At 42.5% G+C, this 57,671-nt stretch carries 57 protein-coding genes and 1 pseudogene (1 of these 58 running past the window's edge); 29 read left to right on the top strand and 29 right to left on the bottom strand.

What is annotated here, in order from left to right; genetic code table 11:
• The 3 genes from lptC to metG all read right to left on the bottom strand — a co-directional run.
• Positions 1-816: the 5' portion of an LPS export ABC transporter periplasmic protein LptC gene (gene lptC / locus F6K53_RS21845; RefSeq protein ID WP_293066496.1), read on the bottom strand. It extends 327 nt beyond the left edge of the window; 816 of the gene's 1,143 nt are visible here — the first part of the coding sequence; it begins with the start codon at positions 814-816; its stop codon lies off the left edge, out of view.
• Positions 817-1,630: 814 nt separating this feature from the next.
• The gene (locus tag F6K53_RS21840; RefSeq protein ID WP_008182130.1) at positions 1,631-2,233 is read right to left on the bottom strand and encodes an NYN domain-containing protein; all 603 of its coding nucleotides are present in this window, start codon (positions 2,231-2,233) and stop codon (positions 1,631-1,633) included.
• A gap of 105 nt (positions 2,234-2,338) precedes the next feature.
• Entirely contained in the window at positions 2,339-3,955 is a 1,617-nt protein-coding gene (gene metG, locus F6K53_RS21835; protein ID WP_293043688.1) for a methionine--tRNA ligase, read from the bottom strand.
• A gap of 588 nt (positions 3,956-4,543) precedes the next feature.
• Between metG and F6K53_RS21830 the strand changes: the two genes are divergently transcribed.
• The 4 genes from F6K53_RS21830 (at position 4,544) to crtR (ending at position 7,199) form a co-directional block, all read left to right on the top strand.
• Positions 4,544-4,855: a 1-acyl-sn-glycerol-3-phosphate acyltransferase gene (locus F6K53_RS21830; RefSeq protein ID WP_293020352.1), complete on the top strand. Its 312-nt coding sequence runs from the start codon at positions 4,544-4,546 to the stop codon at positions 4,853-4,855.
• A gap of 150 nt (positions 4,856-5,005) precedes the next feature.
• On the top strand, positions 5,006-5,146 hold the full coding sequence (locus F6K53_RS21825; RefSeq protein ID WP_293020351.1) for a hypothetical protein: 141 nt from the start codon (positions 5,006-5,008) through the stop codon (positions 5,144-5,146).
• A 718-nt stretch (positions 5,147-5,864) separates the two neighbouring features.
• The gene (locus F6K53_RS21820; protein WP_293043680.1) at positions 5,865-6,032 is read left to right on the top strand and encodes a hypothetical protein; all 168 of its coding nucleotides are present in this window, start codon (positions 5,865-5,867) and stop codon (positions 6,030-6,032) included.
• Between the two features lie 264 nt (positions 6,033-6,296).
• A complete protein-coding gene (crtR, locus tag F6K53_RS21815) occupies positions 6,297-7,199 on the top strand; it encodes a beta-carotene hydroxylase (RefSeq protein ID WP_293066491.1) in 903 nt (300 codons plus the stop codon).
• A 229-nt stretch (positions 7,200-7,428) separates the two neighbouring features.
• On the opposite strand, the gene aroH is transcribed toward crtR, so the two are convergent.
• Together aroH and sppA are read right to left on the bottom strand one after the other, a co-directional pair.
• Complete coding sequence (aroH, locus tag F6K53_RS21810; protein ID WP_293066528.1) at positions 7,429-7,815, bottom strand: chorismate mutase; 387 nt, start codon at positions 7,813-7,815, stop codon at positions 7,429-7,431.
• Positions 7,816-7,889: 74 nt separating this feature from the next.
• The gene (gene sppA / locus F6K53_RS21805; protein ID WP_293020347.1) at positions 7,890-8,714 is read right to left on the bottom strand and encodes a signal peptide peptidase SppA; all 825 of its coding nucleotides are present in this window, start codon (positions 8,712-8,714) and stop codon (positions 7,890-7,892) included.
• Between the two features lie 322 nt (positions 8,715-9,036).
• Here sppA and F6K53_RS21800 point away from each other — a divergent pair, with 322 nt between their 5' ends.
• The 4 genes from F6K53_RS21800 to F6K53_RS21785 all read left to right on the top strand — a co-directional run bounded on the left by F6K53_RS21800 (position 9,037) and on the right by F6K53_RS21785 (position 13,187).
• Positions 9,037-10,023 (top strand): EamA family transporter, encoded by a 987-nt coding sequence (locus F6K53_RS21800; RefSeq protein ID WP_293082199.1) that lies wholly within the window; start codon positions 9,037-9,039, stop codon positions 10,021-10,023.
• A gap of 295 nt (positions 10,024-10,318) precedes the next feature.
• Positions 10,319-11,545 carry a HEAT repeat domain-containing protein gene (locus tag F6K53_RS21795; RefSeq protein WP_293066486.1) on the top strand — a complete coding sequence of 409 codons (1,227 nt, stop codon included), beginning with the start codon at positions 10,319-10,321 and terminating at the stop codon, positions 11,543-11,545.
• A 227-nt stretch (positions 11,546-11,772) separates the two neighbouring features.
• Complete coding sequence (locus F6K53_RS21790; RefSeq protein ID WP_293066484.1) at positions 11,773-12,864, top strand: glycosyltransferase family 4 protein; 1,092 nt, start codon at positions 11,773-11,775, stop codon at positions 12,862-12,864.
• A 122-nt stretch (positions 12,865-12,986) separates the two neighbouring features.
• On the top strand, positions 12,987-13,187 hold the full coding sequence (locus F6K53_RS21785; protein ID WP_070390908.1) for a hypothetical protein: 201 nt from the start codon (positions 12,987-12,989) through the stop codon (positions 13,185-13,187).
• 145 nt (positions 13,188-13,332) lie between these two features.
• Here the strand turns inward: F6K53_RS21785 and asnS are convergent, their stop codons facing one another.
• Positions 13,333-14,721 (bottom strand): asparagine--tRNA ligase, encoded by a 1,389-nt coding sequence (gene asnS / locus F6K53_RS21780; RefSeq protein ID WP_293066481.1) that lies wholly within the window; start codon positions 14,719-14,721, stop codon positions 13,333-13,335.
• Positions 14,722-15,148: 427 nt separating this feature from the next.
• Between asnS and F6K53_RS21775 the strand changes: the two genes are divergently transcribed.
• Positions 15,149-15,643 carry a hypothetical protein gene (locus F6K53_RS21775; RefSeq protein WP_293020334.1) on the top strand — a complete coding sequence of 165 codons (495 nt, stop codon included), beginning with the start codon at positions 15,149-15,151 and terminating at the stop codon, positions 15,641-15,643.
• An 11-nt stretch (positions 15,644-15,654) separates the two neighbouring features.
• On the opposite strand, the gene F6K53_RS21770 is transcribed toward F6K53_RS21775, so the two are convergent.
• Complete coding sequence (locus F6K53_RS21770) at positions 15,655-16,761, bottom strand: tetratricopeptide repeat protein (protein ID WP_293082197.1); 1,107 nt, start codon at positions 16,759-16,761, stop codon at positions 15,655-15,657.
• Positions 16,762-17,570: 809 nt separating this feature from the next.
• Between F6K53_RS21770 and F6K53_RS21765 the strand changes: the two genes are divergently transcribed.
• The 3 genes from F6K53_RS21765 to F6K53_RS21755 all read left to right on the top strand — a co-directional run bounded on the left by F6K53_RS21765 (position 17,571) and on the right by F6K53_RS21755 (position 19,123).
• Entirely contained in the window at positions 17,571-17,768 is a 198-nt protein-coding gene (locus tag F6K53_RS21765) for a hypothetical protein (protein WP_293066475.1), read from the top strand.
• A 238-nt stretch (positions 17,769-18,006) separates the two neighbouring features.
• Positions 18,007-18,282, top strand: a complete 276-nt coding sequence (locus F6K53_RS21760; RefSeq protein WP_293066472.1) for a hypothetical protein — start codon at positions 18,007-18,009, stop codon at positions 18,280-18,282.
• 559 nt (positions 18,283-18,841) lie between these two features.
• Positions 18,842-19,123 (top strand): hypothetical protein, encoded by a 282-nt coding sequence (locus F6K53_RS21755; RefSeq protein ID WP_293066469.1) that lies wholly within the window; start codon positions 18,842-18,844, stop codon positions 19,121-19,123.
• A gap of 196 nt (positions 19,124-19,319) precedes the next feature.
• Here the strand turns inward: F6K53_RS21755 and F6K53_RS21750 are convergent, their stop codons facing one another.
• From F6K53_RS21750 to F6K53_RS21715, 8 genes are all read right to left on the bottom strand, one after another.
• The gene (locus F6K53_RS21750) at positions 19,320-20,549 is read right to left on the bottom strand and encodes a right-handed parallel beta-helix repeat-containing protein (protein WP_293066525.1); all 1,230 of its coding nucleotides are present in this window, start codon (positions 20,547-20,549) and stop codon (positions 19,320-19,322) included.
• Positions 20,550-20,561: 12 nt separating this feature from the next.
• The gene (locus F6K53_RS21745; RefSeq protein WP_293066466.1) at positions 20,562-21,665 is read right to left on the bottom strand and encodes a pectinesterase family protein; all 1,104 of its coding nucleotides are present in this window, start codon (positions 21,663-21,665) and stop codon (positions 20,562-20,564) included.
• Positions 21,666-21,731: 66 nt separating this feature from the next.
• Complete coding sequence (locus tag F6K53_RS21740) at positions 21,732-22,166, bottom strand: helix-turn-helix domain-containing protein (protein ID WP_293020323.1); 435 nt, start codon at positions 22,164-22,166, stop codon at positions 21,732-21,734.
• Between the two features lie 519 nt (positions 22,167-22,685).
• The gene (locus F6K53_RS21735) at positions 22,686-23,471 is read right to left on the bottom strand and encodes a 16S rRNA (uracil(1498)-N(3))-methyltransferase (RefSeq protein ID WP_293020322.1); all 786 of its coding nucleotides are present in this window, start codon (positions 23,469-23,471) and stop codon (positions 22,686-22,688) included.
• A gap of 223 nt (positions 23,472-23,694) precedes the next feature.
• Positions 23,695-25,095: a TldD/PmbA family protein gene (locus F6K53_RS21730; RefSeq protein ID WP_293066461.1), complete on the bottom strand. Its 1,401-nt coding sequence runs from the start codon at positions 25,093-25,095 to the stop codon at positions 23,695-23,697.
• A gap of 511 nt (positions 25,096-25,606) precedes the next feature.
• Positions 25,607-26,233: a hypothetical protein gene (locus tag F6K53_RS21725; RefSeq protein ID WP_293066458.1), complete on the bottom strand. Its 627-nt coding sequence runs from the start codon at positions 26,231-26,233 to the stop codon at positions 25,607-25,609.
• A 478-nt stretch (positions 26,234-26,711) separates the two neighbouring features.
• The gene (locus F6K53_RS21720) at positions 26,712-28,781 is read right to left on the bottom strand and encodes an AAA family ATPase (RefSeq protein ID WP_293020316.1); all 2,070 of its coding nucleotides are present in this window, start codon (positions 28,779-28,781) and stop codon (positions 26,712-26,714) included.
• Positions 28,782-28,842: 61 nt separating this feature from the next.
• Positions 28,843-29,919 carry an RRXRR domain-containing protein gene (locus F6K53_RS21715; RefSeq protein ID WP_293020314.1) on the bottom strand — a complete coding sequence of 359 codons (1,077 nt, stop codon included), beginning with the start codon at positions 29,917-29,919 and terminating at the stop codon, positions 28,843-28,845.
• Here F6K53_RS21715 and F6K53_RS21710 point away from each other — a divergent pair.
• On the top strand, positions 29,918-30,163 hold the full coding sequence (locus F6K53_RS21710; RefSeq protein ID WP_293020312.1) for a hypothetical protein: 246 nt from the start codon (positions 29,918-29,920) through the stop codon (positions 30,161-30,163). The two genes, F6K53_RS21715 and F6K53_RS21710, sit on opposite strands and share 2 nt — an antisense overlap.
• On the opposite strand, the gene F6K53_RS21705 is transcribed toward F6K53_RS21710, so the two are convergent.
• Positions 30,143-30,409 (bottom strand): hypothetical protein, encoded by a 267-nt coding sequence (locus tag F6K53_RS21705; RefSeq protein WP_293020310.1) that lies wholly within the window; start codon positions 30,407-30,409, stop codon positions 30,143-30,145. The genes F6K53_RS21710 and F6K53_RS21705 overlap by 21 nt on opposite strands.
• A gap of 23 nt (positions 30,410-30,432) precedes the next feature.
• Complete coding sequence (locus tag F6K53_RS21700) at positions 30,433-30,567, bottom strand: hypothetical protein (protein ID WP_293066454.1); 135 nt, start codon at positions 30,565-30,567, stop codon at positions 30,433-30,435.
• Positions 30,568-30,775: 208 nt separating this feature from the next.
• Here F6K53_RS21700 and F6K53_RS21695 point away from each other — a divergent pair, with 208 nt between their 5' ends.
• Together F6K53_RS21695 and F6K53_RS21690 are read left to right on the top strand one after the other, a co-directional pair.
• Positions 30,776-31,900, top strand: coding sequence for an SGNH/GDSL hydrolase family protein (locus F6K53_RS21695; protein WP_293066451.1), 1,125 nt, complete (start codon positions 30,776-30,778; stop codon positions 31,898-31,900).
• 98 nt (positions 31,901-31,998) lie between these two features.
• Complete coding sequence (locus F6K53_RS21690; RefSeq protein ID WP_293040484.1) at positions 31,999-32,439, top strand: surface-adhesin E family protein; 441 nt, start codon at positions 31,999-32,001, stop codon at positions 32,437-32,439.
• Positions 32,440-32,518: 79 nt separating this feature from the next.
• On the opposite strand, the gene F6K53_RS21685 is transcribed toward F6K53_RS21690, so the two are convergent.
• From F6K53_RS21685 to hetZ, 8 genes and pseudogenes are all read right to left on the bottom strand, one after another.
• A complete protein-coding gene (locus tag F6K53_RS21685; protein ID WP_293066448.1) occupies positions 32,519-33,415 on the bottom strand; it encodes a hypothetical protein in 897 nt (298 codons plus the stop codon).
• Positions 33,416-34,042: 627 nt separating this feature from the next.
• Positions 34,043-34,930 carry an AEC family transporter gene (locus F6K53_RS21680; protein WP_293082193.1) on the bottom strand — a complete coding sequence of 296 codons (888 nt, stop codon included), beginning with the start codon at positions 34,928-34,930 and terminating at the stop codon, positions 34,043-34,045.
• A gap of 234 nt (positions 34,931-35,164) precedes the next feature.
• Positions 35,165-37,429: a DUF4129 domain-containing transglutaminase family protein gene (locus tag F6K53_RS21675; protein WP_293082192.1), complete on the bottom strand. Its 2,265-nt coding sequence runs from the start codon at positions 37,427-37,429 to the stop codon at positions 35,165-35,167.
• A gap of 39 nt (positions 37,430-37,468) precedes the next feature.
• A pseudogene (locus tag F6K53_RS45960) lies at positions 37,469-37,597 on the bottom strand (pentapeptide repeat-containing protein); the annotation flags it as partial.
• 190 nt (positions 37,598-37,787) lie between these two features.
• Positions 37,788-37,904: a pentapeptide repeat-containing protein gene (locus F6K53_RS45955; RefSeq protein ID WP_364301915.1), complete on the bottom strand. Its 117-nt coding sequence runs from the start codon at positions 37,902-37,904 to the stop codon at positions 37,788-37,790.
• On the bottom strand, positions 37,886-37,972 hold the full coding sequence (locus F6K53_RS45950; RefSeq protein WP_364301912.1) for a pentapeptide repeat-containing protein: 87 nt from the start codon (positions 37,970-37,972) through the stop codon (positions 37,886-37,888). Before F6K53_RS45950 ends, F6K53_RS45955 begins: the two co-directional genes overlap by 19 nt.
• 47 nt (positions 37,973-38,019) lie before the next feature.
• Positions 38,020-39,123, bottom strand: a complete 1,104-nt coding sequence (locus tag F6K53_RS21665; protein ID WP_293082191.1) for a hypothetical protein — start codon at positions 39,121-39,123, stop codon at positions 38,020-38,022.
• On the bottom strand, positions 39,116-40,279 hold the full coding sequence (hetZ, locus tag F6K53_RS21660) for a heterocyst differentiation protein HetZ (RefSeq protein ID WP_293082205.1): 1,164 nt from the start codon (positions 40,277-40,279) through the stop codon (positions 39,116-39,118). Before hetZ ends, F6K53_RS21665 begins: the two co-directional genes overlap by 8 nt.
• A 101-nt stretch (positions 40,280-40,380) precedes the next feature.
• Here hetZ and F6K53_RS21655 point away from each other — a divergent pair, with 101 nt between their 5' ends.
• Positions 40,381-40,866 (top strand): hypothetical protein, encoded by a 486-nt coding sequence (locus F6K53_RS21655; protein WP_071102393.1) that lies wholly within the window; start codon positions 40,381-40,383, stop codon positions 40,864-40,866.
• A 318-nt stretch (positions 40,867-41,184) separates the two neighbouring features.
• Positions 41,185-43,185 carry a family 10 glycosylhydrolase gene (locus F6K53_RS21650; protein WP_293082187.1) on the top strand — a complete coding sequence of 667 codons (2,001 nt, stop codon included), beginning with the start codon at positions 41,185-41,187 and terminating at the stop codon, positions 43,183-43,185.
• Between the two features lie 42 nt (positions 43,186-43,227).
• On the opposite strand, the gene F6K53_RS21645 is transcribed toward F6K53_RS21650, so the two are convergent.
• Both F6K53_RS21645 and F6K53_RS21640 read right to left on the bottom strand, forming a co-directional pair.
• The gene (locus F6K53_RS21645; RefSeq protein WP_293082184.1) at positions 43,228-44,193 is read right to left on the bottom strand and encodes an Rpn family recombination-promoting nuclease/putative transposase; all 966 of its coding nucleotides are present in this window, start codon (positions 44,191-44,193) and stop codon (positions 43,228-43,230) included.
• A 76-nt stretch (positions 44,194-44,269) separates the two neighbouring features.
• A complete protein-coding gene (locus F6K53_RS21640) occupies positions 44,270-45,382 on the bottom strand; it encodes a PD-(D/E)XK nuclease family transposase (protein ID WP_293082182.1) in 1,113 nt (370 codons plus the stop codon).
• Positions 45,383-45,408: 26 nt separating this feature from the next.
• Here F6K53_RS21640 and F6K53_RS21635 point away from each other — a divergent pair, with 26 nt between their 5' ends.
• The 3 genes from F6K53_RS21635 (at position 45,409) to F6K53_RS21625 (ending at position 48,113) form a co-directional block, all read left to right on the top strand.
• Positions 45,409-45,726, top strand: a complete 318-nt coding sequence (locus F6K53_RS21635; RefSeq protein WP_293028184.1) for a hypothetical protein — start codon at positions 45,409-45,411, stop codon at positions 45,724-45,726.
• A gap of 244 nt (positions 45,727-45,970) precedes the next feature.
• The gene (locus F6K53_RS21630; RefSeq protein ID WP_293082179.1) at positions 45,971-47,686 is read left to right on the top strand and encodes a dynamin family protein; all 1,716 of its coding nucleotides are present in this window, start codon (positions 45,971-45,973) and stop codon (positions 47,684-47,686) included.
• 253 nt (positions 47,687-47,939) lie between these two features.
• Positions 47,940-48,113 (top strand): hypothetical protein, encoded by a 174-nt coding sequence (locus F6K53_RS21625; protein WP_293066432.1) that lies wholly within the window; start codon positions 47,940-47,942, stop codon positions 48,111-48,113.
• A gap of 130 nt (positions 48,114-48,243) precedes the next feature.
• Here the strand turns inward: F6K53_RS21625 and F6K53_RS21620 are convergent, their stop codons facing one another.
• Positions 48,244-48,678, bottom strand: coding sequence for an SRPBCC domain-containing protein (locus F6K53_RS21620; protein WP_293020691.1), 435 nt, complete (start codon positions 48,676-48,678; stop codon positions 48,244-48,246).
• A gap of 173 nt (positions 48,679-48,851) precedes the next feature.
• Between F6K53_RS21620 and F6K53_RS21615 the strand changes: the two genes are divergently transcribed.
• From F6K53_RS21615 to F6K53_RS21600, 4 genes are all read left to right on the top strand, one after another.
• Positions 48,852-49,475 carry a DUF4129 domain-containing protein gene (locus tag F6K53_RS21615; protein ID WP_293082177.1) on the top strand — a complete coding sequence of 208 codons (624 nt, stop codon included), beginning with the start codon at positions 48,852-48,854 and terminating at the stop codon, positions 49,473-49,475.
• Between the two features lie 65 nt (positions 49,476-49,540).
• On the top strand, positions 49,541-50,659 hold the full coding sequence (locus tag F6K53_RS21610) for a DUF4350 domain-containing protein (RefSeq protein WP_293046478.1): 1,119 nt from the start codon (positions 49,541-49,543) through the stop codon (positions 50,657-50,659).
• A gap of 135 nt (positions 50,660-50,794) precedes the next feature.
• Complete coding sequence (locus F6K53_RS21605) at positions 50,795-51,745, top strand: MoxR family ATPase (protein ID WP_293082175.1); 951 nt, start codon at positions 50,795-50,797, stop codon at positions 51,743-51,745.
• Positions 51,746-51,776: 31 nt separating this feature from the next.
• A complete protein-coding gene (locus F6K53_RS21600) occupies positions 51,777-53,183 on the top strand; it encodes a DUF58 domain-containing protein (RefSeq protein ID WP_293082172.1) in 1,407 nt (468 codons plus the stop codon).
• On the opposite strand, the gene F6K53_RS21595 is transcribed toward F6K53_RS21600, so the two are convergent.
• A complete protein-coding gene (locus F6K53_RS21595) occupies positions 53,175-54,143 on the bottom strand; it encodes a stage II sporulation protein M (protein ID WP_293082170.1) in 969 nt (322 codons plus the stop codon). The two genes, F6K53_RS21600 and F6K53_RS21595, sit on opposite strands and share 9 nt — an antisense overlap.
• 79 nt (positions 54,144-54,222) lie before the next feature.
• Between F6K53_RS21595 and F6K53_RS21590 the strand changes: the two genes are divergently transcribed.
• The 5 genes from F6K53_RS21590 (at position 54,223) to F6K53_RS21570 (ending at position 57,516) form a co-directional block, all read left to right on the top strand.
• Positions 54,223-55,131 (top strand): DUF975 domain-containing protein, encoded by a 909-nt coding sequence (locus tag F6K53_RS21590; RefSeq protein WP_293082168.1) that lies wholly within the window; start codon positions 54,223-54,225, stop codon positions 55,129-55,131.
• A complete protein-coding gene (locus tag F6K53_RS21585) occupies positions 55,119-55,931 on the top strand; it encodes an RDD family protein (protein WP_293082165.1) in 813 nt (270 codons plus the stop codon). Before F6K53_RS21590 ends, F6K53_RS21585 begins: the two co-directional genes overlap by 13 nt.
• Before the next feature lie 205 nt (positions 55,932-56,136).
• Entirely contained in the window at positions 56,137-56,403 is a 267-nt protein-coding gene (gene remA / locus F6K53_RS21580; RefSeq protein ID WP_008191366.1) for an extracellular matrix/biofilm regulator RemA, read from the top strand.
• 24 nt (positions 56,404-56,427) lie between these two features.
• On the top strand, positions 56,428-56,988 hold the full coding sequence (gene gmk / locus F6K53_RS21575; protein ID WP_293066420.1) for a guanylate kinase: 561 nt from the start codon (positions 56,428-56,430) through the stop codon (positions 56,986-56,988).
• Between the two features lie 201 nt (positions 56,989-57,189).
• Positions 57,190-57,516, top strand: a complete 327-nt coding sequence (locus F6K53_RS21570; protein WP_293020670.1) for a DUF3082 domain-containing protein — start codon at positions 57,190-57,192, stop codon at positions 57,514-57,516.
• Positions 57,517-57,671: the final 155 nt, after the last annotated feature.

Genomic DNA, 57,671 nt, shown 5'->3' with positions numbered 1-57,671 from the left:
CACGACAGTTTTATCATTCAAATTCCAAACTGCTGAATTACTCGATATCACGACCGGTGGTTCGACCGAAGTCAACTGCACATTTTTCTTGAGAGTTGCTATCTTTGCCTTAAGGTTTACCTCAGACTTATCTGCTTCCACTCGTTCTGTTACTATCTTATTTTTATAGCGTTCAATCAGTATGCTTTTGTTACCAATTACCTTCTCCTGTTCGATATGCCAGACCAAACGTTCCGTTTTCATTTGCAAGTTTGGGTCTTTTGATATGGCTGCTACTTGACCAATTAATTCCAAATTCTGGGTGCGACTTAAGTAACGCCCTTCCTTTGCGGATGCTTGTAGTTTAGGGTGATTACCTTTAACGTTATTGCGGATAACTAACAAATCTTCCTTAGGTTTCCACTCAGACTCATCACCTCGTAACACAGCACCATTACGGGGATCTGTAGCCGTGACCTGACCTTTGAGAAACACTATCTCACCATTCTCTAGGATTTCCCCACTCTGGGCTGAAACCTGTAAAATCAGTTTCCCATCTTGATACAAATCCCCATTGGGTTTCTCAATGTAAGCGATTTTTCTATCTGGAGAGTAAGTCGCTTTATCTCCTGTAACTTTCCATAGAGGACGACCTTGCTTATCTGACTGATCTAGAGTGACGTTTTTAAAGACTAGACTTCCTTCAATTTTTTCAGTAACGTTAGTGTCTTCCTGAACTTGATTTAATGGCTTTGGCTCACTCTTACAGCCAGATAATGAGTAAACCATGAAAATCAAAATAAAAAATTTAAGACATCTCTTGGAGTATAAAAACATATGGCTTAAGAGCGTGTGGTTAGGATAAATGACTATAAAATAATCGATACAAAGCTTAATCATAAAGACTTGTATCGATTTAAAAAAGTAATTTTTATAAAAATGGCTTTCTAGGAAACGCTATACTAGTTATTACTCCTTAGTTATTAGAAGTTTTTATAACCTCTATAGTTCCTGGGGGGCGACAAGCCCCCCAAATTCTTTGTCAGCTCTAGGTTTAAGGTCACTCTCATCCCAAACTATACCTAGACAATCATGAGCATATTTTCAATTACTGAGAATTCAATTCCTGATTATTTCGTCCAACTGGTCGAAAAATCGGGTTGATAAGTAAGTTTGGTAACTGACTTGACGCGCATCCTGACCAGATAAGGATTATAGCCTACCTTTCACCCGCTCAGCGCTCGGCAGAATATTTTCAATGACTGAGAACTCAATCTCTGATTATTTCCTTCAAGTTGGATATAAGTTTTGTAACTGAATTGACCAAACCCAGATGAGTTAATGATTATAGCTGACCTGTTACCCCCTCATCTATACTTGACGTAGTTGCTTAGCTTTCAGTTTTTAGATGGTTTACCCTACTCCATTAATAAAGTCTGTATGTCAACTATAGGAGGGGAAAGCATCGGACATAAACTATAGGTTTTCAGCCACTAATTACTGCCCGAATGCTACAAGACATGAGAAAGAAACGCCCACACACCTACATCGTAGTTTCGACCCCATCAGACAGACCCTAATCACCAATGAATAATGAATAATGAATAATGAATAATCACTAATCACTAATCACTAATCACTAATCACCAAACTATTTGTGCTGTTCATCCATGACATTGAACCCAGACAAAGGACGGTAAGTATAGTTTTGTTTGGGTGTTTTTTGGATACTTTCTTGGATGGTATCAAGGTCAATATAGCGGTCAGCTACATTAATGAGACTATCACTGGTCATGGAGCGTAGGCTGACTACCTCAACCCGAACTCCCCGATAACTTACAGAATCTACTGCATAGGCAAGATCGCCATCACCACTGACTAGAACTGCTGTGTCGTAGGAACCCACTAGTGCCATCATGTCAACAGCAATTTCTACATCCAGATTAGCTTTTTTTGAGCCATCTGGTAGCTGCACTAAATCTTTGGCAATTACTCGGTAGCCATTACGACGCATCCAGAGTAGAAAGCCCTGCTGCTTTTCATTCGTACGATCAACACCAGTGTAAAAGAAAGAGCGTAGTAGCCTAGACCCTGCTGTCAAACGACACAATAGCTTAGTGTAGTCAATTTCAATCCCTAGTTGCAGGGCAGCATAAAATAAGTTTGAACCATCGATAAAGATGGCAACACGACCACGGTTTTCTAGGACTTGTTCAGGTGTAAAAATTGGGTCATGATTATAATGGCTCAGCATTTTTATTATACCTCTTTGTTAAAAAAAAAATTTAAAAAACTTTTTACTTAATCAGCATTAAGGTAAGATGCCGATTAAGTTTTTGGTTAATAAGACGGAACCAAATTAGGTGAGTTCCAGTCGTGCAAATACCGGTTTGGGTTTTCCTAGCTTCTGGTTTTGAGGTAAAACCCCCCAAGATGCATGGGATACATAGGGCGCAGCCAAAAAGATGTGTTCTTTTTGGCTAAAGTCGATGGCAAAACCTAGTTGTTTGTAAATCTCCGTACTAATACTGGGAATAATCGGTGATAAGAGATAGGCAGCTAAGCGCACTGACTCTAAAACTGTATATAACACTTGTTCAACCTCTTGCTGTTTTCCTTGTTTATACAAGCTCCAGGGAGCTTGCTGATCTAGAAATTTGTTACTGGCTCGAATCAGAGTAAATATTTTTTGGCAAGCTTGGCTAAACGCTAGGGATTCATAAGCCCTAGCGACTTTTGAACCGAGATCTAAGCCAATTTCGAGCAGAGGATTGACCTGTGAAATATCTGAGCCAGTTAAAGCTGGAACAATACCTTGACAATACTTTTTAGCCATTCCCAAGGTGCGATTGAGCAAATTACCTAGGTCATTGGCTAAATCGGCATTGACGATATCGATAAAACGGGTTTCACTAAAATCCCCGTCTCGCCCAAATTCAATCTCTTTTAGAAAATAATAGCGAATTGCATCAGCACCGTATTTATCTACCAACTCCACTGGGTCTAGGGTATTGCCTAGACTTTTTCCCATTTTTTGACCATCTTTGGTCAGAAAGCCATGACCAAATACTTGACCTGTAACAGGTAGAGAGGCTGACATTAACATGGCAGGCCAGTATACAGCATGAAAGCGCAGGATGTCCTTACCGATAAGATGTAAATTGATCGGCCACCATTTTTGTAAGGCATTATCAAGAGTTGGTTCACTATCGGGATCCAATAGGGCAGTCACGTAGCCTAGTAAGGCATCAAACCAGACATAGATGGTGTGGCTGGGATCAACCGGTACTGGGAAGCCCCAATCGACATTCAATCGCGAAATCGAAAAATCCTGTAGTCCCTGACTGACAAAACTCAACACTTCATTACGGCGACTTTCCGGTTGGATAAAATCCGGTCGCTGTTGGTAAAGTTCTTCTAGCTGTTTTTGGTATTTAGAGAGCCGGAAAAAGTAGTTTTGCTCATCCCGCCACTCCGCTTCTTGATTGGGGTGAATCGAGCAGCGGTTTCCAGGTAGAAGTTCCCGTTGCTCTTTAAATTCCTCACAGGAGACACAGTACCACCCTTGTTGTTGACTCAGATAAATGTCACTTTTATCCCAAACCCGCATGAAAAATTCTTTGACAATGGCTTGGTGGCGGTTAGCAGTAGTGCGGCTGAAACGGTCATACTGGATATTGAGCTTTTGCCAGAGGACATCAAATCCAGCAGCTATCTTGTCGCAATGTACTTGAGGATCTACCCCTTGATTTTCAGCAGTCCGCTGAATTTTTTGTCCATGTTCATCTGTACCAGTAATTAACAGTACGTCTTTGCCCTGTAACCGTTGAAAACGAGCTACTGCATCAGATGCCATGGTGGTATAGGCACTGCCGATATGGGGTAAGTCGTTCACATAGTAAAGGGGTGTTGTAATGGCAAATGTATTTTTAGTAGTATTCGTATGAATCATATGAGTGTTAAAAACGCCCTCCAGCCAACTGATTTAACTTATTTAAGTGATTTATAACCTAGTGTATGGCTACTAGTATTAATTTTAGTTGTTACTATATGTAGTATTTATCTAATCAGATTTACTTAAGTTTTAACCTTTTCTAAAAAGTATCTGTCGCTACTTTTTAGTTGACGTTACTCAAAATTGTTTATTATCTTGTAACTCATTCCACCTATTTTAGTTGTGGGGTTTCGAGTCATTACTCCTTAGTCTGTTACTTATGAGTAAGGAGTAATGATAAGCAGCCGATAAGTTATCCCACTCCCTTGAAGGAATGGAATCAAGGCCACCTTCTGTCACTTGATTATAAGGAAAATTAATTATTAACATAAGTTAGTAGTCTAGTTTAGATTTAACAGGCTTTTTCTACTACTGGCTTAATGCCTAATGTGTCAAGCTACACACTTGTAGTCACTGGCAGTCTATCACCATTAGTTGTGTTGCACCTGATTATCTCTACTTTAAGGCATCTGTCAATAGATAGAATTTGAAAATAATGTTAAGAAATGTTAATTTAGATTAGAAATTGATGACTGAAACTGGTGTCTGACCATCTTCCTCTACAGGTTTATGATGCGCTGCTTGCTGCAATGGGAAGACAAATGTTCCAATATCGATGAGGATCGCATTCCTCATAAATCTGCCGTTGTAGTAGTGAGCAACCATCGTGGCTTTCTAGATGTCCCGTTGTTGATGGTAGCCTTAGGGCAACCAATCCCCATTGCTTGTGATCATTACATGGGACAAGTACCAGTGATGCGGGTGGGTTGTCCAGCAGATGGGTTGTTTCCCTCTAGAAAAACCAGAAAATACACTGTAGGCGTTTTTACAACAGGCAAGTTCAGTTTCTCGAACATAATCATTGGGTTGGGGTGTTTCTAGTCCGAGCCCAACCAATGGTGAATTTGACTCAGCCTTTGGCAATAGGCAAGTTTTATAAAGGCTTTGCCCACTTAGCTTTGTGGACATCAGTTAAACAGGCAGCGCCGCGCCTAAAGCGCGATCGCTTCCCAAGAATAAATCGTACACTCAGTGATACCGCTGGGATGGTTACGTTTGTTTGACCCATCTGAACCCCTATTTGAACAAATGGGTTGGCATCCGATGGTTATTCATCGCCGTGTGGTAGTATTAGTTGGACATTCCTCTTGGATTACACAGAAACAGCTGTAACACTATCAAGGGAAACAGATTGTCTGCCCCATTACTAAGACCTGCCGGGATTAAATTGCTAGGTTACTACAGGGTATCAAGGATAAAGTATCAAGTATCAAGTATGAAGGATAAAGGATAAAATCTGCTTGTTTGTGGCTCACTTATGGTTGAATAAAAACTTGATCCATAACCATAATTTATGTAAGCATTCAGCCGTCAGCCGTGAGCTAAAAGCTCACGCTACTTGAGGTGCCGTCAGCTTATTTTATTCAAAAGCACCTCAAGTAGCACCATCTGTAGCGCTAATCGCTGTTCGCTGATAGCTGATAGCTGATAGCTGATAGCTGATAGCTGATAGCTGATAGCTTACTAATTTAAACTACCAATTTCCTAGTTCCTATTTCCTAGTTGCCATTTCCTACTTCCCATTTACTACTGGGAGCATGTCACTTATGCAGAGAATTTGTACTAAAGCTATAGCCCCCTCATGTGTTTTAGCTTACTCTGATAGTAAATAGTTCATATGTTCTGCAACTTTGACCTGCTTCCCTTCTTACTTCTACTTCATATTCAAAGTCAACAATGCCAAAAGTTAAGAGTTGTCAGTGTTTCTTGACTCCGGGACAGTCTAATCGGTGATTATTTACTATTTGTTTATTTACCAGGGATGGTTCGAAAGGGTGAGCTGTTGGCAGTACAGACTCAACATTGAGAAACTGCTTTTGATGTCCGTTGTTTGGCGATCCCAACGGATGATTTAAGCAACTCTCAGAAGTTGGCAGGGGTAGTGGTTAACCTGATTGAAGCGGAACTCAACGAGGGAGCTTCACAGGACGTTTATCTGTGTGGCGAGTCGAAAGGAAGTCTGTCTGGCTTTGAAGGTAGCTCTGAAAACCACCCATAGGATTGACCGGATTATTTTGAGTAACCGAGCTACTTCTTTTAACCAACGACCTTTATTAATGCAAAGCGCGAGTGAGGAGGGGCTGCATCAAGACAAGGCTCCCCTCTCCTTACGGTCTGAGGGGGTGACTCCCCTCGTGACGAGAGTGATTTTCCTGAAATTGACTCTAGTTTCTGATTAGAAGCTCTAATCTTAACAAATCTTTATAATTGAGCCATTGTACCTTATACTACCAAAAGACAGTAGAAAGGAGAAAAAACAAGTATGTCGGAGGCCATCAAGCCGCTGACAGTGCCCAAGGAGTTCCTGGGTGCCCCGGATAAGTTTAACTTAACGTTACTCATGTTTGTGGCGGCGATCATCTTGGTGGTCTGTTCCACCAGTGGTTACTGGCTTTGGGATTTGCCTAACGCTTGCTGCTTTAGCATTAATGTCCTTGCCTTACACATGGTAGGAACAGTCATTCACGATGCCTCTCACCATGTTGCCCACAAAAACCGTTACGTCAATGCCCTAATGGGTCATGGTAGCGCCCTGATGTTAGGTTTTACCTTCCCAGTGTTCACGCGGGTTCATATGCAGCATCATGCCAATGTTAACGATCCCGAAAATGATCCCGATCATTTTGTTTCCACTGGTGGTCCGCTGTGGTTAATTGCAGTTCGCTTTTTTTATCACGAAATATTTTTTTTCAAGCGCCGTTTGTGGCGTAAGTATGAGCTCTGGGAGTGGTTTTTTAGCCGTCTATTCATCGCCATCATCATATATCTTGGTTGTCAATATGGCTTTTTAGACTACATCATGAACTATTGGTTTGTGCCAGCATTAGTTGTAGGTATAGCGCTAGGATTGTTCTTTGATTATTTGCCCCATCGTCCATTCAAAGAACGTGATCGCTGGAAAAATGCTAGAGTTTACCCCAGTCCCATCATAAACCTGCTAATTATGGGACAAAATTATCATCTAATTCATCACCTGTGGCCGACCATACCCTGGTACAAGTATCAGCCCGCCTACCGTGCTGTTAAACCCCTTTTAGATGAAAAAGGTTGTGATCAATCTCTAGGACTTCTGGCTCGAAAGAGTTTTTGGAACTTTGTATACGACATCTTTTTAGGAATTCGTTTCCACCGCAAATCATCTAATAGACAAACCGAATCAAGCTGAAATTTTTTTTGTTAATGGTTGACCATTGATGGTTGACCATTGATACATTTGACTCAATAAAATTGTCTTCATTTTAATTGTTAATTGTTAATTTTTAATTAATTGTTAATTAACCATTGACCATTGACCATTAACAATTTTATTTTGACTAATGACTAATAACAACTTGAACTGACCGCTGGCTAATTGGTAGGGTTAAGCCCCATTGTTAGTATAAATAACCTGACAACTAACGGCTGACTTGAGCTAAGGTCCAATCAGGCCTTAAATTTTTGGCCTGACGTAAATAGGGATGAGAAATTTCAAGTTGAGAAACAGGAGTGTTGATGTGGATTAAACACCGGATACAACGCTCTAGGCTGCCCTCGACATGCATCTGTTGCACATCAAGTAAAGGAACATGATCCCAATTCGGACGTTCTCGTGCGATCGCAGCTGGAAATTTAGCATCCAAATCACGGGTCGTGGTGAAAATGGCACTAATAATTTCTTGATGGTCGATTTGATTATGAGCTTCGAGTTCATCTAGCAGTTCCATCACTGCTTCTCGAATCGCTGCTACTGTATTTTCTGAGGCAGTTGTTGCCCCTCGAATTGCTCTAACTCTCCAGTGCAAGGTAATATCCTCCAAATTTCCCTGGGAGATTTGAGATTTTAGACTCTTGTTAAATCTCAAATCTCCATGTTATCTTATGGTCGGTACAACCATAGGGGCTGACCGCTAGTTGATAGTTCAAACTCTAACCAATCTATACCAACAGATATCTGAGATCTATTGCGAATAAGGTTACCCGGTAGCAAGCGACTCAACAATGGTTTGGGTTCTTCGATGGTGAAAGACTTGGTTTTCTCTGGGTCAAGACCCACCAATTCCGCTGCCCAGCAACGGGCATCTTCTTCAGTTCCCAGGCGATCAACCACCCCCAAGTTATGTGCTTGCTCACCAGTAAAAATCCTACCATCAGCAAAACTTTTTACCACATCTACATCTAGCTTGCGACTCTGGGCAACAGTTTGTACAAACTGTTGATAACTGGTATCGATCAACTCTTGAAGAATAGTTTTTTCAGGCTCAGTCAGTTCCCGGTCAAACGCCAAGATATCTTTGTACGGACCTGACTTAATGACTTTAAAGGAAACACCGATTTTATCCAACAAGCGCTCTATATTGTTTCCCCGCAGAATCACACCAATACTTCCAGTGATTGTACCAGGGTTCGCTACTATATGTTCCGCTCCCATGCCAATGTAAACACCCCCGGATGCGGAGATATTGCCAAAGCTAGCTACAATCTTCACCTTTTCTCGCAACTTCACCAAGGCGCTATAGATTTCCTGAGAATCCCCGACTGTACCACCAGGACTGTCAATCCGTAATAGTAAGACCGGAAATTTCTTTTCTTCAACAGTTTTTAGGGCTTCGAGGACCCGTTTACGGGTACCACCAGCGATCGCCCCCGTGATTTCAATTCGAGCAATTTGTTTGAGAGATTTGCGTTTAAACGGCCAAGGCATAGGTGATTGTGAGTATCTAGTGTAGATTTAACTGATTACTGGAGCTTGTATTTCTAGTTTGCATCATTTTATAAAACGGTTAGCTACTAAGGTGCTCAAAATAAATAAATAAACAAATAAACAAATATGAAAAGCTGGTTTAAGCTGTCGCCCATTTAAATTGTATGTTGTTGAGTAAGCTCGAAAATTCCACAACTCACTCCTGTACTCCTGAGCCCCCCTGATTTTGAGCCCAGTCAATATCTAAAGTCAATATCTAAATCAAATTTCTGACAGCTGCTTGAGTGTCGGTTATTTTTGTTCTTCACCATAAATCAGGATTATGCAACTAAAAGCCAACACAATACTGTCACCAAGGTCACTACTAGGTTCACTACTGCTGATTTCCCCCTTTTTTCTATGGGGTACAGCTATGGTAGCAATGAAAGGGGTGATCCCCAACACAACCCCTATGTTTATGGCTGGGGTGCGGTTAGTACCAGCAGGAGTTTTAGTATTAGGAGCAGCAACTGTGATGGGTCGCCCCCAGCCGAAAGGTTGGCTAGCCTGGCTGTGGATTAGCTTATTTGCCTTAGTGGATGGGGCAATGTTTCAGGGTTTCCTAGCCCAGGGATTGGTTAGCACTGGTGCGGGTTTGGGTTCGGTCATGATTGATAGTCAACCCCTAGTGGTCGCCCTGCTATCAGCATTGCTCTTTGGTGAACTTATTGGACTGTGGGGTTGGTTAGGACTAGGATTTGGTATAGTAGGAATCAGCTTGATTGGCTTGCCCGATCAATGGATTCTCAGCCTTTTTACTGGCAACGCTCAAGCTATAGAATTAAGCTGGGAACAGCTGTTTGATCATGGAGAGTGGCTGATGCTGTTAGCATCCCTTTCCATGGCAGTAGGAACAGTAATGGTTCCCATTATCAGCCGCTATGCTGACCCAGTTGCTGCGGTTGGTTGGCACATGATCCTAGGAGGATTACCGTTATTTGCCCTCTCTAGTGTCATAGAATCCCAGCAATGGGTGAATATTGATGGAGTTGGCTGGATCGCATTAGCTTACTCCACTGTTTTCGGGAGTGCGATCGCATACGGTATATTCTTCTACTTTGCCTCCAAGGGGAATCTCACTAGTCTGTGTAGCTTAACCTTTCTGACACCAGTATTTGCCCTGCTATTTGGGAATTTAGTGTTGTCTGAGGTACTCAGTTCCCTACAGTGGACTGGTGTGTGCGTGACATTGCTTAGCGTTTATCTAGTCAATCAGCGGGAACAAATAGCCACTCGGATCAAAGCAAGGCTCGCAAACAACAGCGGCTAGCCAAAGGGGAAAACTGGCAGTGGAAACAACAACTGAGATCGTCTGAAGAAGGTAGTGCTAAGCTACCATAAACCCAGCAGTGAAGCCGATTTGATACAATTGAGATTAATCGAGCCAAAATTATGTTGCTCGAACGAGTAAAGCACATGGGATTTAGCGTTGTGTGTTAAGTGCGTAAGCTAGAATTGGCGTTCACATTCGAGTCCTGTAGAATTTTATGACTCGCCATTGGTCTATCATACTTGTAGCTACCTGTTTGAACTGCCTAGGCTGGTTCCCAGCACCCAGCCTAGCGGTGAAATTAGAAAAAGCGATGTTCCTTAGGAACCACTACGCGAACGCATTTTCACCCAACAACCTCCCTGACCCGTTGCTAATCGCTCAATCTCCTTCTGCCACAGAAACTGACCCACCAATTCTGCTCAAAGGGAGTCGGGGCAAAGAGGTGGCTCTTGTGCAAGCCAAGCTAAAGCATCTTGGCTTCTACGATGGGCTTGAAGATGGTGTTTATGGTGAGGGTACAGAGAAAGCAGTCGCTTTATTCCAAGAATCTATTGGATTGAGAAAACTGGGTGTTGTTGATTCTGTTACTAGGAAGGAATTGGAGCAAGCCTACGCTGCTAAGACCACAACCACCAGCACGAGTTCAGCTCCAAACTCAGGTCAATTAGTGGCAGCCGAATCGACTACTGCCGAATCGACTACTACCGAACCTTCGACCCAGGAAAAGAGCCCGTCATCATGGTTGATCATCCCAGCCATCATCATGGCTGGTGGCGGTTTTTTCCTATTCAAGTGGCTGACTAAACCAAAACGACCCGTAGACTCACAATTAGCGTCCTCCACAGAAAACCAAGCTAAACAAGATACTACAGTCAATAACCTCAAAGTCCAAGTGTCAACTGACTCCCAAAACCACCATACTCAAAGGGATTATAACCATAGCGCTAGTTATAATGTCGCCAATTCTAGCAATCCTCAACCTCAGTCTTTAGCTGATTCCTTACATGTCAAAAAGACCACTCGCCTGACTAAATTTAGTATTGTTGAGGAATTAATCAGAGAATTAGAAGACCCAGATCCAAAAAAGCGACAACAAGCTATCTGGGAATTAGCCCAAAAGGGGGATTCCAGGGCAGTAAAGCCCCTAGTGGACTTAATGCTAGATTCTGATTCTAAGCAGCGTGGTTTGATTTTGGAAGCCTTATCCCAAATTAGCACCAAAACTCTCAAACCGATTAACAAAGCCCTAGCCATTTCTTTGCAGGATGACAACCCCCAAGTCCGGAAAAATGCGATTCGGGATGCAACGCGAATTTATGAATTACTAAACCAAGTCTTGCAGATGTTGCGTCACGCTACCGATGACCCGGATTCCGAAGTGCGAGAAACGGCAAAATGGGCAATCGATCAGTTTAATAAAATGCGCCCTTCCACTAAACTGGATAGTTTTCCCCCAGCACAAAATTACCTGAATTCATCAGAAAATAATTCAAACCATTACCAAGATAATAGCGACTAGTTAGGGAAATTCATAACAGGTAATAAAAGTTTAGTAACCTTTACTTACCGTGCTATGATAGGGAAGTGTAAACCGTTAAAATGGAATAGCATAGAATAAAAGTTTACTCAGCTTTACTTACCGTGCTTTAAGTTTAAAATCATAAATATTTTGAAGTTAAATTTGATTAATTACAAGTTTATAATTATCGTTTTTATTATCAAATTGCCAGGGTTAATTTTCAATTAATGAGCCAATTAAATTCCCTGAAATTGCTATTAATTTCCACCCCAGTTGGTCCGTTGGGTTCAGGGTTAGGTGGTGGGGTTGAGTTGACTTTACGTAACATTGCTACGGAATTGATTAATCGGGGTCACAGGATCACAATTGTGGCAACTAAAGGATCTACAGCTTGGGGAATGCCTCTGGTAGAAATTGATGGTGTTCTGCAAACTAGTATTCAAACTCAAACAAGAGAGACTCCTACTATCATCCCCCCATCCTCGGTATTGGCTAATATGTGGGACTATGGGCGGCAAGTTCAAACTGACTATGACTTGATTGTGAACTTTGCCTACGACTGGTTACCGTTTTACCTAACCCCCTTTTTCACTCGTCCCATTGCTCACCTAGTGAGTATGGGTTCATTAACCGAGGGGATGGATCAGATCATCGAACAAGTTGCCATTAATTTCCCTGGCACAATTGGGGTTCATTCAATGGCTCAAGGGGCAACATTTTCATTCAAGAATCGCTGTCGTTGTTTGGGCAATGGCATTGATTTGTCTGTGTATTCCTGTTGTGACTCTCCCTCACCCTGGCTCGGCTGGGTGGGTCGAATTTCTCCAGAAAAAGGCTTAGAAGATGCAGTGGCAGCATCAGATATAACGGCTAAGCCACTAAAAATTATGGGTCTTATACAAAATCAACCCTATTGGCAGCAGATTCTCAACGATTACCCCAATGCCCCTATAGAATACCTGGGTTTTCTCCCAACTGATCAACTCCAAAAACACTTGCGCCAGTGTCGAGCCTTACTGATGACGCCTCATTGGGTGGAAGCATTTAGTACTGTGGCAATGGAAGCCCTCGCTTGTGGAGTGCCAGTCATTTCCTATGACCGTGGTGGATCAGCAGAAATTATCGAAGATGGTAAAAATGGCTTTTTGGTAGAACTCGATTCTGTGGAAGGCTTGGTAGAAGCCTTGGGAAATTTGGATAGAATTGACCGCCGTGAATGCCGTCGCCTCCTCGAAGTTAAATACTCTAATCAGGCCATGGGCGATCGCGTAGAGCAGTGGCTCTGGGATATTTTAAAGGAAAGTCGTGATAGTTGCTAGTTCATTAAGATTTGTAACTAAAAGTAATTTTGTAGTTTTTGATACAGAATAACTGCTATAGTTATAAATGTAAGGGAAGTTAATTCCATAACAATCTTATATAAGCAATCGGAGAAAGGAAAATGTCTACTCAAGAAAAAGCTAGGGCTCTGATGATGAATCACCATCACATGATCAAAAATCGTCAGCAATCTATGCTCGGTCGCGTTGCTTCCGAAGTAGGACTAGATAGCTTAGATTCTGACTACTGGGGTACTATCCAAGGCAAACCCCATCCTAGTTTCCGCTCTACCTATGACCGTAGCCATGCTGCACTTAGCTAGTACTGTGTCAATCTAGTTTTGGGTAGTGGTAAACAATTCGTGATTTTAGCTTCCGTTACCTTTACCAGACCGTAGCCAAACCACGACATCTTTACCACTACCCATCTTTGGCGGCTGTGGGCAGAACCAACCATAGTTTTGATTTTTAGAACTCTGCACTTAAAGGAGTTCTGGGAAACGGAATTACATCCCGAATATTTGCCATACCAGTCATAAATTGCACCAATCGCTCAAATCCTAAACCAAATCCAGCATGGGGCACTGTACCATAACGTCGCAAATCCAAATACCACCATAAATCTTCTGGATTCATCCCCTGATTCTGAATTCGCTTCTCTAATATATCCAGCCGTTCTTCCCGCTGAGCACCACCGATAATCTCCCCAATCCTAGGCGCAAGCACATCCATTGCTGCTACAGTCTTTTCGTCGTCGTTTAAGCGCATATAAAAGGCTTTAATCTCTACTGGATAATCCGTGACAATGACGGGCTTTTTAAACAACTCTTCGGCTAGATACCGTTCGTGTTCTGACTGCAAATCTACACCCCAACTGACCGCATACTCAAACTTACGATCCGTTTTCTCCAGTAATGCGATCGCATCTGTATAAGTAATCCGCTCAAACTGATTATTGATAATATTATCAGCAGTAGCGAGAACATTGTTATCTATCCGCTTGTTGAAAAATTCCAGATCTTCTGGACAGTTTTCCAATACTGACTTAAATACATGCTTGAGAAAGGCTTCTGCTAAATCCATATCCCCCTTCAAATCGCAGAATGCCATCTCAGGCTCGACCATCCAAAATTCTGCTAGATGTCGAGAGGTATTAGAATTCTCGGCTCGGAATGTAGGACCAAAGGTGTACACATCCCGAAACGCCATTGACATAATTTCTGCTTGTAATTGACCACTGACGGTCAGGTAAGTGGGTCGTCCAAAAAAGTCTTGAGTGTAATCGACTGCTTGATTATCGGTTTTGGGAATGTTCTTTAAGTCTAGGTTAGTGACACTGAACAACTCCCCCGCTCCTTCACAGTCACTAGCGGTGATAATTGGGGTATGAACCCACAAGAAGCCTCGTTCTTGGAAAAACTGATGAATGGCATTGGAACAGGCATTCCGAACTCGGAACACTGCACCTAGGGTATTGGTACGCGATCGCAAATGGCTAATGGTGCGCAAAAATTCAAAGGAGTGCCGTTTCTTCTGTAGGGGATAATTGGCATCTGCTTCCCCATATACTGTCACCGATGATGCTTTTACTTCAATGCGCTGTCCCTTGCCAAGAGATTCTACTAGTATACCAGTGACTTCTACTGATGAGCCAGTATTAAGCCGTTTCAGGATAGTCTCATAATCTGACAAGTCTGGATTGAGCACTACCTGTAAATTTGCCATGGAGGAGCCATCGTTGACTTCCATAAAGGCAAAGTCCTTTAATTCTCGTTTTGTCCGTACCCAGCCTTGAATGGTCAAAGACTGATCTGGTTGACCATTGCGCAAAACTTCAGCAATCCGTCGAATTTCCATAGCTTTCCTCAAAAATCTGAGATAACTGTAAACTTTTCTAAATTACCTGGTGGTCTTTAGCTCTAAAAATCTAAGTAAATATACTTAGAAAGGGCTTAATGTAAAGTTTAATGAACAAAACTCTTTAAAATGTTGCAATAAGTGAAGTATTCACTCATAATTATTAAACAAATGCAACGTTTGGTTAAGTTTCATCAAACGATTGGTCACCCAAGATAAGCAGTGAGCCTATTCACTTAAGCCAGGACAGAGTCGGGTTTGTCAGTAAATGGTTAGTTGGTAAAGGTGATCAGTAAGGATTAAGCACAATTACCGATTACCGATTACCGATTACCGATATATGTCCTGGGCCAAGCTTGTAGCCCCAGCTGCGATCGCACTGAGGGTAATAGCTTCCATTAAAACTAATTTAGAGAGGTATTTGTAAATGGTAGGTTTGTTTAAGCGCAATAAATCCAAGGGCTTTTATCTGGAGCTAGACGAAAGCGAAACTAGCACCCCCGAGCAACCGGCGGTAGAACAGAAGCCAGAACCGGCTAAAGCTGAGGCAACAGTGGAAACTCCGACCCCAGTAGCAACAGCTGAAGCAACAGTTGAAACTCCGACCGTAGAACCAACAGCTGTTGCTGCTGATACTAAATCTGCTCGTCAAGCGAAGAAAGAACAACTAGCAAAGGCTAAGGCTGAAGCAAAGGCTAAGAAACAAGCTGAAGCAGAAGCTAAAAACAAGGCAGCTGCTCCTGAGCCAACACCAGTAGCGGCAATCAATTCAGCAGCAGCACTTGTCAATAACAAGGCAAAAGGGCAGCCGGAAACGACCTTTGCGACCAAATACGTACCAATGATCATGCCTCGTCGGCGTCCTGGTCCTAGCATGAATAAGTTCCTCGACATGGCTGCTCAGATGCAGACCCCTCGTTAATAGATTAGTTATTACTCAAGAAACACTAGTCCACTATACAACTGAAATGCTGGATCCCAAGGAGTCTCGACCAGGCGAAATAAGTCGATATGAGACTCCAATTTTTCTAGCATATCTTGGTAGTCTAGAGCAGTTTGCGCAAAGGTGCTAAAGTCAGACCATACTGGCTTCTCAAGCAATCGAACATTTAAGTAATCAGCTAAGTTGTTCCAGTTGACTCTTGTAGTGCTTTGGTGTATACGAGAGTCTTGGGATTGCTTGTTCTGATGAGAAACTGGCTTGAGGGTTAGAGCAATTCCTTGCTGAAATTGATAATTGCGATCGCATAGTCTGAGAATACTGTGGCGCTTTGGTAAATGCAAGTCACAAACCATGGCATAGTCTAAGGTTTGGGTTTTGCGAGTTAAATTCCGTCGCGCATCTAAGTCTACTACCTTCTCAAACAAAGGCAAGCGTCCTTCTACTCGTTGGGTCACTTCCGACCAGTTAAAGCTAAAAGACCCCAACTGTCCCTGAGAGTTGTGACAAACTACAGTAGTTTCCTGGTCACTACTGTCAGAAAAATACTTAACTTGATAGATATTAATTGTTTTGATATCTGCTACAGATGCCCACAAACATTTTATTGATGCTTCTCGCAGTAAGGAGCCATAATACTTAAGTTCTCCCACTGGTCCAGTGCGATATAAACGCCAGCCTCTCGTAGGTAGCTGTAGCCTTGCGGTGTAAGGGTCTATCCCCAGGATACGAGCTAAGTTTTGAGCTGCTTTTGGTTTATCTTGTTGGCTGATCGGCTTTAGGACTAATACTCCCAATTGATTACTTTCAGGGTCAGCCGTTGCTTGGGCTAGGGCTTGTCGGCGCTGTTCTTTTGCCGTAGCTTCTAAGCGTGCTAGTCCCTGACGAGCTTGCGCCATAATTTTAGGAACAGGTGTTCCTTTCAGTAACTGTCGATAGATTCTTTCAGCTGCTTCTAGCTTACCTCTGACTTCCTGGAGCCGTCCTAGATAAAGCTGTGTCCAGGGATTATTGGGCTCTTGCTTCAGAAGTTGTTTAATTAATCGCGCAGCAGTTTGATAATCATGGTGCTCAAAAGCATCAGCAATTTGCTTAAGCATGATAGCGTTAGGTGTTAGATCACCAAGTGTTAGACATTCGGTCTCTCGCCTTTAACTTAAGTGTAAAATCAGATGCTCCTAGGGAGCAGTTAAAATCGCTGACTTTTTGTAGTCTTAAGGGATATTTGGGATTATTAAGGTATTAAGTTAAATTAGCGCTATACTTTAGCCGAATTTATCTAGCGCTCACTTTTTAAAGTGTTAAGGGGTATTTGGGGTAATTAAGTGAGTAGTTTAAATTAGCGCTATACTTTAGCCGAATTTATCTAGCGCTGATTTTTTGGGGTGTTAAGGGGTATTTGGGATAATTAAGTGAGTAGTTTAAATTAGCGCTATACTTTAGCCGAATTTATCTAGCGCTGATTTTTTGGGGTGTTAAGGAGTATTTGGGATAATTGAGGGAGTAGGTTAAATTAGCGCTATACTTTGGTCGAATTTATCTAGCGCTAATTTACAGCTGTTTTCAGATGAATCGACCTCACTCCCTTTAGCTACAAGCCCCCGTGGGTCCCCCAATTCTGGGGGACTTTAACTCAATTTCCCCCCAAAATTGGGGGGCTAGGGGGGCGAAAATTGCTGTAAATCAAGATAATTACCGTTAATCAGAATCTTCTCTATCTCCCTACTCCCTACTCCCTACTCCCTACTCCCTGACAAGTTTGTTACAAAAGTTTTTCAAATATGTTATAATTAAAGATTATTTATATGCTATAGTAGTATTATAGACGTGAAAACGTTAAGAGCCAGCCAACGATTTTCCAGGGTCTAGGGCTGGCTCTAGTCCCCCAGTTAAGGAGATACCTAAAATTATGACGTACTCTGAACGCCTCTATCCATGGGCGGTCATTCACCTATTGCCACAAATGCAACGGGTCGTTGTTGGTCGTTACCGGAACCGGTCCGATGCCGAAGGGCATTTGCAGGCACTTAAACGACTGATGCCTGATGGGAAATTTATTATTATTTTTGATTTACCTGAGCCTATGGAGAAAGAATCTGAAGAGTAAGATCGAAGAATGTGATCGCTTGTGCGATCGCATAATTTCTTAGATTGTTGGAATTTACGATAACTGTTGAAATTTCCAACAGTGAACGATTTTCACCCTTTGTTGCTGTTGCTAGTAGTATCCTGATTATCGAAAATTGCTGGAAATCCCGACAGTAAAGGATTTTCAGGCTTTGTTGCTGTTGCTAGCGCTATCGTGATCATCCGAAATTGTTGTAATTTTCGATAACTATCGCGCGTTGATTAAGCTAGCGCTATCGTTATTAGCCCAAATTGCTGGAATTTTCGATAACTATCGCCCGTTGCTCAACCAACGCGCCATTGACATGCAGTCACGCTACGCTCCGGAAGCGTTTCGGCAAAGCCGACGCTACGCGAACGCAAAGCGTGGCCAAAGGGCTCAGCTTCCGCGCTTATGCGATCGCGAATTGCTGGAAATCCCGACAGTAAAGGATTTTCAGGCTTTGTTGCTGTTGCTAGCGCTATTGACCTTTGGTCACGCTACGCGAACGTGATCATCCGAAATTGTTGTAATTTTCCATAACTATCGCCCGTTGCTGTTGCTAACGCGATGCTCGCTACGAGCCGCTACGCGAACGCATGATTTCTAAAATTGCTGGAAATTCAGACAGTAAAGGATTTTCACCCTTTGTTGCTCAACCAACGCAGTATCGAGATTATCCAAAATTGTTGAAATTTCCGACAGTAAAGGATTTTCACGGCTTTGTTGCTCAACAAGGGGGGATCACATTATTTCTAAAATTGTTGAAATTTCCGACAGTAAAGGATTTTCAGGCTTTGTTGCTGTTGCTAGCGCTATCGTGATCATCCGAAATTGTTGTAATTTTCGATAACTATCGTGGGTTGATTAAGCTAGCGCTATTGTTATTAGCCCAAATTGCTAGAATTTTCGATAACTATCGCGCGTTGCTCAAGCTAACGCGATCGCATTATTTCTAAAATTGCTGAAATTTCCGACAGTAAGGATTTTCACGGCTTTGTTGCTGTTGCTAGTAGTATCGTGATTACCCAAAATTGCTGAAATTTTCGACAGTAAAGGATTTTCACCCTTTGTTGATTAAGCTAGCGCTATTGTTATTAGCCCAAATTGTTGGAATTTTCGATAACTATCGTGGGTTGATTAAGCTAGCGCTATTGTTATTAGCCCAAATTGCTGGAATTTTCGATAATCCAAGGATTTTCACGGCTTTGTTGCTGTTGCTAGTGCGATTGACATGCAGTCAAGCTACGCGATCGCGATTAGCCCAAATTGCTGGAATTTACGACAGTCGGAGGATTGAGTGGAAAAATTTAACTACTGTTATAGTTATTGACCGCTTTTGCTGGCCAATGTGAATGATAGGGCGATCAACAAGGCTGAAGGCGTACGCATGATCATCAAAAATTGCTGAAATATCCGACAGTCAACGAATTGGAGTGAAAAACTTATCCCAACCTTATGTCATTAACTTATCATTATTGATAATTACCCAGTCTTTAAAACTGGTTATACCTCAAGATTTAGAGCATAGTTCACCGAAAAATAATTGAATTAAAGAGATCTATTAAGCTGATACTTGGATACTAACTTAGATTGCTTAAAAAGTGGCTTAAAAAGCCTACTTTGCCAGGCCCAACCCGTTATCAATGAGGCTAAAAAGCTATAAATATTAAAACTTAGCAAAAAAGTATATCCTAAATTTGCGCCTAATACTAGGGTGAGAGATATTATTTCGATAATATATTGTTTATTAAACCTATTTTTACGCAGTTTGTAAAATACAAATCCAATCACAGCTAAGGCTAAAGCTATAGTGGGAGTAATTACCAAACCCCCAGCTATAGCTACAGGTAAGGCAATAGAAAGACTTAGTATACCAGCAATTCCTAAATAGAATGGTCTATTACTCCTAAGAATACAGCGACGAAACAATGGATTACATCCTTCTTCAATTTGAATTCCTGGAAAAGGATGGTTTTCAATTCGACAACGACGGAGAGTAGGATTACTGTTATTATTAATTTGCACTCCTAGACTAGTATTAGCATAGATGTCGCAGTCTTCTAGAGTTCCTAATCCATTGTCTGTAATCCCAATTCCGAAACTTTTACCATCATAAATACGACAGCGACGGAGCGTGGGATTGCTACCTTTATCAATAGACACTCCTAGACTAGTATTACCATAGATATCGCAGTCTTCTAGAGTTCCTAATCCATTGTCTGTAATCCCAATTCCGAAACTTTTACCATCATAAATACGACAGCGACGGAGAGTAGGATTGCTACCTTTATCGATCTGCACTGCTGAATAAGTATTACCATAGATGTCGCAGTCTTCTAGGGTTCCTAATCCATTGTCTGTAATCCAAATTCCGTTTTGTTTATCATCATAAATACGACAGCGACGGAGCGTGGGATTGCTAGCTTTATCGATATCAACTCCTCGATAAGTATTACCATAGATGTCGCAGTCTTCTAGGGTTCCTAATCCATTGTATATAATCAAAATTCCGTTTTGTTTACCATCATAAATACGACAGTTACGGAGCGTGGGATTGCTAGCTTTATCGATCTGCACTCCTGAAGCAATATTGCCATAGATGCCGCAGTCTTCTATGGTGCCTAATCCATTGTCTGTAATCCAAATCCCGGTTTGTTTGCCATCATAAATCCGACAGCTACGGATGGTAGGATTGCTACCTTTAGTGATCTTAGCTCCTTGATAAGTATTGCCATAGATATCGCAGTCTTCTATGGTGCCTAATCCATTGTCTGTAATCCAAATTCCGTTTTATTTACAATCATAAATACGACAGTTACGGAGCGTGATATTGCTATTTTTATTAATCTTAATTCCTTGATAATTATTGCTATAAATGTCGCAGTCTTCTATTACTCCTTGACCATTGTATTTAATTTCAATTCCGTCTTCTTTGCCATCATAAATACGACAGCGACGGATAGTAGGATTCCCACCTTTATCAATAGACACTCCTGAATAAGTATTGCCATAGATGTCGCAGTCTTCTAGGGTGCCTAATCCATTGTCTGTAATCCAAATTCCGTCTTCTTTACCATCATAAATACGACAGTTACGGATAGTGGGATTGCTAGCTTTACCGATATACACTCCTGGATAAGTATTACCATAAATGTCGCAGTCTTCTAGGGTGCCTAATCCATTGTCTGTAATCCAAATTCCGTCTTTTTTTCCATCATAAATACGACAGCGACCAATCGTGGGATTGCCAACTTTGTCAATATACACTCCTGAATAAGTATTGCCATATATGTCGCAGTCTTCTATAGTTCCTAATCCATTGTATTTAATCGAAATACCGCAACTTTTACCATCATAAATACGACAGCGACGGATCATGGGATTGCCACCTTTATCGATCTTCACTCCTGAATAAGTATTGCCATAGATGTCGCAGTCTTCTATTACTCCTTGACCATTATCTTTAATCTGAATACCGTTACCTTGCCCATCATGAATACAGCAGCGACGAATAATGGGATTTGCTTCAGAACCACAAATAACTATACCACAGTCATAGGCGGTCAGATCACAATCTTCAAGGATTAACTGTCCCTTGGGGACACACACACCTACAGTGGATTCTCGCAAAGTGAAGCCTCGCACTATTGCATAGTCTGTTTGCATCAGAATGCAGTTCAGATTAGTGGCCTCAATAACAATATCGGAGACTTTCCCATCTCCTAAAATTTCTAGAGATTTATCAATAACAATGCTTTCTCTATAAATCCCTGGCTTTACTAAAATTATGGTTTCAGGTTGGGCATTTTTAATCGCCTCCGCAATTGTTGTGTAGTCAGCCCTATCCGATTTAGCAACAACTACAGTTTTCTTTGAATATAAATTACTTGTCACAGTCTAAAAGTATTTAACGATTCACTGCTAGTTCCCCTAAACAGACCCAAAAATAGTAAAGTCCCACTAGCCAAAAAGTTTGGTCAAAATTTCCACAGAAGGATCAACTTCCAGCCACACTGTAGCTCCACAATCCTTGGGACAATTAGGTTGATAAACTAACCGAGACGGTCCTTTGATTTCCACATAATGACCGTAGGTGTTGCGATTACCTTGTTTGACGGTTAGGACAGGCTCGTAGGTGTCGTTCTTTTTATTTTGCCTAATGACGTTCTGGTTGACATGAACGTAAGTGGCCACCTTTTGGAAACCTCTTCTCCAGGTTCCCTTTGGTCCACGGCGACCGGGACTGACCTTGGGCAAGCCGTTAAATAGGGGAATTTGCCAAAATCTGCCAACTTTTTGAGCACCCTTAATTCTGCCATTTTTGAGAAGTTGACGGACTCGTTGGACACAAATTCCTAGAAGAAAAGCTGCTTGGGTAGTTCCGACTACGGTCATTTTTTTTGCTCCTTTAATTAGCGCTATACTTAGAATAACACATTATTTCTGTATTTGCCAAATTTTTACAAAAATTCATAAAGTGATACCGGAAATTTAAATAGCGCTACTCTTTTAGGGGTTGTAAAGAGTATATGGGATGATTAGTGTTGATGGCTATACTATAGCGCTAATTTAATTTTGGGATTCATGGAAGCTATACTATAGCGCGAACCTTATTCAGGGCTTACGGGGTGTATAAAGTAATTGGATTTAATCTTTTTTTAAAATAGCGCTATTTTTATTTCGAGCAAAAATTATCTAGCGCTATTTTTATTTCAGTTAGCTTACTATAACGCTATAGTTTGCGAAAATTTGGTGATCAAATTTTTTTTACTAGCCCTACCCTTTTAGAAGAGTTAAGGGTTGTATGGGTTGATTAGATTGAATTTCACACTTAAACTAGCGCTATAGTAATTGAATTGAACCATGGACAAACCCAGTTTATTGCCTAAGTTGCCCATGGATGTTATTAATTGCTTAAGCAAAATCCTCACCGTTTGCCTTAACTGATGATTCCGACACTGCTGCTACTATAGACAAGCTAACAATAGGAGCAGTGATAGCTCGGAGAATACGACTTCCTAGAGAAACAGCGATAAATCCAGCAGCAGTGGCTTGTTCTAGCTCTTGAGTTGTCCAACCACCCTCAGGTCCGGTAGCAATGACAATGCCAGGATGTTGAGCAGGGTCTGTTTGGCCAGTATCCAATCCTAATCGTAAATCTAATAAGCAATTGAGTAGATGGGGAGCCTTTCCCCGAGCTACACAAATATAGCGATAGGCTTCTAGGGTTTCCGGTAACTGAAGACTATCGGAAAAGTCAACAGGGTCAAGAATTTTCGGTACAACTTCCCGTTCTGATTGCTCTGCTGCTTCTTGGGTAATCCGTCGCCACCTCTGGAGCTTTTGAGGGCTAGGATTGAGTAAAGTGCGATCGCTTTTCAACGGCACAATCCGAGTCACTCCCAACTCCGTTGCCATCAGACAAATTTGCTCAAATCCACTCCCTTTAGGCATAGCCGCCATCAAGGTTACCTGTTTAGGCAATTCCGTTTGAATGTGCTCAGATGCGACAATTTTAGCTTGAGTCAAATCACCTTCTAGCTCGCTAACGTACCAGCCACCCTCTCCATCCATAGCAATAAAGCGATCGCCCTTTCTCAGCCGCAACACTCTAATTAGATAATGCTGTTGGGCATCAGTTAAAACAATCCCTTGGTCTTGACACTGTGTAGGTGATATCACCAAGCGTTGGATACTCATTGCTTTTGCTACAGTTGTAGGGAACTCTGGATCACAGACAACGACAGATAGCAGAGTGGGACTTTGGAGAATAGTTTTCGACTGTTACTAATGCTCGATTAGCCATTACTCCTTTGTTTTTCAACCTCCAACCTTCAACCTCCAACCTTCAACCTCCAAACCTCCAACCTTCAACCTCCAAACCTTGGCCTTTGGCCACGCTACGCGAACAACCTTCAAACCTTCAACCTTCAACTTCTCCACCAACTACCACATTCCGAATCCTTAAACTTGGTCCTGCACAGCCTACAGCTAAGCCACTTTGTCCACCTTTACCACAGCCACCGGATTCATCCCAATAGAAATCATCACCAATAGCTTCAATATCAGCTAAGGTCTTGAACACGTTACCAGAAAGGGTGACATCTCGCACAGGTTCAGCAATTTGACCATTGCGAATCATCCAAGCTTCTCCAGCGCTAAAGGTAAACATTTCGCCATTAGTCATACCTCCTAGCCAATTGCGAGCATAAACTCCTACTGTGATATCATCGAACAACTGTGCTACTGGAGTAGCTCCAGGTCCTATCCAAGTATTAGTCATCCGAACAATCGGGGGATAGTGGTAATTGAGACAACGAGCATTACCAGTAGGAGTTTCCCCTAATCTACCAGCAGTTTCACGGGAGTGAAGACGTCCAACTAATACACCATCTTTAATCAACTGAGTGGTAGTGGCTGGAGTGCCTTCATCATCGTAGAAATAGCTACCCCGGTGTCCTTGGGGAGCAGCTCCATCAAAGATTTGTAATTCTTTTGGGCCAAAACGACGCCCTATACTCATCACTTCTAGTAAGTCAGGATTTTCTGAAGCCATGTCGGCTTCAGAAAGGTGTCCAAAGGCTTCGTGGACAAACAAACCAGTCAGAATGGGGTCGATAACTACTGTATAATTACCACCTGTAACTGGTGGTAAGGATAGAGCATCGACAGCACGTTGAGCTGCTCCATGGACTTGTTGATCAAGATTGGTTAGGTCTTCATAGCCTTGGCGAGAGCCAATAGTTTCTCTACCAGTTTGGACACTATCGCCATTACGAGCAGTAGCAGCAAAACGCATTTCCAGATCTGCCCAAGACTGCTCTATCAAGGTACCTTCGGAAGTAGCAATGATGATGCGTTGGTTAATATCCCCATACCGGACAGAAGTAGTAGCAATGCTATTGTCATAACTTCTGAGAATTTGATTGTAGCGATCGCATAATGCTTTCTTCTGCGCCAAGGGAATTTCCCTAGGGTCTGTACCAGTCAGGGGTAACTTACAAACATCCTGTATTGGTTCAATGGGAGCAAGGGTGGTTTCTTGATTACCCACAATCCTAGCTGCTGCGATCGCATCTTCGACTCGTTCTTTAATAGCGCTAAGCTGGTTAAAACTCGAAAAACCCCATCCTCCATTATAACATGCCCTTACTTGTCCACCGATAGACAGACCTTCACTCAGGGTTTCTATCTTGTCACCCCGTAATAAAATGCTAGTTCCTTCGGCTTCTTCTAAGCGAATGGCTAAGTAATCGACGCGGGAGCCATATTGAGCAATTAGGTCACAGAGTAAGTTTTTGGTATCGGTTAGGACAATGGGCATAGTAGAGGATATAGCAAATAACTATTCTATTGTGCAATGAGTAGGGTATCTAGTGCTATTGTAAGCATTCAGCCGTCAGCTATCAGCTTATGTTCTTTGTTTTACGTGAGATGATGTTAAAACTTACAATATTATAGCACAATTTACCCCTTATATTCTTCAACATAAGCAGCAAGGTAACCCTCAACCCTAGTCACTTCAATAATATTGACTACTTGTGACAATTCACACTATTCTCCAGAAGGAGCATCAACATCTCAATACCAAATCATAACTATTAACAATATTGATAATCATAACAATAACCAAAACACTACTGAAACCAATAATATTATTGCTTACCCCTTGATTTAGTCTCTATTATATTATATAGCACTACGCATTCAGATGTTTGACATTCATAAACTCCGAAACTTAGTCATAGCTTACTTTTGACTTCTGACTTCTAACTTCTGACTTGCGCGTAGCGCTATACTTCCCGATTTTTCTGGCCACTATCCCAGAATTATCACTAGGTTTCAGCAAGAGATTGAGGGCGAGTGCTATTAATAATCTGTGACAGAATACCGAGCAGAGCCTCTAAATTACCAATAAAGTGTTCTTCTGACTCAATATAAACCGAATTTTTGACCAATTTCATAAATTTCCAGAGGCTGCCAGTTGTTACTCCACCATAGATAAACGGAATAGGATTATTTTTGTGATCATTAAAAATTTGAGCAGCAACCATTTCAGCAATACACTGAGGGATAGCGGATTTAAGGTTATCGTTTTTTGCTTCAACTAGAATAGCAATGGGAGCAGTAACATCCAACTGTTCAGGAGAATGACTAATGATAAAATCACACCTACCGTTTAGCCCTTTACTCTTATCAATAGTAAACTCTGTCCCAGAGAAAAGGCTAATTTTACGGTTAAATTGCTTGCGAATTTCAACTAAAATAGGAGAAACAATCAATTCAGAGCGGGCTTTTTCGGTATCGATTTCCAATCCTAGAGGAAGGTTTTCTTCCAAAATCTCGTTTAATAAAGGGCTAGGAGTAACTGGTTCAACTGATTCAAATAAATTAACTCGTTCTTGAATCGATAGGTTAAATTTATTTTTGAGTGTATCTAGAGTAAATTCACTGTAAGACATTGTATTAACTATATAGATTTGATTTATATCTATATACAGATGTTTTTTATCGGTTTAGGGAGAAAGTGATGGGTTAATGGGAGTAGGGAGTAGAAAGTAGGGAGTAGAGATAGGGAGTCAGGATTCATAACTCATAAATTTGACGTATTGTTAAGGGGAGTATTGTTGCCAAAAAAAAATCGGATTACTAGATGGGATTACTAGATGGGATTACTAGATGCGTTCGCGTAGCGGCTCTGAAAGAGCATCGCACTCAGCTTGTAGAATAACAAAATAGTAACTAATTATGGTAGCATCAACATTAGTTTGTCAGGTAGCAAAAATTATCTCTTTAGAATACTGGCTTAAGGATTACCGGAATAATACCAAATAGGTAGAGGGAGAATTAGTTAAAAAAAACGGTATCACCTTAAAGCACAGTCTAATTCACGCTAAACTCCCCACTTACTTGGGTAATAAACCATGAAGCTTCAACAAACTAGCTATCATTATCGACCTCGACAATCTCAGTATATTCAAACTGATTTGGACTACGCCTTACCAAATCATAACGATTTCCAGCTAGCTCAATAACATCTTCTTCACAATCAGACTTAGGAGAATTGTAAGTCAACACATACTCTTTACCAAGAAAAGGAAGTATCTCATCAGCCACTTCTCCTCGCCACTGAGTCTGAGTCACTAAAACTACTAATTGATTCGCCAGTCTAGGTAAGATATTAGCAATTCGCCGACGATAGATTTCATCCAAGCTTCCAAAGGGAGAATCCATTACAATAGGAAAAGTACTACTATCAGGTCCCATCAGAGAATGCTCTTGACTCCAATCCCTAACTCGGTCAATAATTCCGCCGATAAAGGATAAACTTAGAATCTGATTTTCTCCCGTAGACGCAGCAACTAGATTTTCTTCTCCAAGAGTACTTTCTACTAAGGTTAACTCATACTTATCACTCAACTTAGGGATATAGGGTGTAAAAGAAATTGAGATAAATATCTCCTGGACCCGCTTCTCCAAAGAAGTACGAAACTGAGTTTCCAAACGTTCCCTCACTTCAATTAACCGTTCAATAGAATCTTGAGCAGCAGCAATCCGTCGCTGTATCAACGCCTGCTTACTTTCATTCATTTTGTGCTTAGCAATCTGCTTATCCTTTAAGTCAATGTCTGTATCCAACTGTTCAAGTTGTTGTTGATTCCCTCCTTGTTCTAGAGTTAGCTCCCGAATCCTAGTATCTATCTCATCTAATTGTTGTTGGAGCAGACTGATATCCTCATCGGGAAAGTTACGTAACTTTTTCTTGATATCATCTAGTTGGGTCTCAATTCTAGAAAGCTCAGTTCTTCCCTGAGCAATAGTATCTTGTTGTTGGTCAACATCCTGCCAAAACTCAGGCACCTGTTGGTTAATTTCATCAACCTGGGAACCCATCCTTATTGCGGTTTCTTCCACTTCAGCCATTCCGGCTTTATCCATCCAGGCTGCTACTTGCTGATGAGCATGAGTTCCCTCAGTTAATTCTACACCACAGATACAGCGCTTGTGTTTAAGTAAATCCCCAACAAATTGCCGCTTAATTCCAACAGGTAATTCCCCTCTTTCGGTGATTAAATCTTTGACAATTTCTTGAAAAGTTGAGCTTACCTCTGAGAGCAGCACGGTATAGCCACGAGTTGATATAGCTCGTTTCAAAATATGTTGACTTTGTTTTAGCTGTTCTCTAATTAACTTTTCTCTAGCTTCTAGTTCATCCCGCAGCTGTTGTAACTCCTGAGCGCCACCGAGTTCTAATAACCGTTGACCAATTGTCTTCTTTAGCTCATCTTGATCCTCTAACTCCTGCTTGATTTCCCTTTGACGCTTGATTAGACTCTGGCTCTTCTTTTCCGATTTTCGCTGTTGTTTAAGCAATTGCTTAGTTTCAGAGTCACCAATTAAAGATAATTCATAGTCTAAGGTTTTTTTCGCTTCCCTTAAATGTTTAATGGAGCGATTTAAAACTTCTACCCCTAGCAAGGTCTTGGTTGCTTCCGCAACTTCTGACTTTTTATCGGAGCGTACCAGTTGTTCAATTCGTTCTCCATCAAAAAAGAAGTATTGGTGCAAACTAGCTGGTAAAATTTGACCAATAATATCCTCAGGTAGTTGTTGAGGCAATAACCAGCGTCCATCATCTCCAGCGATTTGGAGATACAATTCTGTGTTACCTTGCTCGACTCCTACCTCAGTTTTGTAAGTACGACATAGACGTTTGACTTGGTAGCGTTTATTATTGTGTTCAAATGCTACTTCTACCCAACAGTCTACTGGTTTATTGAACTGAGCTTCAGCAAGAGCTCGCTTATTCAGCAGTTGGTCTTCTGAAGCAAAAGCAGCACTAAATCTCTCATAGAGTACCCACGAAAAAGCATTCAGGATGGTAGTCTTACCAGCACCATTATTCCCATGAATAATCGTAGTGTTTCGCTCGCCACTAGCTAACACAATCACGGGAGTCTTACCATAAAACTGACGAAAATTACATAGCTGAATCGATAGCAGCTTCATAAGTCTTCGCGGCTTTCGTCCCCATCCCTCTACAGGGTGGGTACGAAAGCCGCGCCTCCAATTAGTGGTTTACAATTAAGCCCGTTGAACGTTTTAGGAGTCGGACTTTGCGGGCAGTGAATTGTCCTATCCGCTTCCAATCGATATCGCTAACGGAAACCTGTTTTGCTGTTCCGCCGCTCACCCAACCACGGGTTACTTTTCCGGCTTTAACAGCTTCAACATAATCTCCTTTGCGAAAACCATGACTAGTAGTTGTTCCACCATATTTGCGCCGTTTTCCACCTTTAGAAAATTGCAACAGGTGTAATTGACGACGACTTATAGGAGCACGTCTAATAACAAAGAGTAAAGTGTTAGTTATATTGCAGTTTTCTGGAACACTCAATTTGCCTTTACTGTGATAGTAATTATTGCGCCGGAAGAATTGAGTAGCAGCTAAAGCTATCCCATCTACCGCATGAGTGTTGACTGACTGCCGACTTTTGTCGGTTTTGTCCTTGACTAGTCCTAACGCTTCCCTTTTTAGAGCAGTCTCCCAGCCTTTTTTTTGAGTGACTGGGGCTATTTTTTCTAGCTGAGATATTGACCAATATTGGCCTACCATAACAGGAGAAAAACCCTTGTTTCCCCTAGCCTTGACTATTTCATAAACGATGACTTTTACTGGGTACAAAAGACTAAGTTCTTTGGCTACTCTTTGCTCTAACTGGCGGTTTGCTCGAATTGAAGGAGGTACCTTTTTGCTTACTCTATTTGAGAATCGTTTTTGTTTATGAGACCTTTGCGAGTAAGGTACCTTGCGGTTTATTCGACGGCTTCTACGAGTTTTTCGCATCATTTGTCGAGTATCCATGCGCACGCGGACTTTGTTGTACGGCAACACTAAATGCCCTGTCCAAAGAGTGGCATTATTTGACTGAACAGCAATACCAGAAAACATTTTTCCAGGATCAATCCCAATAGCAATGTCCTGAGTTTGTTCTCCAGACGGTTGGTTGACTAACTGAACAGCAAAAACATTTAGATCGTTTTGGTAAATAACAGCTAAACCTTGATTAAGCCAACGCCGAGCACGAGAGGCTTTTGTAGGCATCAATGGTTTGCCATCAGGTGAAATAACTGGAACTCGTAGCATGGTGATAAACCTCACGAGAAAAGTATTTGGGTTGATTACCCGTCCCCTGGCCGTAGGCCACGCTACGCGAACGACCACCGAATCTAAGATGTCCTGTCTAACAGCAACTGACGACACAGTTTTGAAGAGATCCGGACTGGGGAAGCATCCGGATGTTCGTACCAAAATTCGGCTCAATGGTCTAGTCAAACACGGACAGTTGGTCGTCTACCCAAGCCCCAACCTAAGAGGATGGGGTTATTGACTGAACTTCTTCCTTGACAATTTTCAGGATATCATCATTAATATTACGGGGAGTTTTCATATAGAGTTTATCCTTTTCTGCCTGCAAGACTCGCTCTATAATTCGGCGCACTTCTAGGGGAGCAGTGATAATCGGCTCCTGGACATCATGGAGTTCATTCTTGCTAGGAGAATAAGTAGAATGTTTTTCAGCTACTCTTCTGGAAATGACTGATGTAGCACCACTGGTAGAGTATCTAAATGCCATAACCGTATTTTTTTTAAAAGCGACTAACCTTTCAGATCGTGTCCGGTTGTTTCGGTAGTATTCTTTGTTGTTGTTTGTTTTAGGAATCGGTAAGGGTGAATAGGGAATAGCTTGGTAGTAATCACACTACTTACCAATTCCCCATTACCAATTATCAATTACCCATGCTTTACAAGAGCGATGTTTCCGGACATGATACCATATCTAGGCTGATTAAATTTATTTTAATACTTTATTGTTTATTTATACTATAACCCAAAAATTTTGCAATATCTTAATAACGAGAGTCACCCAAAGCAGTACTCTATGTCTGTAGGTTTTTAGTTTTGGCTTGAAACGGCTAGGCACAATCACAGACAATCAACGATGAAAAACGCAATTACGGCCTTCGGATTTTCTCTATTCTCTTTAATGTTGCCCTCTGAAGCTAGGGCATATGATTTAGATTTTAGTAATCTTTATGTGTTTGGTGATAGCCTATCGGATCCTGGCAATGTGTTCAATATCAGTAAGGCAGGGAATCAGGTAAATCCCACCATTCCCATCATCCCCCAGAGTCCACCCTACTTTCAGGGACGTTTTAGCAATGGTCCTATCTGGGTAGATTATCTAGCAGATGCTCTAGACATAGAGGTGAAGCGATCTGCTGACTTGTCCGTGGTATTACCGGAATCGCCGATACTTTCTCCAATCACTATCACTCCCGATGGCCCTCGGGTGAGTTTTTTCTTCAATGGTGCGACGACTAATCAAAGCGTAAACTTTGCTTTTGGTGGTTCTCAAGCCGGATTAGCTGGCCTTGGTGAATTCGGGGCGTTGTTACCGGGATTACTCACGCAAGTGGCAGGGTTTACCAATGACCTGATTGTATCTGATCAGATCGGTGACCCCAACGCCCTCTATATTCTGTGGTCGGGTGCCAATGATTACCAGAGTGCGGACCCTCCTAATCCTACTCAGGTCGTGGGCAATATACAGACAGCAGTGAACTCCCTGTATAACTTTGGTGCTCGCAATTTCCTAGTGCTTAACTTACCAGATTTGGGAAAGATACCTCTATCACTGAGACTAGATAGTGTATTATCGACTGGCCTCACGGATTTGACCGACCAACATAACTCTCTGTTGGACTCCACCCTTAACCTTTTGAGCCAATCCTTAGCTGACATTAACCTGATATCCTTCGATGCCAATAACCTATTTAATCAGATTTTGACCAATCCTGGAAACTTTGGTTTCACGAATGTGACGGAAGGGTGCTTAGATGAAACAACGTTTATTGCTTGTGCTAATCCAGACGAGTTTGTATTCTGGGATAGCATCCACCCAACGACAGCTAGCCATCAGATCTTAGCGGAATCTACGATAGCATTACTGAAGTCCCAAGAGAAGTCTGAGTCTGAGTCTGTACCAGAACCAGCGTCTTCTGCCTCCTTAGGAATGATAGGGCTTGCCTGGTTGTTTCGGAAACAGTTAAATAAATCCTGCTAGAGTTTACTATTTACTATAACACAGTGGCAGCTTCCCGAGCTGTCACCGTTGATAATAAATTGATAGTAAATAGTTTAATACTACTATTGGTAAATTCTATGGGGAAATTTCTGTTAATCTTATCTGCGATCGCTTACCTGTCTCAGACTGCTATAGCTCAGACAAAACCAAGGCGTTGGGTCAGAGTCATGTCAAATGCTCAGACAGGCAATATCCACTACTTCGATATCGATTCTTTGGTCAGCACTACTGATGAAATGGGCAATCCCATTCACTCCTTTGATAGTAGGATAGTATTTGGTAATCCTCTCGAACCAGGAGTGTATTCTGCCATTATCACGGTTCAAGTTAATTGCCCTGAGCGTTCCATACGTACATTGCGTTTTGAACAATACGATTCCCAGGGTAGTATAATCAGCCGAGAAGAATCGGAGAATGATTGGTACACAATACCCATGCCCGATACTCCAACGGTTCATGTCATGAATGGTTTTCACACCTTAGCTTGTAAGTCTAATACTAATGTTGTTAACCGTTGACTGTTAACTGTTGACTATTAACTTTTAACTGTTGACTGTTTACTGTTGAGTCGGAACTCTGCACTTTCCGACTCAGGACTCAATTGATATCACTCATCAGAAGATTAACTAATTCTTGGGTGATAGGGAAACCAGTTTGTTGCTCAAAGTGTAAAAACATCGGACTGGGGTTAGCTTCAAGAAACACGTATTCACCATTTGGCTTTAAACGCCAAATCGCCGTCCACTGGAGCCAAAACGCTCTAGTGATAGCTTTGCACTGCTCTTGCACGGTCTTTGGCAGCCTGACCGGAATCAATTGAGCATCGATATCTTCTCGAAAGTAGAGCGACTTGGAGCGAATTTCTGCCGAATACATCGAGTCCCCAATTACATAGGTGCGAATATTTGTGCCAGGGATATACTCCTGTATAGTAACAGGAGAAAGCCGCAGGGCTAAGTTTAGTCGTTCTGGTTGTAGATGTTTTTCTGTTAAAAACTGGACATGAGCACCACCATAGACTGGCTTAAAAATCACTTGGTCACAAGACTTCCTAAATTTAATTATAGCCTCTGGATCATTACTAATTAGAGTATGGGTAATCGTTACACCCATTTGTTCAGCTTTGCTCAATTGTAGAGGTTTTTCCTTATCAAATTCATAAGCTTGCCATGATTTAACCCAGTGAATTGAGTTTCCTTGCATCAACGTTATTAGGGGACTCATAGCATCATTAAAAGCAACTCTCTGCTGTAATATATTTTTGATTGGGGGAATTTGAACTCCAGAAAAATTACGCCAAAAGATGCTACGAATATCTCTTAGACGTAATTGATAGCCATCGGATAGGGTGAGAAGTCCATCTTTAGTGTGTGGCTGCCAAGATAGTCGTAATTTAGTAGGAAACAGAGAAGTGTCGAGATAGTTTGTCTTGCCTCCAGCCTTAGTCAGAGCATGGTTGATATGCGCAGCGTGAGTATCTTCAGGATTGCCCAAAATAAAAAAAAATATTCATCTATTGCCAAACAAAACGAACTAGTAGTTCTACTGTTCTGCTGATCATCCAAGTTATTTTTTGTTTCGGTTTACTAGATAATAGTGTGGCTAATCAATTCAAGATCATACTTGGTTTTGGTTTGGCAAAAAAATTGAATTTTAAAACACCTTATAAGCAAATTTAATTTGGGTATCATATCAGCTATATTTACCTGATAACAGGTAATTTTTATAATAGTTAAATGCATCCTGATATTACTCCGAAAATATAATGCACCCTGTTTAAAAATTGCCTAAATGCTTAAAAACGCTGCTAATGGGTCAGGGAGTTGTTAGTAGATTTATTACCCCTTGAGGCTGGGGGGGGCGACAAGCGCCCCCCCAGGGAGTAGGGATATTTAAACTGTCGTGTTGAGCAGGTGGACTGGCAAGTTGAGTATTCATGACTGCTTTTAATTGCTGAAAGCGCTAGTTCAAGCATGATGGTCAGAGAAATAATCTCTGTATCTAACCATGGCAAATTAACCTGGCTTTAGTAATCCAGATAATTACTGATCCTGTTAAATCTTTTACAGTTCTATGTCCGTTAATTCTCTAGTTTAGCTCTTATCGATAGATACATACTAACTAAGTAGTCGCCCACAAAACTAGGGGAAGAGAAAGGAAACTGACTAAGGTAGATAAAACCACTGTCCGTGCTACTAAGGGAGCATCTCCCCCAAACTCAGTGACCAAAACTACCGTACTAATTGCTACAGGCATGGCACTTTGTAACACCAACACCTGTAAATTTAATCCCTCCAGTCCCAATGCTTGACCAACGGTATGGGCAATTAGCGGAGCTACCAACAAACGCAAGGTAGTCGCAAGTACCTCATACCGTCCTATCACCAAACGGGTGCGCGACAATTGTATCCCCAACACAATTAAATCGATAGGGATTGCTGCCATACCCAACTTTTGAATACCCTTATCTAGCCCTAAAGGCAGTTTTAAGCGCAATAAACGCCAGGTTAATCCTGCCAACATTGCCCAGAGTAGCGGTAGTTTTAGGGTTAAGCGCACTCCAGAACTAATGCTACCCCCTTTAAGTAAGGCGGGACAAATAGCAAACATCAACAAGGCAGCTGTGATCATGTAAACTATAGCGCGTTCTAAACCCGGTGTACCAAAGGCAAAGGAATTGAGAGGAAGCCCCAGGTTTCCAGCATTGGGAAAAATAGCAGCAACCATAAAGCTTTTTTGGACAACTGGTGGTAATTTCAACAGTTTGCCTAATCCCCAACTCAGTAGGTAAAGCAACACAGCGGTAATGATCAACCCAGCGACTAAACCAATGGTGCTTTCGGTAGACAGAGTTGTCCGATACAAGCTGTCTGCTATCAACGCTGGTACGAGAATATAAAGAGATACCTGAGAAAGAGTTTGCTTGTCCAGAGATAACGTGCGACCAGCAATAAATCCAATCAGGATAATTAAACCGACCGAAACAACAGCAGGTAGAAGAACAGTCATTATATAAATACTTTAGATGAACCCCATTAAAGGAAAAGTCTGTTTGTTGACCGTTGACCGTTGACCGTTGACTGTTAACTGTTGACCTTCAAGCAACCTTCAACCCTACACCGAATACGGGGCGAACAACCTTTAAACTTTAAACCTTAGCCAATAGGCCACGCTACGCGAACAACTTTTAAAGTTTAAACCTTTAACTTTAAACTTTAAACATTCAACATTCAACCTTTAACTTTAAACCTTAAACCTATTTTTGCTAAACTGCTTCAGTCGCCGCCGCAGTTGTTTAATATTAGGTCTGTGACCTCCATAACGCCAACGGATATAAGCATGCGCTATCTGCTCAATTACCTCAGCGGATGCTTTAGGCTGGTCTTGACTTATACAGCTAGCGTACTCAAGTGGAGTTTGAGTCGGATGTTTGAGATATCCTTTGGTTGCTAAAATCCTGATCATTTGCTGGTAAATCTGTTCCATTGGTGGCAATGTTGCCAACCAGAAACGATAGCGCCAGTTTTTCCACTGATGCCAACTTAGCCAGCTCAGAAAACCAAATGCGATCGCTAATATCAAGCCGCTCAACATACCTAACCAACCACTAGATACCATCTTCCACAATCCAACAAATACTCGGATAATGGTACCAATAGTGAAATGCCATAGGTTGCTCAGTAAACCAGTGATTGGTGAGGGGAGCCAACCTGCTACCCACTGCCAAAACTGGCGCAAGACACTAAAAGTTTGATATTGCTCGACGGAGGGGGGCAGCAATTCATGACCTGGGATGGGGTCAAAGGCAAACCAACCGTATTTAGGGAAATAAACCTCAGTCATGGCATAGGCATCAGTATTCCGGACGATGTAAAACCCAGTAAAGGGGTTAAATTCACCAGTACCAAATCCAGCCACTAATCGGGCTGGGATGCCTATGGAACGGAGCATCATCGTGAGGGTGGTGGAGAAGTGGTCGGGATAACCACCTTGATACTTGAAGAGAAAGGCTTCCACCAAATCTTGATTTTCTTCTAAAAAAGGGAATTGTGAGGGGTCTTGGGGGAGGCGATAACGCTGCTTAACCGCCTGGGCTAGATACAAGGCTTTTTCATAGGAAGAGGTAAGAGGTTTCTCTGAAGTGGCTAGGAGTTCTTCAGTACGTTGCCTGACCCTCACTGCAATTTGGGGGGGAATATCCAGATAGTAGTTTTGAATCGACTTGGGGTAGTTATCCCCAGCTTGCTGCAACTTAGTGCGATCGCGAAATGGAACTTCTGATATTACGGTATAGGTCAGTCCTTCTAATAAACCTAAAGGCGATCGCAAACTGCCTTCTGGTCCAATACCGATTTCCCGCGACGGAAAGAACAATTCCTTCGGATAGGCCAAAGCGGGAATCAGATTCGGCAGTTCTGATACAGCTGTGTAGGTTTGAATTACCTTTTTGGTTTGACCTGTGATCAAGGCAGGTAAGAGTTGGAAGCGATAGGACCAGCTTGGTCGAGTTATTTTCTGGACTTGATTATCCCGAGAAATTTCCCAACCCTTACCCGTGTAGTGGTCAAACGCTAGCACTCGCCAAAATCCCGGTGCTTGAGAACGCACCCGCATCACTACCTTAGGTTTCAGTTCTCCCCGCAGATTCTGGTTAATCTTGCTATTAAAGCCATAGTAAAATGTCTGATCCAACTCACCAGCACCCGTAGCGTTTTGAGAGCCACCACTACCATTTTCCCCTTGCTGTTTCCCTTCGCTCACATAGCCAGGGTTAACAATTAACCTATTTTGTGAATCAAATCTCCGGTTTGCCATTTCCCCAGGAGCACTGACGGGATACATCTGGATTTGATAGCCAGGGAAACGAGGCATCAGAGCAAAAATGGTTAACCCTAGCGCTATAATTACACCAATAAATAAAATGAGACGCTTTAGGGGTATGGGTGAGTAGTTGGGAGTAAAACCGTATAATTTTTGACTTTTTTTAGCCGTAGATATACCCAAGCGTGACTGGTAATCCAGGACAAGAACCGGTAATGCGATCGCTAAAAATACTAACAACAGAGGGGCAAACGCCAGAGTCTGACTCACAGTACCAGCGACCCCCAACAGGATTAGCCCAATTACCATCGAATAGCCCAAATCCTTGCGGCGGGGCAAGTCAAAGCTATGGAGAATTTGCAGCTGAACTAACAACTGAGCCAGAGCCAAGCGGGTATCATTGAGCTGACTGAACACATTGCCCAAAAAGGCTCCCAATGCCAGCAACATCCCCAATGCCAGCAAGAATTTCAGAGCAATGTTACGTTGGCGACGACGATACCAACTCCAGGTTGCTCCCACAATACTTAAGGGTACTGCCCAAAGACTCCAGAAGGTAGATGCGGCCACATCAACAGCCACAATTCCTACTACTACCAGTGCCTGCACCAACACCCTTAACGAAATCGACTCCTCTGTAGGAGGCAATGGCTTGGCCTCAAGACGCTGCCAAAACTGACTCACCATGGTAGATGCGCTCCGAGGTTATATGTCAAGCTTGGAATGTTAAAGGTTGGAATGTTGAAGGTTGGAATGTTGAAGGTTGGAATGTTGAAGGTTGGACTGTTGAAGGTTGGACTGTTGAAGGTTGGAATGTTGAAGGTTGGAATGTTGAAGGTTGGAATGTTGAAGGTTGGAATGTTGAAGGTTGGAATGTTGAAGGTTGGAATGTTGAAGGTTGGAATGTTGTTCGCGTAGCGTGGCCTATTGGCCAAGGTTATAATCTGCAACCTGTTAATCTGTTAACCTGCAACCTGTTAACCTGCAACCTGTTAACCTGTTAACCTGCAACCTGTTAACCTGCAACCTGTTAACCTGTTAACCTTCAACCTGTTAACCTGCAACCTGTTAACCTGCAACCTGTTAACCTGCAACCTGTTAACCTGCAACCTGTTAACCTGCAACCTGTTAACCTGCAACCTGTTAACCTGTTAACCTGCAACCTGTTAACCTGCAACCTGTTAACCTGCAACCTGTTAACCTGCAACCTGTTAACCTGTTAACCTGCAACCTACTAACCTGTTAACCTGCAACCTGTTAACCTGCAAGTATTCTGACTAATTTGTCGGGCAGATTGCAAAGGTCAAAGGTTTCTGTTCTCCATGATCGAAGCGAATCTCGATAGAACAAATCTGATTGGGTTGTAAATCATAGGATTCTACACTCAGGTAACCTGGATAGGTACGTTCTGCTTTTGCCGAGGCTTGAGGTGTACCTAGAGTCAAGCTACCACCTCTAGGCAAACGAGTGCTGACCCGTAGCTGAGACACACCATCTTCTTGATGATATTCTGCTCGCAGAGTTACTAAACCAGCACTAGTCTCCCACTGGCGCTCCACAGGAGTTTGATTTGGTGAAACTGGAATGGTGAGGGTGGTAAGAATTTCCTTAGCTGCTAACAGAGCCAAGACCATCTTTTGCTCATTGTTAGCTTCTTCGTAAGGTAGGGATTGCACTTGTTCTTCTGGAGAACGGGTAGGTGTCATCAAGATCCTGCCACTCCAGGAGTTAAGGGCATAGAATTCGTCAGGAAACAGCTTTTGAACTGCCCTAACCAGTTTAGCTCCTAGCTGATACTGGGAAGACACTGCCTCAGAGCAGGCTTCTAGCAATTGAGATAAAACGTTTTCTGGTATGGCAGTTGGTAAGGCCAAGTTAGACAACTGTGGCATCCAAAACCTAACTCCGGAAACCCAAGACTCCGCTATTGCGTCAACAATATCAGTTTCATAGTCTGAAATTTCTGTCTCCCAAGGAAACAGAGGTGGGTTAAGTTCAATTTGAGCTTGTAGTTTGCGCTTCAATAGCGTCTGGAAACGATTTTGCACGGTTGACATCTCTCCCAAGTTGTAGCGGCGGATTTCACCGCCTAGTGTAAGGTCATCATGGGTGTTCGATTCTAGTGAATTCACCCACATGCGGTCTAAAGCCGCTTCGCCATTGTGATTAGGGACAATGTTCAAGTTTTCCAAGTCCAGTGATTCTGATAAATCCAGGGGATATACATCAAAGTCAAAATCCGCTGCTGTTGTCTCACCCAGAGGTACAGTATCGTTTACTTGACCGTTTGATGGTATTGAAGCAGCGGGACGGGACTCTTTTAGCCAAGCCATTAAGCGGCTATAGAAAGCGTCCATATTGTTATCTATGTCACTATTCATCTTTAGATCTACCGGATCCGGATACTGAACTATTACGAATATCCCAGGCAATTTCGAGCAACTTAAACCATCGCTTCTGTGCCTGGTTTAGTGTACAACCCAAGGTCTTAGAAATTTGTTCATTGGAGTAACCTTGTTGTTTGAGTTTAAGTAATTCTGACTGTTGGGAGCTCAGTTTTTGTTGAAATCGTTGCCATTCTTTTGGTGTTAGCCCCAGATTTCGATCCAAATCTGCTCCCAGCCACTGATGTACCAATTCCCAGCGGTGAGACAGAGCAAACCGAATCAGATGATACTTAAACCGTTGTTGTAAATAGTCCCGCTGTCTGGGATTGATGCCTAAAATCTCCTCAATTTCCCTGGTTGGCAGGTCTTTCAGCCGCAGAGTAAAGTAATCCGCACAATCCTGTTGCTGGCGTTCTTTGAGATAGGCGAATAATTCTTTGATTACAGTTTCCCGCAGGCTGGAGTCTAGGGGTTCAGAATCCGATAACACCATTGCCTCCCGCACCTGCTGAATCGCCGCATCATTCCAAGTCGCATCTGACTCTTGTGCTGCTCCTTCCGCCGCTGTATCCATATCCACAGAGGTTTCTGGAGGTTGCTGTTGGGAAAAGGTTTGAGCACGTAGAATGATCAACTGTTGGGAACGGCGACCGGGTAAAGGAATACGTCGTTTACCATAGCGCTCTGTAAACGCCATATATTCTGATAGTTCCAGGAGACTGCGGGGACGATAGGTTTCCTCCAGGGAGGTTTCCCGCCGAAAGGCATTTAAGGCTTCGGCATAGAATCCCTGTAAGAAATCTTCAATCATATTCAGCCGCGCCTGGTAACTGGTCGGCGTTTGATGGGGTGTAATGTAGCGGTAGATAATCGCACTAAGAGTACTCTGTAGTTCTACCCTTCCTTGGAGCGACCCCAGTTTGTAGTAATGACAAACTTGCTTGAGACGATGGTTAGCGAGGTTTTGAGCCCAGCTGTCCACATCCCCAGAGGTTTGAATCCGATTACTTTCATTGCAAATACGATTAACTTCATCAGCGATACGTCTTGCTACGTCCTGGCAGTTTTGCTTAGAAGCACGAGTGGACTGCCGGAGTTCGTTATACAGCAGTTCAAATAGTCCTTCCACGCCCAGGCAGACTTCCCTCATCATGATTTTCATTAAATAACGACCCTAACATACAGGTACTCTCGACAAATTTGATTTAGGTTTAGACTATGTGCAGCCAAATTCCTCACCCTATAGCTCCTATGGAATTAGACGAACAAATTAACAATTTGATTGATAATGCTCCACAAGATGGAACGACGCCTCAAGCGATTGAAGCGATCGCTCCAGTACTCAAACTTCTGGCGGAACAACTAAACCATCTGGAATATTACATTCTCCAAAATCTTGACCAAGGTTGGGTGTTGACGACACTGAGTAATCGTGCTAACCCTGATCTGGAGAAAAATGTTATTTATGCTTTTCCGACTGTTCAAGATGCTGCCAATTTTCATTCTGATTGGGATCCTCAACTTATGGCGTGCGGGGTGCCAGTCACTCACATTTTGTTTCAGATGTTGGCAATCGACACCGTCACTAGTACTGTTTTCTTTGATACACCTGGTAATTTAGCGGTTGGTTCAGAGGTCTCTCGAGAGGACCTACGAAATTTAATACAAGCTCAACTACAGCAAATCCGGTCAGCACCCAAGTCAGATTCTAACAATCAACCCCCTGATATTGCTTAACTATGGCTTCACCAGAGCAAGGGATGAGCGGATGAGGAGATGAGCGGATGAGGGGATGAGTGGATGAGGGGATAACTGACAAAAGACTATTGAATCACAAATTATTACCATCACCCCTGATCACTTCATTACTTATCCGGTCTGATCTAGGGACTTTTCATGTATTCAATATAGTTATTCCCTGCCATCACGACCTCTGACCATCTCCCCATCGGTGAATTTACTATCTGTAAACGCAACTTGATATTAATTTGCCACTTGCTATAATAGTGCGGCTAAAATTGCGGTTAAGCCCCCAATATGCCTCGCAATAAAACTATGGTAGCTTCTAAAACTGGCTTCCCTGATACGGAAAATCACTGGGCAAAGCCATTTATTGAAGGTTTAGCCAATCAGGGAATGATTAGCGGTTTCCCTGATGGCAGATTCCGACCTAATCTACCCATCAATCGATCTCAGTTTGCTGCCATATTAAAAAACGCTTTTTCCCAACCCGAAAAACAACGATCTGCTCCGAAGTTTATTGATGTATCACAGAAACACTGGGCTTTGGAGGCGATTCAATATGCTTACGAAACTGGCTTTATGTCGGGTTATCCTGGTAATCGCTTCCGCCCAGACACTAATCTGGTTCGAGTGGAAGCCTTGGTAGCGATCGCATCTGGCTTGAACCTTCCCTTGAGTGAGATATCGGATGTACAGATAGAGCTACCCCAACTCTATCAAGATGTGGATAAAATTCCTGGTTATGCCCGAGACAGGATAGCCACCGCTACGGATGCTAACATAATCGTCAATTATCCCAATCCCAAGCGACTGCGACCCACTCAAGTGGCAACTCGTGCTGATGTGGCAGCGTTTATCTATCAAGCTTTGGCGTATTTGGGTCAGGTGCCGGACCTAAACTCAAAATACACGGTTGCTTTCCAAACCACTAGGGAGGTTAGCCATCAGCGAGAGTTTCGGGGAGTTTGGGTTGCCAGTGTCTGGAACATTGACTGGCCGTCTGAAAAGGGTCTAGCAGCTGAAAACCAACAAGAGGAACTGATCGAGATTATTGACCGGATTGAGGAACTTAACCTCAATGCTATGTTTTTACAGGTACGACCTACAGCAGATGCTTTATATGCCTCAGAATTAGAACCTTGGAGTGAATGGCTAACAGGTACCCAAGGGCAACCACCAGAACCGTTTTACGACCCGCTGGAGTTTGCGATCGCAGAATGTCACAATCGCAATATTGAACTACACGCCTGGTTTAACCCGTTCCGTGCTGCAACAGGATCACAAGTTTCCACAAAAGTCAAGCCTCACATCAGCGTTACCCATTCAAACTATGTGTATCAATACGGTAAGCAATTGTGGATGGATCCAGGAGTAAAAACAGTTCAAGACTGGACTTATAACGTGATTCTGGATGTAGTGGGTCGTTATGATGTCGATGGGATTCATCTGGATGACTATTTCTATCCTTATCCTATCAAAGATCAAGATTTTCCTGATCAAAAAACTTATGAAGCTTATCAGGAAGCTGGGGGTGAACTGAGTTTGGGGGATTGGCGCAGGGACAATGTGAATAAGATAGTTGAGCGTCTCTACACTGGCATTAAAGCTACTAAGCCAACAGTGAAATTTGGGATTAGTCCTTTTGGAATTTATCGTCCTGGACAACCTCCTCAAATTAAGGGATTAGATCAATATGAAGCTATCTATGCTGACCCGAAAAAATGGTTAGAAGAAGGCTGGGTCGATTATATTGCTCCTCAACTTTACTGGCGCATTGAACCTCCTGCGCAAAGTTATCCGGTTTTACTGCAATGGTGGACAGAAAATAATCCTAAAAATAGACACATTTATTCTGGGAATAGACTCAGTAAGTTAGATGGAGAAGAGTGGCCGATTTCTGAGTATGAAGAACAAGTTGAAATTAGCCGTAACCTAGTGTCTCAAATTTCTCTGGGCAATATTTTCTATAGCATGAAAGTATTCACAGAAAATCGTTTAGAGGTGGTTGACCAGTTCAAAAGCTCTATTTATTCTGAGCCTGCTGTTGTTCCTACGATGGAGTGGTTAAAAACTGAGCGACCTAAAACACCAGGTAATGTCAGAGCAAGAGATGGTAAGCTAAGTTGGCAGAAAGTTTGTGATGGAGAAATTTGTTATTGGACCCTTTATCGACAACAAGATGGGGTTTGGAGGTTGTACAAAATCCTGAATTCAGCCACGCTGGAGATAGCGCTAGAGTCTGGAATCTATGCCTTGTCAGCAGTGGATAGGATTGGGAATGAAAGTTTAGGAGTTGTGGTGTCGTTGGGTTGAAGGTTGTTCGCCCTTGGCGTTCCCGTAGGGTAGGTTCAATGGTTAAGGCAGATGTTGGCTAAACTCATCTAAAGAATTAGCTGTTAATGCTGTTGCCATCAAGTTGTCCAGTTGTTGGAGATCATTACCTTGGATTTTCCCAGATATCTCTGAAGGAATCGTTCCAAATCGTAGTTGGAGTATTCGCTCCAAGTTAGCACGACGTTCTTGTTGAATGCCTTCTAATATCCCCTGTTGTCTGCCCTCTTTTATGCCCTCTTCTCTGCCCCTTAACTCTCCCACTGCCTCTGCCCCTTCCAGCATACTAATTTCATACCGTTTATCTTCCAGATATTTCTGATAGGCTGCCTTTTCGGTATTCGGTAGACTCTCAATCCTCAGGTTTTCCTTGGCTTGGGCTAATCCCCTGGCTTGGAATTCCTCCTTGATTTCACTATTTTTAAGGAAATATATCCATTCATCCAAACTGTTTCTAGTCACATCATCAAACTGTTTCACTCTCAAGATGTAATATTCCGGAAATATCTGGTACACCTGCTCAATTTTGAACAACTCCTTCTGGAGATTTGATGGCTCTAATCTGTCCTGGATATGACGTCCGATGAAATTTAATTTACCCTCATAAATGTAATCTTGTCCTTGGCCGAGGGGAAAGTAAACTATATTAATGGAGTAGACCTTTTTGACTTGACTATAAGGCTCTCCTTTATCCAGATATTCGGTAATCAGAGTCGAGACTCCAAATAACATCCGCTGAAAGTAATCATTTTCCGAACTATTTTGCACCTCCACCAGCAATAACTCTCCCGCACTATTGAGAGCTAGAATATCCACCCGGTTTAGTTTATTGTCTTGTGTCTGAGGATTACTTTCACTTTCTAGTATTGATTCAATGGTAATCACTTGTCCGAGTAATTCGCTGATAAAGCCTTCGAGGACAACATAATTAGCTTTATCCCGCAGTTGTTTTTTGATCGCCCAGTCAAAGCGTATGTGTGTTGCTGCCATGATTAGTCTTGCTATCTACAAGCACTATGCCATTTCGACTTAATTTCCTTTAGACTTCTAGTTTAACACCTGGCCATTAATTCGGCAGATTTTTGCTAAACTCATCTAAAGAACTAGCTGTTAATGCCGTTGCCATCAAGTTGTCCAATTGTTGGATATCTAAGCCTTGAAGTTTTTCAGATATCTCTGAAGGAATCGTTCCAAATCGTAGTTGAAGTATTCGCTCCAAGCTAGCACGACGTTCTTGTTGAATGCCCTGTTCTATGCCCTGCTCTATGCCCTGTTCTATGCCCTGCTCTATGCCCTGTTCTATGCCCTGTTCTATGCCCTGTTCTATGCCCTGTTTTATGCCCTGTTCTATGCCCTGCTCTATGCCCTCTTTTCTGCCCTCTTCTCTGCCCTCTTTTCTGCCCTCTTCTCTGCCCTCTTTTCTGCCCTCTTCTCTGCCCCTTAATTCTCCCACTGCCTCTGCCCCTTCCAGCATACTAATTTCATACCGTTTATCTTCCAGATATTTCTGATAGGCTGCCTTTTCTGTATTCGGTAGACTCTCAATCCTCAGGTTTTCCTTGGCTTGGGCTAATCCCCTGGCTTGGAATTCCTCCTTGATTTCACTATTTTTAAGGAAATATATCCATTCATCCAAACTGTTTCTAGTCACATCATCAAACTGTTTCACTCTCAAGATGTAATATTCCGGAAATATCTGGTACACCTGCTCAATTTTGAACAACTCCTTCTGGAGATTTGATGGCTCTAATCTGTCCTGGATATGACGTCCGATGAAATTTAATTTACCCTCATAAATGTAATCTTGTCCTTGGCCGAGGGGAAAGTAAACTATATTAATGGAGTAGACCTTTTTGACTTGACTATAAGGCTCTCCTTTATCCAGATATTCGGTAATCAGAGTCGAGACTCCAAATAACATCCGCTGAAAGTAATCATTTTCCGAACTATTTTGCACCTCCACCAGCAATAACTCTCCCGCACTATTGAGAGCTAGAATATCCACCCGGTTTAGTTTATTGTCTTGTGTCTGAGGATTACTTTCACTTTCTAGTATTGATTCAATGGTAATCACTTGTCCGAGTAATTCGCTGATAAAGCCTTCGAGGACAACATAATTAGCTTTATCCCGCAGTTGTTTTTTGATCGCCCAGTCAAAGCGTATGTGTGTTGCTGCCATGATTAGTCTTGCTATCTACAAGCACTATGCCATTTCGACTTAATTTCATTATACTGGATCAGTGGCTCAGTCCTGAGCAATGGTCTTTAGACAAACCTAGCCAAGAGGTATTAAACTTAGACAATAAGCAAATTTTGTCAATTTCAGTTAGTTACCGTGAGAGAGATTTTAAAGGTTATTCTTCCTCAACTGCGTCAGCACTTCGAGAAAATTTACAACGATATGAGGGGATTCGGGTCTCGTCAACATTGGGACTCTACCCCCCGATTCATAATGCTCGGTACGAGCCGCTTCGCGAACGCAAACTAGAATCGAGTGAAATAATATTCAGGGCTAATCCCTGACGGCTGAGTCTTGTTAAGATGCGATGTTCCGTTCGCGAACGCATTAGACAAATGACCAATGACTACTGATTAATGACTAATCAAGGGCTGATGCCTGACAGCTGAGAGTTGAATGTTTACCTGATCAGAGTTTTTACCTTGCGATATGCTTTGAAAATAACTATAATTAATCTACTATAGCTATATTTAATAATTATTTTGTCCTAATTTAGGTAGGATAGTATACTCTAGGGGAGTAATTTTAATGAACAATCAAATTATTGATCAAGTCTTGTACAACCACCAACTTGATATTGATGACCTGTTACAAGATTTGCATAAATTTGTTAGTCAAATCAATAAACCGGAATTACAGTCAAAAATCAGGACGATACAAAAAAATAGTAATGAACCGTTTTTATTAGTTATTGTTGGAGAAGTCAAAGCCGGGAAAAGTAGCTTTATTAATGCCCTCCTTCAAGAAGAAATTTGTAAAACTGATGTTGAGCCATGTACGGATGTTATTCAACAAATTGTTTATTCAGAGGAGCCTTTTGAAAAGGAGATTAGCCCAACGTTACGAAAAATTGGTTTACCGATTGACATTTTGAAAACTTTATCAATTGTCGATACTCCTGGAACGAATACGATTCTGGACAACCACCAAGAGATTACTGAAAACTATATTCCTAACAGTGATTTAGTGTTTTTTGTATTTTTCGCTAAGAATCCCTATCATAAAACAGCTTGGGAACTCCTGGATTATGTTAGTGAGCAATGGCGTAAAAAAGTAGTCTTTATACTTCAACAGTCTGATTTAACTAAACCAGAAGAATTAAGCCGAAATACTCAGAGAGTTAAAGACTATGCTAGTCAACGACATATTGAGTCTCCTATAGTTTTTGCGACATCAGCGGAATTAGAAAACAATGGGAATGAAGAGGGGAGTGGGTTTAGGGAAGTGAGAGGATTTATTAATGATATGGTTACCGGTGGGGAGACTTATAAAATTAAACTGAAATCAATTAGCGATCGCACTCAAAACGTGATTGATGAATTAGAGCATGAATTAAAATCTATCCAACGACAACTAGAGCTGGATAAATCATCAGTAGAACGAATCAAAACTAAACTAGCTGTCGGTGAAAAAAAGTCTCAAGATGAGATTAGTAAACTGCTGGATAAGTTAGCCGCCAACTATGATCTAGTTGCTGAGCAAATAAAATCCGATTTTAGCGCTGGTTTCACCTTTCCTAAACTAATCAATAAGTCCGTTGTTGGTACCGTTAATAAAAATGCCTCGATCCAAGCCTGGATCGATCAGATCAAGGCCAAGTATGAACCAGAGCTACAAGTGTCGTTAGAAGAAACCTTAAAAGAGGGGACACACCATTTTTTAGGGGATATTAAAAACCTAATTGATTCGTTAATACAAGATTTAAATACTATCCAGAATTATTCCAGTAATAGCCATCTATCTATCCAAGTTCTTGAGCGCCGTCATGAGGTGTTTGAAGACGTTAAGCAAAAAGCATCTAAACTCCTTGAAGATGCTGAGTTTATCAATACTTTAAAATCTAACGCTAGTGGAGTCGCCACCAATGTATTAGGTGGAGCGGCAGTAACAGTAATTGCTGGCCTATTTATGGCGATAACAGAAATAGTAATATTGGATATTATCGGTGCTGCATTTGCCGGAGTTGGGATTTTAGTTTCCGGGGGAGCGCTTTATCTTAAAAAAAGAATGATCATTAGCAAGATTAGCAAAAAATTAGATAGTGATAAAACTAAGTTGATATCAGATATTAAAGAGCAACTTAAATTCAAATATACTATGATATATGAAGAAATAAAAATAGTATTTGGAGATTTAGATGATTATGTGGAAAAGGAAGAAGAAGGAATAGAACCAATCCTTAAGGAGTATAGAACAATCCAGAGCAAGGCTAAGGATTTATTAGAGTTAATGGTTAATAGTTAATGGTTATTGGTTATTGGCCTTAACTATTGGGTTATGGCCGATGAATCGGTTCACTATTGCTGGCAGAATGATGATTGTTGAGGCCAAAATATAGAGAGCTGATGCTGTCAATAGCTTCAAACGGCTATCAAATGTGATAGTATAACCTTGACAGTAGTTTTTGTTTACTGTAAGCCTAACTTGGTCAACTTAGACCAGATGTAGCTATATAATAAGGTATTTTTGACTCTGATTCAGGAGTCCCAGGAGGGATATGAGCAGCACAGATAGCAATAAAGACAAGGAAATCCAATTCACTGCTAAAGGAACTGGATCCTCAGGATACATCGATAGGAAACAGCTGAGCGTAAAGCCATTACCCCAAAATCGTCCTATTGCTACAAATGTTAGTGAAGGGACAGATGAACTTATGGGCTATCTTGACTAAGGAATTAGTTACTAAGGGATTACTTGTCAGGTAAACCAGTGCTTCCGGGTGTGGTTAAGTCGTTAGTGTCTACAGTGTCATCTTTAACACTTCACCCGGAGTAAGGGTGTGCTAGCGCCATACTAACCTTCTAAAACCCCTCAGCATAACGCTTCAACTCCCATGCCATTCGTTTAATACCCCGTAACTCATCCTCTCGGATAAAGGGTAGAAACACCCGAGACAATATACCTGAATAAGAGTGTTTGTGGAAGTATTTGGTACGACCCACTCCTATTTCTTGCAAATCAAATACACATTCACTACGAAAGCCAGGGATAGAAGACACCCAACTTAGACACACACCAGGCTGAACTTGTGTCACCAATGGCTCAAATTCTGTCTCTTCTTCATTGGGAAGCCGTCGCAGCGAGAGAAAGACTTCTTTGCCCTGCTCAAACCGTAAATTTGAGTCACAATCAAATAGAAACGTGTTCCAGTACTTCCACTGCTGTTTATGGAACAAAATTTGCCAAACCTTCTGCTTTGGGACATTGATATCAATGTCAGTATAGAGACTTGTCATGTTAGTAAATAGCAGTTTTACCGGCTTCAAGTACTGTTATTTTAGATTATGGTAAATGGGCAAGAATAGAAGGGTGGACTTCACACAATAATAACACAGATGCACGGATGACTTAATCCATGCCCTAAATCCGCTGTGTAACATTATTAGTAATCAGTATTTTAACTTGTGCCTTGACTAGTGACATGTCTACTGGTTCCTTTGAAAAAAACAGTTTGGATTGGCAGGTGCAGCTGCTGCAACGACAATTCGGGGAGTGGTGGGAGCTGACAATGTCTCAGGTGCCTCTTGACCAAGCCCAAGGCTCACTGCCATCTTGGTTACTGTCTCCTATGCTAGCCCGGGGGATTAGGATAACGTTTTGGTTACTTGTTGCTGTAATCCTAAGCTGGCTAGGGGTGCGGCTGTTGAGAGGATTACATCCTTATATTAGTTATTATTACCAGCAACTGAATCAAGCTGCAAACAGAGTGACAAAACGACCAGTTCCAGAATTATCAGTGGTCAATTGGTGGGAGCGATCGCAAAACTATCAGCAGCAGGGTAACTACACCGAAGCCTGTCGTTGCTTGTATATGGGGATGTTGCAGCAATTACACGATACTGGCATTGCCCCTCGCCATCCCAGTCGCACGGATGGAGAATATCTACAACTCATCCAGCAATTACCGCAACCTAAACCATACCAAATCTTACTGATCACCCACCAGCAGTTATGTTTTAGTAACGCCGAAGTCTCTAGTCAGGTTTTTGAACGGTGCAAGGAGGCTTATCAGCAGATAAAGGTTGAAGTATGAAGTATATTCCCGTAGCGTGGCCGTTCGCGCAGCGTGGCCTACGGCCTTAAGGCCAAGGATGAAGGATGAAATTTCCTAGGCGTCGGTTAGGGGTAATTAGTGCGATAGCAATGGTGGTACTAATTATGATTACCCTGGTAGCTGCTCCAGCTAATAATAAAATCAATAGCGGTTCTACTTACAGCCGCGCTCCCTATGGCTATGGCGCTTGGTACGCTTACATGGCAAAACGGGGAACTCCTGTACAGCGTTGGCAAAAACCGTTTAAGGATTTAGCGAATCAGACAGATGCTCAAGGCTCGGTTACCTTATTGCGTGTCACTAGTTGGTTGACAGTAGATGCTATTTATGGTATAGAGCGAGAATGGATTAAACAGGGCAATACGATGGTGATTTTGGGAGTCAAGCAGCCGGTGACAGACGCTGATTTTAGTACTCTCCAAGAGGCTTCAACGGGAAAGGTTAAGGTTAACACCAGGCGGCGATACAAGGGTAATCAGGGGAAGAAAATTTTAAGCGATCGCTTTGGTGCTGTGGTTTGGGAAAAGCCTATTGGTGATGGTAGAGTTATCTTTGCCACTACATCCGATATTGCTGCCAATGCCTATCAGGACTTTCCAGCTAACTATGAATTATTAGCCCAACTGGTTACTCCCTTGAAACCAGAGGAGAATTTAACTAACCACAATCCGGTTTGGGTCGATGAATACCTCCACGGTTACAAAGATGTAGATGTGATCAAGCGAGAGGTCGGTGAGACTCTATTCAGTTATTTAGGGAAAACCCCTATGTTGCCAGCCTTTATCCAAGGATTAATCATTCTTCTGGTTGCCATCTGGGCTCTGAATCGGCGCTTTGGACAACCATTGAGCTTATCTGAACCAGTCGTGGATAACAGCGAAGCCTACATCCGAGCATTAGCAGGTGTTTTGCAAAAAGCAGGCAGCAGTGAGTTTGTGTTGGAAGTTGTGGGAAAAGACGAACAACTGCAACTGCAAAAAGCACTGGGATTAGGACAGACTCTGCTGGAGGAGCAAGCTCTAATTGATGCCTGGGTTGAGCAAACTGGACGTCCAGCTACAGAACTGAAACAATTGCTGGAAATTCAATCTAGTAAACGTCGTATTAGGGAGTCAGACTTACTAAAATGGCTGGGAAAATGGCAGAAAATTCGTATTGATTGATGGGATGATCACAACTGCCCGATTGCTTAAACTACTGCGTATAAACCTAACTAATCCGACCCCCAATCAACCAGAGTTTGCCCATGCTATCCTGGTACCACGAAGACGGTCCCACAGGATAGCTAATCAAAGCAAATGACCAATGATCTCCCTGTCTTGAACCGCCTCAAGCAAACCCTTGGCAAAATAATTGTCGGTCAATCGACCCTAGTCGAACAGTTACTCGTAGCATTGCTTAGTGGTGGACATGTCATTATTGAGGGGGTACCAGGAACCGGTAAAACCTTGCTTGTCAAAGTTTTAGCAAGGCTAATCCAAGCTGAATTTCGGCGGATTCAGTTAACCCCAGATATTCTACCATCGGATATTTTAGGAACCAATATCTTTGATCTGAATACCCGTAACTTTACCCTCAAAAAAGGACCAGTCTTTACTGAGATTTTGCTAGCTGATGAAATTAACCGCACCCCACCCAAAACCCAAGCAGCGCTGCTAGAGGCAATGGAAGAGCAGCAAGTCACTTTGGACGGGGAAACCTTGCCTCTATCTGAATTATTTTGGGTGATTGCTACCCAAAACTCTCTAGAATTTGAAGGCACCTATCCCCTACCAGAAGCTCAGTTAGACCGATTTTTATTCAAGTTGGTAGTGGATTACCCAGATGCGGCGGCAGAAAAGCAAATGTTGCTTAATACTGAGAAAGGATTTCGTGGACGCCGTTTGGATTTAGAACGTCTGAAACCTCTAGCAACTGTAGAACAAATTTTTAGTGCTCGTCAAGAGGTTAAAGCTGTCCAAGTAGACGAGAAGGTGCTGGATTATTTGCTAGCCTTAGTTCAGCAAACCAGGCAAAATCCTGATTTAGCCTTGGGAGCCTCCCCGAGAGCTGCTGTAGCTTGGTTACAAACCAGTAAAGCCCAAGCTGTGTTATCAGGACGGGATTATGTGACACCGGATGATGTAAAAGCGATCGCACTCCCTCTACTCCGTCACCGTCTGATTCTGAAACCAGAGGTGCAGTTAGATGGGTTACAGATCGATGGCGTAATAGCTTCATTACTCAAGCAAGTTCCAGTGCCTAGGTGAGTGGCTCAGCACTCAGCACTCAAAAAAAACTATGATTCCCTCAAAACGAACCTATTTACTGTTAATACTAGGTATTGCGATCGCATTATTACTCGCTACTGTTTTTAATCAGCAAATCAGTCTAATTATTACTCTTGTCTTTGATGGAATTGTCCTTGGTTTAGCCTTATGGGATGGAAAACGGGTCAAACCTAACCGAGTGAAGGTAACCCGCACGCCTTTACAACGGTTATCGATTGGGCGAGATAATCTGATTGTGCTGTCAGTGGAATCTAGAAATCAGGTTGCTCGAATTCTGATTAAGGACTACTATCCATTAGAGTTTGCAGTTTCCACCCCAACGATCACTGCTACCCTTGACCGGAATAGTAACAAGGAACTAACCTATACAGTTCATCCAGCCAAGCGAGGCCAGTTTCACTGGGGAGATATTCACGTGCGCCAGTTGAGTCCTTGGGGCTTGGTGTGGGATGATTGGAAAATCCCAGGGAGTCAGAACGTAGCAGTTTATCCAGACTTAGTCACGTTGCGATCGCTTTCTATTCGCCTCACCCTGGAAAATACTGGTACCATGCGCCGTTCCCGAAGCTTGGGTAGTGGGACAGAATTTGCTGAACTGCGGGAGTATGGCATTGGTGATGACACTCGCCTGATTGATTGGAAAGCCACCGCTCGCCGCTCTCGCCCTTTAGTAAGGGTGCTGGAACCGGAAAAAGAGCAGACTTTGATTATATTACTAGACCGGGGACGGTTGATGACCGCACAGGTACTTCAACTGAAGCGGTTTGATTGGGGATTGAATAGTACTCTAGCCCTAGCATTAGCTGGGTTACATCGGGGCGATCGCGTGGGGGTGGGTGTGTTTGATCGAGACATAACGACCTGGATTCCACCAGAACGGGGTCAACATCAACTATCGAAACTCATAGAACGCCTCACTCCGATTCAGCCAGTGTTATTAGAACCAGACTATTTTGGTGCTGTTACAAAAGTCGTTAATCAGCAAACTCGTCGTGCTTTAGTCGTACTGATTACAGACATAGTGGATGTTACTGCTTCCGCTGAATTGCTAGCAGCCCTAGAACGCCTCACCCCTCGCTACTTACCTTTTTGTGTCACCCTTCGAGACCCCCTTGTTGACCAATTAGCGCACACTCCCCCTAATACCGCTCAGTTAGGGAAAATTGTCAGTCAAGACCAGCTTTGGAACAGGGGATACCAGGAGCAGGGGAGAAAGAGAATTAGTGTTGATCTTAACCCTGACCCGGGGCAAGCCGCTTATACCCGTGCTGTCGCTCTGGATTTAATTGCCCAGCGCCAAGTTGCCTTTGCCCGGTTGAAGCAAAAAGGAGTTCTGGTCTTGGATGCACCAGCGAATCAGATTAGTCAGCAACTGGTTGAGAGCTACTTACGAGTTAAAGCTCGGAATCTACTTTGAAGCATGCTCGACTTTCCGGCTACTACAATATATAACCAAAAGGCTAAACAGTCCGATTCCAACCAAATACTTGAGGAATGATGGCACTAAGGGACTGGGAGATAAAAAACCTTCAATAATACCAGCAATAATCAACATCGGCACAATCCCAAACATCAACTGAGCCGCTTGGGAGCCATAAAATTTTAATGCATCTACCCGGCGATATTGGCCTGGAAAAAGAATTGCTCTAGCGATGAGTAAACCGGCTCCACCAGCAAAGAAGATAGCGGGTAATTCCAGGGAACCATGGGGAAACACAAATGCCCAGAAGGGATAAGCTAAGTTATTTTGACCCACTAAGGTTCCAATGGCACCAATCAGTATTCCGTTGAATGCCATGACATATAGGGTAAAGGCACCGCAGGTAATCCCACCAGCCACTGCCCGAAAGCATACCGATAGATTGTTAATCATAATGCCACTGGAGGCTAAGGGTTTCATCCCCAAAATCGAACCCATCCACAATTGCTGGCGATCGCGTACTTGTTCAATTAACTGTTCCGGAACCACCAGGGACATAAACACTGGATCTTGCCAAGCCAACCACCAGGAAATTAAGGCTCCGAGGAGAAACACTGCGGTTGCGATCGCAATATAACTCCACGTCTGTTGCACTACAGCAGGGAAACCCCAGCGACAAAACTCCCCTAAGCCTTGCCAGTCTTGACGGCGAGAACCTTGATAAATCTGGTTATAGCCCCGAGAGGTGAGTCGTTGTAAATCCTTGACCAGGGTATTGCCTACTTGGTTAGTTCTAGCACGGGCTAAATCCGCTGAGACGGAGCGATACAAACTAGCGAGTTCCTTGATTTGGGATGCTGGCAAGGACTTGATTCCTCGTTTCTCCACTTGTTGCAGGAGAGTATCCAACTGTTTCCAATTTGCTTCCCGCCGCCCAATCCAACGTTTAATATTCATAAAGTTTCCGTGTAATTTTCGTAAACCTCCCTTAAGATAGCGTTAAAACTTGTCTTGCCATCAATAGCCCCATCGACCCATGTCTTATGAGCCTAGTCCCAACCAATCTTTAGGACCACTCAGTATTGGTAATGTTGTTAATGTCGGTTTGCGGATCTACCGCGATCATTTTAAGTTATATTACCGTCTAGCTTTTATCGGTTATCTATGGCTATTAGTTCCCATATATGGCTGGGCTAAGTTTTCTGCCATGTTTGGGCTAATTTCACGTCTAGCGTTTAGGGAAATCATTGAACGTCCAGAAACAGTGAATGAGGCACGCAGCCATGTCAATCCTCGGATGTGGAGTTTTCTCAGAGCAGGCATCCTAGTATCCTTGATAACTTTTGGAGTAGCAATCCTAGTATCCTTGATAATTTGGGTGGCAATAATGGTAATTATTGTTATTATTAGTATCTTGATCGGAGTCCTTGCTTCAATTTCTGGGAATAGCAGTACTATTTTAGATAGTCTCGATACTCTCCCTGAGAATAGTGTTGCTATGCTTATCATAGGATTTCTGGTTTTGAGTATTTTTATGATTGCTTTTTTCTTTGGATTTATCTGGTTTATATCTCGCTTGTTGATTTATGAAATACCGCTGGCTATAGAAAATCCCATCGGTGCCAGGGCAGCCATTGGTCGCAGCTGGAAATTAACTCAGGGATTTATATTACGTATTCAAGGGATAGTAGTTGTTGGCTTTTTAATATCACTACCCATTTCGATTGCTGTACAGATAGCTACATTCATCATACAAACTATTTTATCTCTTTGGTTTCCTCAAGACTCAGCAATTTTTATCTGGCTGTATTTAGTGCTAGTTTTTGGGCTGAGCTTTGCTAGTGGTGCGTTGTTGGTTCCCTTCTGGCAAGCCATTAAATCAGTGATATACTACGATCTATGTAGTCGTAAAGAAGGCATAGATTTGCAGCTATGGGGAAGCTAACCTCAACACCGATTAATTTTTTTAATCGAGTCACTATACAAACCCCAGAAAGTGTTGAATTAGAATTAACCTTAGCAGGGATTGGCAGTCGAGCTTATGCCTTGCTAATTGATTATATTGTCTTAGGATTCATTTTATTAGTATTTCTAATTGCTTGGGGCTTTTTATCTTCCCAACTGCTGGACTTATTAGACTATTTTTTGGGTATTAATGATTTAAGGCTATGGCTAGTAGCCATTTATATATTTATTACTTTCTCGATTTACGTCGGTTATTTCGTTTTGTTTGAAACCCTATGGCAGGGACAAACACCGGGTAAGCGCTATGGCAAAATTCGTGTTATTCGTGATGATGCTAGACCAGTGAGACTACAGCAAGCTACCCTACGTGCTTTGCTAAGACCTGTTGATGATTTATGGTTCCTGGGAGTATTTTTAATTATCTTTAGCAAACGAGAAAAACGGTTGGGAGATTGGTTAGCAGGAACCCTGGTAGTCCAAGAAGAGCAGCCTATTGCTTCTGCTAGCTTCGAGATCTCCGATCAGGCTCAAGCCTTAGCCAATCAGCTCCAAACCCAGGCAGATTTCTCCCCCTTGCAGCCAGAAGACTTTGCTATGATTCGAGAGTATTTGCAGCGGCGCGAGGCAATGACATTTCAGGCAAAAGCGAAGTTAAGCCGACAACTGGCTGATCAGGTCAAAGACATGATTGCCTTGGAAAAGGTACCCTCAGGTGTCACGGCTAACTTGTTTCTGGAGGCTGTGTACCTTGCCTATCAGCAGCTATCATCCCAGGATTAGTGACCCACGCACCCTTGCTCCAGCTTGAGCCATGGGTTGGTTATCTAGGAGTAAAACACCCTATGCACTCAACAGTGAAAACGGATGATTCCCTAAAATCCGGTTTTTTACCAGATTTTAGGCTTGTAAGGCTAAATTAATGTCGCTACTATTGTACTTGAATACTTATACTAGCTTCTCATCCGGCTTTTGCCGTTAGTTGCTCATGGACATTCAGCTGATTAATATTGGTTTTGGTAACATTGTTTCAGCAAACCGAGTTGTAGCAATTGTTTCTCCAGAGTCTGCTCCTATCAAGCGGATCATTACTGAGGCAAAAGAGCGTGGATATCTGATTGATGCAACCTACGGGCGTCGCACCAGAGCGGTAATTGTGACCGATTCCAGCCATGTCATCCTCTCGGCAATTCAGCCAGAAACTGTTGCTCATCGCTTCGTTATCAATAAAGATAGTCACAATGGTAACCATTAAGCTTGAAACTTAACTAGACTCAACATGGAAGCAGGGAGACTCATTGTATTGACTGGTCCTTCTGGTGTTGGTAAAGGAACCTTGCTGCGCCAGCTCCTGAAGCGACACCCGGAACTTGATCTTTCGGTGTCAGCAACCACCAGGCAACCTCGTCCTGGGGAGGTGCATGGGAAACACTATTACTTTGTCAGTCGTGACCAGTTTGAAGAAATGATGATAGGGGGTGAGCTTTTAGAGTGGGCTGAGTACGCTGGTAATTACTATGGTACACCTAGTTTGCCAGTCAAGCAGCTTCTTGAGAAGGGTAAGTCTGTTATTTTAGAAATAGAATTGGTTGGGGCAAGGAAAATCAATAAAACCTTTCCCTCTGCTCTGCGTATTTTTGTACTACCCCCCAGTCTAGATGAATTAGAGCAGCGGATTCGCTTGAGGGGTAAGGATAGTGAAGAAGTAATCGCCCAACGCCTTTCTATTGCCAAAGCCGAAATTGAAGCTGCTGATGAATTTGATGTGACTATTGTTAATCAAGACTTCAAAGAAGCTCTACAAAGCTTGGAAGCAGTTATTTTTCCATCGCCAAACTAAGTCATTAAACACAAAGGTAATATTATATCTGGTAGCTTCGTTATTGATCCTGGTATCGATAACTGGTTGAGATGTGTCAGGTTATAATCCCCTGTGGGTCAGCCTCCGGAAAGTTCAACTAGTAGACATAACACGTAGTAGAGATAACAAGCTACTGGGTAATAGTTTAAACCCTGCTTAAGACTAATCACGCTTTGACTAATGACAACATCTAACCAAGACACGGAAACCCCTAAGAGTACTCAAGCGCTACCTTCGCCCTGGCGCTGCCTTACGGGAGCATTGATTTCTGGAGGATTGACAAGCGCTATTTATTTTCTAACTGCCTCGATTGCTACAACCTTTGCTAATAAACCCCTCACGTCTAACTCTCAGACAGCACTCAAAATTGCGATCGCAGTTCGGACGCTGGTAGTGGGAGTCAGTACCCTAGCCACGTTTATCTTTGGTATTACTACCCTTGGTTTGGTAGCCTTGGCAATTCAACAACTCTACCGAACTAAGTTCGGTACTCTACCGCCCAAGTGAGGGTCGGGAGGTATAGCAGAAGTCAGAAGTCAGAAGTCAGAAGTCAGTGCGGCTTGTTCCTACTAGGAGCCTCTAGAAAATAGAGGGGTATGAGTAGGGGACTTCGCGAGGAACAAAAACCTCAAAAGTCTAACTGTCTAACGGATGCGGGTGAA

Origin of the sequence: Moorena sp. SIO4A1, assembly GCF_010672065.1 — a bacterium.
Classification (GTDB): Bacteria; Cyanobacteriota; Cyanobacteriia; order Cyanobacteriales; family Coleofasciculaceae; genus Moorena.
Note: the sequence above shows the minus strand (reverse complement) of the source record. Positions and strands in the feature narration are given on the sequence as shown.

What these genes read in the sequence shown, in the direction of transcription:
- F6K53_RS21840 (WP_008182130.1), bottom strand. Translation starts at nt 2,233, where the DNA reads ATGCTGAGCCATTATAATCATGACCCAATTTTTACACCTGAACAAGTC.
- F6K53_RS21830 (WP_293020352.1), top strand. Translation starts at nt 4,544, where the DNA reads ATGATGCGCTGCTTGCTGCAATGGGAAGACAAATGTTCCAATATCGAT.
- crtR (WP_293066491.1), top strand. Translation starts at nt 6,297, where the DNA reads ATGTCGGAGGCCATCAAGCCGCTGACAGTGCCCAAGGAGTTCCTGGGT.
- sppA (WP_293020347.1), bottom strand. Translation starts at nt 8,714, where the DNA reads ATGCCTTGGCCGTTTAAACGCAAATCTCTCAAACAAATTGCTCGAATT.
- F6K53_RS21800 (WP_293082199.1), top strand. Translation starts at nt 9,037, where the DNA reads ATGCAACTAAAAGCCAACACAATACTGTCACCAAGGTCACTACTAGGT.
- F6K53_RS21790 (WP_293066484.1), top strand. Translation starts at nt 11,773, where the DNA reads ATGAGCCAATTAAATTCCCTGAAATTGCTATTAATTTCCACCCCAGTT.
- F6K53_RS21785 (WP_070390908.1), top strand. Translation starts at nt 12,987, where the DNA reads ATGTCTACTCAAGAAAAAGCTAGGGCTCTGATGATGAATCACCATCAC.
- asnS (WP_293066481.1), bottom strand. Translation starts at nt 14,721, where the DNA reads ATGGAAATTCGACGGATTGCTGAAGTTTTGCGCAATGGTCAACCAGAT.
- F6K53_RS21775 (WP_293020334.1), top strand. Translation starts at nt 15,149, where the DNA reads ATGGTAGGTTTGTTTAAGCGCAATAAATCCAAGGGCTTTTATCTGGAG.
- F6K53_RS21770 (WP_293082197.1), bottom strand. Translation starts at nt 16,761, where the DNA reads ATGCTTAAGCAAATTGCTGATGCTTTTGAGCACCATGATTATCAAACT.
- F6K53_RS21765 (WP_293066475.1), top strand. Translation starts at nt 17,571, where the DNA reads ATGACGTACTCTGAACGCCTCTATCCATGGGCGGTCATTCACCTATTG.
- F6K53_RS21740 (WP_293020323.1), bottom strand. Translation starts at nt 22,166, where the DNA reads ATGACCGTAGTCGGAACTACCCAAGCAGCTTTTCTTCTAGGAATTTGT.
- F6K53_RS21735 (WP_293020322.1), bottom strand. Translation starts at nt 23,471, where the DNA reads ATGAGTATCCAACGCTTGGTGATATCACCTACACAGTGTCAAGACCAA.
- F6K53_RS21730 (WP_293066461.1), bottom strand. Translation starts at nt 25,095, where the DNA reads ATGCCCATTGTCCTAACCGATACCAAAAACTTACTCTGTGACCTAATT.
- F6K53_RS21725 (WP_293066458.1), bottom strand. Translation starts at nt 26,233, where the DNA reads ATGTCTTACAGTGAATTTACTCTAGATACACTCAAAAATAAATTTAAC.
- F6K53_RS21720 (WP_293020316.1), bottom strand. Translation starts at nt 28,781, where the DNA reads ATGAAGCTGCTATCGATTCAGCTATGTAATTTTCGTCAGTTTTATGGT.
- F6K53_RS21710 (WP_293020312.1), top strand. Translation starts at nt 29,918, where the DNA reads ATGGTGATAAACCTCACGAGAAAAGTATTTGGGTTGATTACCCGTCCC.
- F6K53_RS21715 (WP_293020314.1), bottom strand. Translation starts at nt 29,919, where the DNA reads ATGCTACGAGTTCCAGTTATTTCACCTGATGGCAAACCATTGATGCCT.
- F6K53_RS21705 (WP_293020310.1), bottom strand. Translation starts at nt 30,409, where the DNA reads ATGGCATTTAGATACTCTACCAGTGGTGCTACATCAGTCATTTCCAGA.
- F6K53_RS21695 (WP_293066451.1), top strand. Translation starts at nt 30,776, where the DNA reads ATGAAAAACGCAATTACGGCCTTCGGATTTTCTCTATTCTCTTTAATG.
- F6K53_RS21690 (WP_293040484.1), top strand. Translation starts at nt 31,999, where the DNA reads ATGGGGAAATTTCTGTTAATCTTATCTGCGATCGCTTACCTGTCTCAG.
- F6K53_RS21680 (WP_293082193.1), bottom strand. Translation starts at nt 34,930, where the DNA reads ATGACTGTTCTTCTACCTGCTGTTGTTTCGGTCGGTTTAATTATCCTG.
- F6K53_RS21675 (WP_293082192.1), bottom strand. Translation starts at nt 37,429, where the DNA reads ATGGTGAGTCAGTTTTGGCAGCGTCTTGAGGCCAAGCCATTGCCTCCT.
- F6K53_RS21665 (WP_293082191.1), bottom strand. Translation starts at nt 39,123, where the DNA reads ATGAATAGTGACATAGATAACAATATGGACGCTTTCTATAGCCGCTTA.
- hetZ (WP_293082205.1), bottom strand. Translation starts at nt 40,279, where the DNA reads ATGAGGGAAGTCTGCCTGGGCGTGGAAGGACTATTTGAACTGCTGTAT.
- F6K53_RS21655 (WP_071102393.1), top strand. Translation starts at nt 40,381, where the DNA reads ATGGAATTAGACGAACAAATTAACAATTTGATTGATAATGCTCCACAA.
- F6K53_RS21650 (WP_293082187.1), top strand. Translation starts at nt 41,185, where the DNA reads ATGGTAGCTTCTAAAACTGGCTTCCCTGATACGGAAAATCACTGGGCA.
- F6K53_RS21645 (WP_293082184.1), bottom strand. Translation starts at nt 44,193, where the DNA reads ATGGCAGCAACACACATACGCTTTGACTGGGCGATCAAAAAACAACTG.
- F6K53_RS21640 (WP_293082182.1), bottom strand. Translation starts at nt 45,382, where the DNA reads ATGGCAGCAACACACATACGCTTTGACTGGGCGATCAAAAAACAACTG.
- F6K53_RS21635 (WP_293028184.1), top strand. Translation starts at nt 45,409, where the DNA reads ATGCCATTTCGACTTAATTTCATTATACTGGATCAGTGGCTCAGTCCT.
- F6K53_RS21630 (WP_293082179.1), top strand. Translation starts at nt 45,971, where the DNA reads ATGAACAATCAAATTATTGATCAAGTCTTGTACAACCACCAACTTGAT.
- F6K53_RS21625 (WP_293066432.1), top strand. Translation starts at nt 47,940, where the DNA reads ATGAGCAGCACAGATAGCAATAAAGACAAGGAAATCCAATTCACTGCT.
- F6K53_RS21620 (WP_293020691.1), bottom strand. Translation starts at nt 48,678, where the DNA reads ATGACAAGTCTCTATACTGACATTGATATCAATGTCCCAAAGCAGAAG.
- F6K53_RS21610 (WP_293046478.1), top strand. Translation starts at nt 49,541, where the DNA reads ATGAAATTTCCTAGGCGTCGGTTAGGGGTAATTAGTGCGATAGCAATG.
- F6K53_RS21605 (WP_293082175.1), top strand. Translation starts at nt 50,795, where the DNA reads ATGACCAATGATCTCCCTGTCTTGAACCGCCTCAAGCAAACCCTTGGC.
- F6K53_RS21600 (WP_293082172.1), top strand. Translation starts at nt 51,777, where the DNA reads ATGATTCCCTCAAAACGAACCTATTTACTGTTAATACTAGGTATTGCG.
- F6K53_RS21595 (WP_293082170.1), bottom strand. Translation starts at nt 54,143, where the DNA reads ATGAATATTAAACGTTGGATTGGGCGGCGGGAAGCAAATTGGAAACAG.
- F6K53_RS21590 (WP_293082168.1), top strand. Translation starts at nt 54,223, where the DNA reads ATGTCTTATGAGCCTAGTCCCAACCAATCTTTAGGACCACTCAGTATT.
- F6K53_RS21585 (WP_293082165.1), top strand. Translation starts at nt 55,119, where the DNA reads ATGGGGAAGCTAACCTCAACACCGATTAATTTTTTTAATCGAGTCACT.
- remA (WP_008191366.1), top strand. Translation starts at nt 56,137, where the DNA reads ATGGACATTCAGCTGATTAATATTGGTTTTGGTAACATTGTTTCAGCA.
- gmk (WP_293066420.1), top strand. Translation starts at nt 56,428, where the DNA reads ATGGAAGCAGGGAGACTCATTGTATTGACTGGTCCTTCTGGTGTTGGT.
- F6K53_RS21570 (WP_293020670.1), top strand. Translation starts at nt 57,190, where the DNA reads ATGACAACATCTAACCAAGACACGGAAACCCCTAAGAGTACTCAAGCG.